The 57671-nt window shown below is 36.1% G+C and carries 56 protein-coding genes and 3 tRNA genes (1 of these 59 cut by a window edge); 31 read left to right on the forward strand and 28 right to left on the reverse strand.

The window, feature by feature from the left end:
* Positions 1–302 precede the first annotated feature (302 nt).
* A tRNA-Leu gene (locus tag ACMAWV_RS10925) sits at positions 303–388 on the reverse strand.
* A 131-nt stretch (positions 389–519) separates the two neighbouring features.
* On the opposite strand from ACMAWV_RS10925, the gene ACMAWV_RS10930 reads away from it, so the two are divergent.
* Positions 520–1731: a hypothetical protein gene (locus tag ACMAWV_RS10930; RefSeq protein WP_412470379.1), complete on the forward strand. Its 1212-nt coding sequence runs from the start codon at positions 520–522 to the stop codon at positions 1729–1731.
* 93 nt (positions 1732–1824) lie between these two features.
* Positions 1825–3729: an alkyl sulfatase dimerization domain-containing protein gene (locus tag ACMAWV_RS10935; RefSeq protein WP_412470378.1), complete on the forward strand. Its 1905-nt coding sequence runs from the start codon at positions 1825–1827 to the stop codon at positions 3727–3729.
* Between the two features lie 11 nt (positions 3730–3740).
* On the opposite strand, the gene ACMAWV_RS10940 is transcribed toward ACMAWV_RS10935, so the two are convergent.
* Positions 3741–4685, reverse strand: a complete 945-nt coding sequence (locus ACMAWV_RS10940) for an NAD-dependent epimerase/dehydratase family protein (RefSeq protein ID WP_158246850.1) — start codon at positions 4683–4685, stop codon at positions 3741–3743.
* On the reverse strand, positions 4678–5598 hold the full coding sequence (locus ACMAWV_RS10945) for a lysophospholipid acyltransferase family protein (RefSeq protein ID WP_392993498.1): 921 nt from the start codon (positions 5596–5598) through the stop codon (positions 4678–4680). Before ACMAWV_RS10945 ends, ACMAWV_RS10940 begins: the two co-directional genes overlap by 8 nt.
* Positions 5599–5658: 60 nt before the next feature.
* On the opposite strand from ACMAWV_RS10945, the gene ACMAWV_RS10950 reads away from it, so the two are divergent.
* Positions 5659–5958: a hypothetical protein gene (locus tag ACMAWV_RS10950; RefSeq protein ID WP_103217725.1), complete on the forward strand. Its 300-nt coding sequence runs from the start codon at positions 5659–5661 to the stop codon at positions 5956–5958.
* A 1-nt stretch (position 5959) separates the two neighbouring features.
* Here the strand turns inward: ACMAWV_RS10950 and yihA are convergent, their stop codons facing one another.
* Positions 5960–6637, reverse strand: coding sequence for a ribosome biogenesis GTP-binding protein YihA/YsxC (gene yihA, locus ACMAWV_RS10955; protein WP_412470377.1), 678 nt, complete (start codon positions 6635–6637; stop codon positions 5960–5962).
* A 53-nt stretch (positions 6638–6690) separates the two neighbouring features.
* Here yihA and ACMAWV_RS10960 point away from each other — a divergent pair, with 53 nt between their 5' ends.
* Positions 6691–7932: a sigma-54-dependent transcriptional regulator gene (locus ACMAWV_RS10960; protein WP_412470376.1), complete on the forward strand. Its 1242-nt coding sequence runs from the start codon at positions 6691–6693 to the stop codon at positions 7930–7932.
* On the opposite strand, the gene ACMAWV_RS10965 is transcribed toward ACMAWV_RS10960, so the two are convergent.
* Complete coding sequence (locus ACMAWV_RS10965; RefSeq protein ID WP_412470375.1) at positions 7921–8790, reverse strand: flagellar basal body-associated FliL family protein; 870 nt, start codon at positions 8788–8790, stop codon at positions 7921–7923. The two genes, ACMAWV_RS10960 and ACMAWV_RS10965, sit on opposite strands and share 12 nt — an antisense overlap.
* Positions 8791–8991: 201 nt before the next feature.
* Between ACMAWV_RS10965 and ACMAWV_RS10970 the strand changes: the two genes are divergently transcribed.
* The 4 genes from ACMAWV_RS10970 to ACMAWV_RS10985 all read left to right on the forward strand — a co-directional run bounded on the left by ACMAWV_RS10970 (position 8992) and on the right by ACMAWV_RS10985 (position 13392).
* Positions 8992–9648: a hypothetical protein gene (locus tag ACMAWV_RS10970; protein ID WP_103217729.1), complete on the forward strand. Its 657-nt coding sequence runs from the start codon at positions 8992–8994 to the stop codon at positions 9646–9648.
* A gap of 105 nt (positions 9649–9753) precedes the next feature.
* Positions 9754–10635, forward strand: a complete 882-nt coding sequence (locus tag ACMAWV_RS10975) for a YicC/YloC family endoribonuclease (RefSeq protein WP_103217730.1) — start codon at positions 9754–9756, stop codon at positions 10633–10635.
* Positions 10636–10639: 4 nt separating this feature from the next.
* Positions 10640–11206 (forward strand): guanylate kinase, encoded by a 567-nt coding sequence (gene gmk, locus ACMAWV_RS10980; RefSeq protein WP_103217731.1) that lies wholly within the window; start codon positions 10640–10642, stop codon positions 11204–11206.
* Complete coding sequence (locus ACMAWV_RS10985; RefSeq protein ID WP_103217732.1) at positions 11206–13392, forward strand: RelA/SpoT family protein; 2187 nt, start codon at positions 11206–11208, stop codon at positions 13390–13392. The genes gmk and ACMAWV_RS10985 overlap by 1 nt, the downstream gene beginning before the upstream one ends.
* A 41-nt stretch (positions 13393–13433) precedes the next feature.
* Here the strand turns inward: ACMAWV_RS10985 and ACMAWV_RS10990 are convergent, their stop codons facing one another.
* The 5 genes from ACMAWV_RS10990 to ACMAWV_RS11010 form a co-directional block, all read right to left on the reverse strand.
* Positions 13434–14888 (reverse strand): leucyl aminopeptidase family protein, encoded by a 1455-nt coding sequence (locus ACMAWV_RS10990; RefSeq protein WP_392993491.1) that lies wholly within the window; start codon positions 14886–14888, stop codon positions 13434–13436.
* 19 nt (positions 14889–14907) lie between these two features.
* Positions 14908–15546 (reverse strand): YdcF family protein, encoded by a 639-nt coding sequence (locus tag ACMAWV_RS10995; protein ID WP_103217734.1) that lies wholly within the window; start codon positions 15544–15546, stop codon positions 14908–14910.
* Positions 15547–15559: 13 nt separating this feature from the next.
* Positions 15560–15946, reverse strand: coding sequence for a Rid family detoxifying hydrolase (locus tag ACMAWV_RS11000; protein WP_103217735.1), 387 nt, complete (start codon positions 15944–15946; stop codon positions 15560–15562).
* A gap of 12 nt (positions 15947–15958) precedes the next feature.
* Positions 15959–18298, reverse strand: a complete 2340-nt coding sequence (locus ACMAWV_RS11005) for an NADP-dependent malic enzyme (RefSeq protein WP_103217736.1) — start codon at positions 18296–18298, stop codon at positions 15959–15961.
* 61 nt (positions 18299–18359) lie between these two features.
* On the reverse strand, positions 18360–19769 hold the full coding sequence (locus ACMAWV_RS11010) for a sodium:solute symporter family protein (protein ID WP_103217737.1): 1410 nt from the start codon (positions 19767–19769) through the stop codon (positions 18360–18362).
* 66 nt (positions 19770–19835) lie between these two features.
* Here ACMAWV_RS11010 and ACMAWV_RS11015 point away from each other — a divergent pair, with 66 nt between their 5' ends.
* Entirely contained in the window at positions 19836–20765 is a 930-nt protein-coding gene (locus ACMAWV_RS11015; protein WP_412470374.1) for a LysR substrate-binding domain-containing protein, read from the forward strand.
* 191 nt (positions 20766–20956) lie between these two features.
* The gene (locus ACMAWV_RS11020) at positions 20957–22102 is read left to right on the forward strand and encodes a trypsin-like serine peptidase (protein ID WP_103217739.1); all 1146 of its coding nucleotides are present in this window, start codon (positions 20957–20959) and stop codon (positions 22100–22102) included.
* Positions 22103–22131: 29 nt separating this feature from the next.
* Here ACMAWV_RS11020 and ACMAWV_RS11025 read toward each other — a convergent pair whose 3' ends face one another.
* From ACMAWV_RS11025 to ACMAWV_RS11035, 3 genes are all read right to left on the reverse strand, one after another.
* Positions 22132–23106, reverse strand: coding sequence for a YheT family hydrolase (locus tag ACMAWV_RS11025; protein WP_103217740.1), 975 nt, complete (start codon positions 23104–23106; stop codon positions 22132–22134).
* 107 nt (positions 23107–23213) lie between these two features.
* Positions 23214–24920 (reverse strand): ABC transporter ATP-binding protein, encoded by a 1707-nt coding sequence (locus ACMAWV_RS11030; RefSeq protein WP_412470373.1) that lies wholly within the window; start codon positions 24918–24920, stop codon positions 23214–23216.
* 154 nt (positions 24921–25074) lie between these two features.
* On the reverse strand, positions 25075–25728 hold the full coding sequence (locus ACMAWV_RS11035) for a lysophospholipid acyltransferase family protein (protein WP_103217742.1): 654 nt from the start codon (positions 25726–25728) through the stop codon (positions 25075–25077).
* 267 nt (positions 25729–25995) lie between these two features.
* Here ACMAWV_RS11035 and ACMAWV_RS11040 point away from each other — a divergent pair, with 267 nt between their 5' ends.
* The 5 genes from ACMAWV_RS11040 to ACMAWV_RS11060 all read left to right on the forward strand — a co-directional run bounded on the left by ACMAWV_RS11040 (position 25996) and on the right by ACMAWV_RS11060 (position 31284).
* On the forward strand, positions 25996–26604 hold the full coding sequence (locus ACMAWV_RS11040) for a TetR/AcrR family transcriptional regulator (RefSeq protein ID WP_103217743.1): 609 nt from the start codon (positions 25996–25998) through the stop codon (positions 26602–26604).
* A 75-nt stretch (positions 26605–26679) separates the two neighbouring features.
* A complete protein-coding gene (locus tag ACMAWV_RS11045) occupies positions 26680–26964 on the forward strand; it encodes a hypothetical protein (RefSeq protein WP_412470372.1) in 285 nt (94 codons plus the stop codon).
* A 133-nt stretch (positions 26965–27097) separates the two neighbouring features.
* The gene (locus tag ACMAWV_RS11050) at positions 27098–29149 is read left to right on the forward strand and encodes a DUF4105 domain-containing protein (RefSeq protein ID WP_103217745.1); all 2052 of its coding nucleotides are present in this window, start codon (positions 27098–27100) and stop codon (positions 29147–29149) included.
* Between the two features lie 44 nt (positions 29150–29193).
* Complete coding sequence (locus ACMAWV_RS11055) at positions 29194–30147, forward strand: hypothetical protein (protein ID WP_392993478.1); 954 nt, start codon at positions 29194–29196, stop codon at positions 30145–30147.
* A gap of 24 nt (positions 30148–30171) precedes the next feature.
* Positions 30172–31284, forward strand: a complete 1113-nt coding sequence (locus tag ACMAWV_RS11060) for a hypothetical protein (protein WP_412470371.1) — start codon at positions 30172–30174, stop codon at positions 31282–31284.
* A gap of 29 nt (positions 31285–31313) precedes the next feature.
* Here ACMAWV_RS11060 and ACMAWV_RS11065 read toward each other — a convergent pair whose 3' ends face one another.
* The gene (locus tag ACMAWV_RS11065) at positions 31314–32192 is read right to left on the reverse strand and encodes a hypothetical protein (protein WP_412470370.1); all 879 of its coding nucleotides are present in this window, start codon (positions 32190–32192) and stop codon (positions 31314–31316) included.
* Positions 32193–32291: 99 nt separating this feature from the next.
* Between ACMAWV_RS11065 and ACMAWV_RS11070 the strand changes: the two genes are divergently transcribed.
* Positions 32292–33158: a radical SAM/SPASM domain-containing protein gene (locus tag ACMAWV_RS11070; RefSeq protein WP_103217749.1), complete on the forward strand. Its 867-nt coding sequence runs from the start codon at positions 32292–32294 to the stop codon at positions 33156–33158.
* Here the strand turns inward: ACMAWV_RS11070 and ACMAWV_RS11075 are convergent, their stop codons facing one another.
* A complete protein-coding gene (locus ACMAWV_RS11075; protein ID WP_146037834.1) occupies positions 33159–33581 on the reverse strand; it encodes a MarR family winged helix-turn-helix transcriptional regulator in 423 nt (140 codons plus the stop codon).
* A gap of 77 nt (positions 33582–33658) precedes the next feature.
* Positions 33659–33883, reverse strand: coding sequence for a hypothetical protein (locus tag ACMAWV_RS11080; RefSeq protein ID WP_103217751.1), 225 nt, complete (start codon positions 33881–33883; stop codon positions 33659–33661).
* Between the two features lie 164 nt (positions 33884–34047).
* Between ACMAWV_RS11080 and ACMAWV_RS11085 the strand changes: the two genes are divergently transcribed.
* The gene (locus tag ACMAWV_RS11085; protein ID WP_392993472.1) at positions 34048–34593 is read left to right on the forward strand and encodes a GNAT family N-acetyltransferase; all 546 of its coding nucleotides are present in this window, start codon (positions 34048–34050) and stop codon (positions 34591–34593) included.
* Here the strand turns inward: ACMAWV_RS11085 and ACMAWV_RS11090 are convergent.
* Positions 34579–35418: a lipid A-modifier LpxR family protein gene (locus tag ACMAWV_RS11090; protein ID WP_412463434.1), complete on the reverse strand. Its 840-nt coding sequence runs from the start codon at positions 35416–35418 to the stop codon at positions 34579–34581. The two genes, ACMAWV_RS11085 and ACMAWV_RS11090, sit on opposite strands and share 15 nt — an antisense overlap.
* Positions 35419–35594: 176 nt before the next feature.
* Between ACMAWV_RS11090 and ACMAWV_RS11095 the strand changes: the two genes are divergently transcribed.
* On the forward strand, positions 35595–36416 hold the full coding sequence (locus ACMAWV_RS11095; RefSeq protein ID WP_412470369.1) for an SDR family NAD(P)-dependent oxidoreductase: 822 nt from the start codon (positions 35595–35597) through the stop codon (positions 36414–36416).
* A 12-nt stretch (positions 36417–36428) separates the two neighbouring features.
* Here ACMAWV_RS11095 and ACMAWV_RS11100 read toward each other — a convergent pair whose 3' ends face one another.
* From ACMAWV_RS11100 to ACMAWV_RS11110, 3 genes are all read right to left on the reverse strand, one after another.
* Entirely contained in the window at positions 36429–37889 is a 1461-nt protein-coding gene (locus ACMAWV_RS11100) for a hypothetical protein (RefSeq protein ID WP_103217755.1), read from the reverse strand.
* A gap of 182 nt (positions 37890–38071) precedes the next feature.
* Positions 38072–38971 (reverse strand): hypothetical protein, encoded by a 900-nt coding sequence (locus ACMAWV_RS11105; RefSeq protein WP_412470368.1) that lies wholly within the window; start codon positions 38969–38971, stop codon positions 38072–38074.
* Positions 38972–39307: 336 nt separating this feature from the next.
* Entirely contained in the window at positions 39308–40201 is an 894-nt protein-coding gene (locus ACMAWV_RS11110; protein WP_412470367.1) for a hypothetical protein, read from the reverse strand.
* A 362-nt stretch (positions 40202–40563) separates the two neighbouring features.
* Between ACMAWV_RS11110 and ACMAWV_RS11115 the strand changes: the two genes are divergently transcribed.
* Together ACMAWV_RS11115 and ACMAWV_RS11120 are read left to right on the forward strand one after the other, a co-directional pair.
* The gene (locus tag ACMAWV_RS11115) at positions 40564–41304 is read left to right on the forward strand and encodes a type II toxin-antitoxin system antitoxin SocA domain-containing protein (RefSeq protein ID WP_412470366.1); all 741 of its coding nucleotides are present in this window, start codon (positions 40564–40566) and stop codon (positions 41302–41304) included.
* A 14-nt stretch (positions 41305–41318) separates the two neighbouring features.
* Entirely contained in the window at positions 41319–42059 is a 741-nt protein-coding gene (locus ACMAWV_RS11120; protein ID WP_412470365.1) for a hypothetical protein, read from the forward strand.
* Positions 42060–42072: 13 nt separating this feature from the next.
* Here the strand turns inward: ACMAWV_RS11120 and ACMAWV_RS11125 are convergent, their stop codons facing one another.
* A complete protein-coding gene (locus tag ACMAWV_RS11125; RefSeq protein WP_412470364.1) occupies positions 42073–42969 on the reverse strand; it encodes a tyrosine-type recombinase/integrase in 897 nt (298 codons plus the stop codon).
* 467 nt (positions 42970–43436) lie between these two features.
* On the opposite strand from ACMAWV_RS11125, the gene ACMAWV_RS11130 reads away from it, so the two are divergent.
* The 6 genes from ACMAWV_RS11130 to ACMAWV_RS11155 all read left to right on the forward strand — a co-directional run bounded on the left by ACMAWV_RS11130 (position 43437) and on the right by ACMAWV_RS11155 (position 47719).
* Positions 43437–43625, forward strand: coding sequence for a hypothetical protein (locus ACMAWV_RS11130; protein ID WP_412470363.1), 189 nt, complete (start codon positions 43437–43439; stop codon positions 43623–43625).
* Positions 43618–44604 (forward strand): AAA family ATPase, encoded by a 987-nt coding sequence (locus tag ACMAWV_RS11135; protein WP_412470362.1) that lies wholly within the window; start codon positions 43618–43620, stop codon positions 44602–44604. The genes ACMAWV_RS11130 and ACMAWV_RS11135 overlap by 8 nt, the downstream gene beginning before the upstream one ends.
* Before the next feature lie 35 nt (positions 44605–44639).
* Positions 44640–45608, forward strand: coding sequence for a hypothetical protein (locus tag ACMAWV_RS11140; RefSeq protein WP_412470361.1), 969 nt, complete (start codon positions 44640–44642; stop codon positions 45606–45608).
* A 20-nt stretch (positions 45609–45628) separates the two neighbouring features.
* Positions 45629–45847, forward strand: a complete 219-nt coding sequence (locus tag ACMAWV_RS11145) for a helix-turn-helix domain-containing protein (protein ID WP_412470360.1) — start codon at positions 45629–45631, stop codon at positions 45845–45847.
* Positions 45834–46805: a tyrosine-type recombinase/integrase gene (locus ACMAWV_RS11150; RefSeq protein ID WP_412470359.1), complete on the forward strand. Its 972-nt coding sequence runs from the start codon at positions 45834–45836 to the stop codon at positions 46803–46805. Before ACMAWV_RS11145 ends, ACMAWV_RS11150 begins: the two co-directional genes overlap by 14 nt.
* Positions 46806–46894: 89 nt before the next feature.
* Positions 46895–47719 (forward strand): hypothetical protein, encoded by an 825-nt coding sequence (locus ACMAWV_RS11155; RefSeq protein WP_412470358.1) that lies wholly within the window; start codon positions 46895–46897, stop codon positions 47717–47719.
* 146 nt (positions 47720–47865) lie between these two features.
* On the opposite strand, the gene ACMAWV_RS11160 is transcribed toward ACMAWV_RS11155, so the two are convergent.
* A tRNA-Glu gene (locus ACMAWV_RS11160) sits at positions 47866–47943 on the reverse strand.
* 42 nt (positions 47944–47985) lie between these two features.
* Positions 47986–48062, reverse strand: a tRNA-Lys gene (locus ACMAWV_RS11165).
* 201 nt (positions 48063–48263) lie between these two features.
* Here ACMAWV_RS11165 and mtaB point away from each other — a divergent pair.
* Positions 48264–49586, forward strand: coding sequence for a tRNA (N(6)-L-threonylcarbamoyladenosine(37)-C(2))-methylthiotransferase MtaB (mtaB, locus tag ACMAWV_RS11170; protein ID WP_412470357.1), 1323 nt, complete (start codon positions 48264–48266; stop codon positions 49584–49586).
* Positions 49587–50050: 464 nt separating this feature from the next.
* Here the strand turns inward: mtaB and ACMAWV_RS11175 are convergent, their stop codons facing one another.
* Positions 50051–51319 (reverse strand): adenylosuccinate synthase, encoded by a 1269-nt coding sequence (locus ACMAWV_RS11175; RefSeq protein WP_103217758.1) that lies wholly within the window; start codon positions 51317–51319, stop codon positions 50051–50053.
* 2 nt (positions 51320–51321) lie between these two features.
* Entirely contained in the window at positions 51322–52269 is a 948-nt protein-coding gene (locus ACMAWV_RS11180) for a hydroxyacid dehydrogenase (protein WP_103217759.1), read from the reverse strand.
* A gap of 176 nt (positions 52270–52445) precedes the next feature.
* Between ACMAWV_RS11180 and ACMAWV_RS11185 the strand changes: the two genes are divergently transcribed.
* From ACMAWV_RS11185 to ACMAWV_RS11195, 3 genes are all read left to right on the forward strand, one after another.
* Entirely contained in the window at positions 52446–53096 is a 651-nt protein-coding gene (locus ACMAWV_RS11185) for a transglycosylase SLT domain-containing protein (protein WP_412463430.1), read from the forward strand.
* A gap of 24 nt (positions 53097–53120) precedes the next feature.
* Positions 53121–53618: a macro domain-containing protein gene (locus ACMAWV_RS11190; protein WP_103217761.1), complete on the forward strand. Its 498-nt coding sequence runs from the start codon at positions 53121–53123 to the stop codon at positions 53616–53618.
* A gap of 105 nt (positions 53619–53723) precedes the next feature.
* The gene (locus ACMAWV_RS11195; RefSeq protein ID WP_412470355.1) at positions 53724–54824 is read left to right on the forward strand and encodes a hypothetical protein; all 1101 of its coding nucleotides are present in this window, start codon (positions 53724–53726) and stop codon (positions 54822–54824) included.
* Here the strand turns inward: ACMAWV_RS11195 and feoB are convergent.
* From feoB to ACMAWV_RS11210, 3 genes are all read right to left on the reverse strand, one after another.
* Complete coding sequence (gene feoB / locus ACMAWV_RS11200; protein ID WP_412463429.1) at positions 54821–56794, reverse strand: ferrous iron transport protein B; 1974 nt, start codon at positions 56792–56794, stop codon at positions 54821–54823. The genes ACMAWV_RS11195 and feoB overlap by 4 nt on opposite strands.
* Positions 56794–57024 carry a FeoA family protein gene (locus ACMAWV_RS11205; protein ID WP_392993444.1) on the reverse strand — a complete coding sequence of 77 codons (231 nt, stop codon included), beginning with the start codon at positions 57022–57024 and terminating at the stop codon, positions 56794–56796. Before ACMAWV_RS11205 ends, feoB begins: the two co-directional genes overlap by 1 nt.
* Positions 57025–57120: 96 nt before the next feature.
* Positions 57121–57666 carry a deoxycytidylate deaminase gene (locus ACMAWV_RS11210; RefSeq protein ID WP_103217765.1) on the reverse strand — a complete coding sequence of 182 codons (546 nt, stop codon included), beginning with the start codon at positions 57664–57666 and terminating at the stop codon, positions 57121–57123.
* Between ACMAWV_RS11210 and murJ the strand changes: the two genes are divergently transcribed.
* Positions 57665–57671: the 5' portion of a murein biosynthesis integral membrane protein MurJ gene (gene murJ / locus ACMAWV_RS11215; protein WP_412470354.1), read on the forward strand. The gene runs 1655 nt beyond the window's last position; the window shows 7 of its 1662 coding nt (coding positions 1–7); the start codon lies at positions 57665–57667; the stop codon falls past the right edge of the window. The genes ACMAWV_RS11210 and murJ overlap by 2 nt on opposite strands.

The raw sequence follows: 57671 nt of genomic DNA on the forward strand, positions 1-57671 counted from the left end.
TGTATGCAACCATGAGCAGGAGCGATTGGTTGCCCTGCCTTCGTTGGCATACGTCGCATCCTGCTCCTAAACTCGAATCGAATTATGTTTTAAATGAAGGATTTAGTTTTTATGCTAGCGAGACTTGGCCAACTTCGGCTTATAAACAGGATGTTTTGTATGCAACCATGAGCAGGAGCGATTGGTTGCCCTGCCTTCGTTGGCATACGTCGCATCCTGCTCCTAAACTCGAATCAAATTCAAGTTCTATACCCAAGCAACAATAATAAAAAAGCCCAGGATAAACCTGGGCTTTTTTATTATGGTGGCCCGGGCGAGACTTGAACTCGCACAGTATTGCTACCGGCGGATTTTGAATCCGCTGTGTCTACCATTCCACCACCGGGCCATTGAGAATAGATTAAGTCTATTCATTTCATAGAAATCAGTCAATTGTTAATAATTATCAATAAATATGACGCGCAGTTTATTCTTTTTTGTATTTAAACTTATAAACTATTTCTATTAATGAGGACATATATGGAAGTGCAGTCTTTGACCTATCTCTTTATTGTTACAGTTATTCTCTTTCTACTTTTTACGAAGAAAGTAATGACTAATTCTACTTGGACAGCAACCATGACTCCTTTGGCTTCCATTATTGGCAGTGGCTTTCTTATTTCAGCACCACTTTTAAATGAGTTAAGCGGTGTCTATGCTCCTGTCTTAATGGCCGTTCTCTGCCTTGCCTCGTTTGGAATAGGGGAAGTCATTCGCTGGAATATTAATGATGTCGAGCCAGTACTATTAACGAGTGATCTTAATAATCATATTCACGATAAAGTTAGATTTAATGAAAGAATAAGTGAGTGGGTACTGGCGTTTGCTTATATTTTATCTATTACTTACTATCTCTATTTATTTTCATCATTCTTTCTAAGGATGACTGGTGATCATAGCGCTGTTGTTGAAAAAGGTGTTGTTACTGTTGTTATCATGGCCATCGCATTCTTTGGACACCAGCATGGGTTATCATCACTAGAAAAACTGGAGAGTGTTTCTGTTAATGTAAAGCTTTCTATTATTGTGACATTTTTGATGGGACTCGTTGCTTATCAATTCGGTAGTCATCCGATTGAGTCAAAAGATATTGGCAACTTTAACTATCATTCTCTAGCTGTAAGTCTAGGACTTCTCATTATGGTGCAAGGATTTGAAACAAGTCGATACCTTTCTGAGAAGTATAATCGAGAATTGAGAGTAAAAAGCATGAGGTACGCTCAATTGCTTAGTAGTGCAATATATATGCTACTTATTGCCTTATTTATTCCTGTTTTTAAGTCACACCCTTTAAGCGGAGTGATTTCAGAAACATCTGTCATTGATATTGGTCAATTTGTATTTGTACTAGCTCCTACATTCTTATTTGCAGCTGCAATGGCAAGTCAGTTAAGTGCTGCCATTGCGGATATGGGAGGAGGTGGAGGTCTTTTTGCAGAGATCTCAAGTGGAAAGATTAAATCGAAAAATGCATACCTTTTCATAGCCTGTATCGGAACAATTCTTGTCTGGCTATTCGATATTTTCAAAATCATTTCTTTTGCTTCAAAGGCCTTTGCTCTTTATTACCTATTTCAATGTATAAGTAGCTGTTTAATTAACTACCGATTGAATAAGAAAAAATTTACTTTCTCATTATTAATGGCCGTCCTTTGCCTTGTTATTGTTATTCTTGGTCAACCATTCGAGTAAACTTCATTTTACTTTTGTTAACTGAACTTAGGTACTTCTTTCTTTGTTATATGTCGAAAGACTCTTTGAAGAAACTCTACAAAGGAAGAATATATGAAAGTTGGATTTCTCGTTTTAATTTTATGTGTTATCTCATTTTTTGTAGGAAGAGGCACATCTTTTATGGGAAGCGCTCTTAGTACTAATACACTACTCCATGATAATCCAATGATGAAGTCGAAGGATAAGAAGTTATCAAAGCTTGATAATGGTGCACTTGTGTCTAAGGAAACTTTCGATTATTGGAAATTACCGCAGGAAAGTTCAAAGCGTGGTTCATATGATAAATTAACTACTTTAAACTTAGGACGCGGTCTCTATACAATTGGAAGCGATAGTATTGTAAACTCACATTTTATCATTGGTAACGATGGCGTAATCGTCTACGATACAGCCGATAACGAACACGATGCAAGCATCTTTTATAAAGAGTTAAGAAAAGTTACTAAGTATCCTGTTAGAGCAATCATATACTCACATGAACATTATAGTCTTGGTGCAAGGTACTTTGTTGAAGAAGAAAAACGTAGAGGTAATAGAAATATTAAGATAATTGGTCATCCAAATACAAATAAAGTTATGGCGATGACTGGAGGAGTTGAAGCTCTACACTCTGAAGTTAGTGGTGTTTTAATGGCCAGAACAGTTGAGCAATTTAATCTATACCTTCCAGATAAAGGTGATGATGCTCGTTTTAAAAATACTGTAATACCTAATAATGATGGGTTTGTTCCTGTAAATACTCCTGTTCGTAATGGACAACGTCTAACAATTGCTGGTGTTGATATGACTTTCTATACTAAAGATATCGGTACAGATACCTCGAATCAAGTTCTCGTCCATATTCCATCTAAAAAGGCGGTACTGAATAATATTATGTGGGGCTGGTTTCCGAATATTTATAGTCTAAGAGGAGGTAAGTATCGTAACCCAGAAGATTGGAAAAGGTCAGTTGAGTTTATAAAAAAACTTAAACCAGAAATCCTTATGAGTACTCATTCTACTAGTCTAAGGGGACGAGAAAAAATAGCACAACGACTTCAAAGTTATCAAGATGGCCTCTCGTTTGTGTTAGATCAAACCTTAAAAGGTATCTCTCTTGGAATGGGTCCTGATGAACTAAGGTACTTTGTGAAGATTCCTGATTATTTAAAAAGTGAACCTACATTGATTGAAAATTATGGAACAATTTCATCAATGCCTCCTCGTATTTATACAGCTATTTTTGGACATTTTGATCGTGATGCAACAAATCTTTATAAACTACATCCTGATGATGAAGCGAAGCGAATTGTTCTTGCGATGGGGGGGGAGACACGAGTTAAGTCGCTAGCTGATTATGCATATCGAGACGGAGATTATCAGTGGTCATGTCAGTTAGCTAATTATCTTGTTCGAATTAATAATAGTAATGATAATAATCAAATCAAAGCAAATTGTTTAAAACAAATTGGCTATCGAAGCCTTGCTACAACTGCTCGTAGTTGGGCCTTGAGTCAAGCAAGAAAAGCAGAAGGTAAGGTTGCCATTATTAAAAACGCACCAGCAACATTTGTGCAAGTAAGAAATAATGCAAGTGCGTTTGTTAATAATTATCGCATTAGAATTAATCCCGGACGATCTCAAGGGACTGATAAGTTCATTGCAGTGAATCTCGGTTATGATGAAAAGTATGGCCTACATATAAGAAATGCCGTTGTTGATTTTGTTACAGATAGGAAGATTATTGAGAAGATGAAGGATATTGAAGTGCACATGAACAAAGATACGTTTACTAAGATATATAACAACTTGGGAACAATTGATGATTTTATCGTTAGTGCAGATATTGGAATTGAAAAAGGAACGAGAGAAGAAGTTATCGAAGCCTTTTCAAATTTCGATATTATCTATGATTGGGAAAATGATCCGGCCCTGAATGTGCTAAAAGAACGTACGCTGGCCAGTGAAGAAGAATGATTATTAAAAAACTAACCCTTTCGTATTAACGAGAGGGTTTTTCTACAATTATATTGGTAAATATCTTCCGGAATATATTGATGTATTTTCGTGTTATCAATAATACATGAATACATAACGAAATCGATGAAATAACTCGGGAACGGCCAGATCTTTCTGATCGCTTTTGAAAGAACTTCTAATGTGAAAACTGGAAATGGAATATCCCTTGTACCTGTAATCTTCTTTGCCTCTTGGAGTGATATCGTTTCACTTGGAGCAACATTGTAGACACCTGTTGGAATTTTATCTAATGCTTGAAATAAAATATTTGCCATATCGTATTCATGGATAAATTGCATCATAGGATTAAAATCAATTGGCACAGGAGTCATATTAGAAGTTAGGTACCTTGAAATCGTATTATCAATTTGAGGTCCTATAATATTACAAGGACGTAGAACAACTGTTTCGATATTTTCTCTATTTTTCCACATCCAGTTAGTACATAGAGCGTCTATCTCTGTCACATCACGTAGCTCAGGGTGCTTAATACTAACTTTTAGTGGATAGTCTTCATTTATAAATACAGGATTGTCTGGTTGTGCCCCGTAAACGTGATAGGTAGAAAGCATGATAAACTTTTTAATCAAATACTTTTCCGCGAGCTCCAATACTTTACTGGTATTAACAAGACTGAAACTTAGGCGTTCCTCGGCACTTCCTCCGGGAGGAGTAATCCTTCCTATTTGATAGATCGATTCAAATCTATTTTCACGAAAGAGCTTTTCAAAATTTCGTCGTGTATATCGCATACGATGAAATGTATAATTATCGAAATCAACTTCGTTTTTCATCTTTCGAGAATCAATTCCAATGATTCTTGCATCAGGCATACGCTTTGCTAGAATTCCACATAGAATATTTGCTAGCCCTCCTGAAGCACCAATGATTAAGATAGAGCGTTTATTATTCATCGCCGTTATCCTCATTCATTTTTTTAGAAAATGCCCAAGGTCTACGTGTCTTCCTACCTTCAGTAAGCATTGATTGAATGACTCTTTCTATTTCTCGAATATGTGGATTAATTAAGCTATCCTCACTATCTGCATCAATATCTTCTGGTAATTCTATTGGTTTACCTACATGAATATCAATAGGTGATGGGAGTGGGAAGTAATTTGCACTTATAGGCAGTGCTGGAAGCTTCAAGATTTTAGCAACTGCGCTTGCTTGGTAAACATAAGGAAATATCTCTTCGGCTCCAACAACTGCAACGGGGAGTATTTTTACACCACTCTTTAGTGCCATTCTAAAAAATCCCGGCGTGAACTCTTGAACTTTATAATAGTTAGTTGTGCTCTTAGAGACGCCTCTTACACCTTCTGGAAAGATAAGAAGAGATTCACCTCTTTTCAGAAGATTGAGGCAATTATCACGATCACCTAAAACGGCACCACATTCAGAAGACCATTTGTTAATAAACGGAAGAGCTGTAAAAAAGCGTTCAACCATTGGCCTTAAAACTCTAGGTGGTTCATTTTCAAAAGCGAAGGCACAGCCAATCATGAGGCCATCAATGGCGATTTGACCTGAGTGATTGGATATAACCATGTACTGTTCATTTTTGATATTCTCTTTACCAAATAAACGCACCTTAAAGTAGTGGCGATAAATTGTATAAAGAATTTCAAAACTCTTCTTGGCTTTTGGAACACTTAGGCCCCAAGGGTCTTCTGTCTCCCCATAAATCTTTAAAAGACTTTGATAAGTACTTTCGAGAGTGCTCTTTTCTTCACTGGTTAGTAAGTCCTTATAACTTGAAAATTTACTTTCAAGAACCTGTTCAAAAGAGTTGAATTTTTTTGCTAAAAAATCTAATGAAATCATACTTATCTTTTTGTAAAATAGGGGACGATCTATTATTTATTCTATCTGAAAGAGTGAATTATGCAAAAAGAGGAATGGAAAACCAAGCTTAAGAAAATAGTTGATGAGTGCTCTCAAGAACTATCCAAGGCAACTGTTATTGGTAAGAAGATGCTTACTGCGTCTCATACAAATACTCTGTTAAATGAGAAGTATCAGGAGTTGGGACAACTAGCTGCAAAGCATCTAAGTTCGGGAATACTTGAGTGGGAAAACCCTAAAGTTGATGAACTCTTAAAAGAAATTAAAGATTATGAAAATCAACTTCATTTGATGGAAAAAGACGTATCAAATATTAAATCAAAATGTTCTAAAGAGTAGCTTAGTCTCTTTGGTTATTCTCTAGCTCATTTTGTAATAAAAGGTAATTGATAATGGCATTTTCTAATTGCGGAACCCCTTGTCCTTTTAGGGCCGAAATAAAGTGAATTTGAGTTACCCACTTATGTTCTTTAAAGATAGCAGGCTTTAGTTTGTTAAGTGCGGCTCTTTCTTTTTGAGTCTTAAGCTTATCAAGTTTATTAAATAGTAGAAATGCTTCATGACCGAATGGGCTTAGGTAATCTCTAAAGACTAAGTCAGCTTTTTGATTTGGGTGACGAGCATCTTGAAGATTAAGCATAAGGTTTTGTTCACCACAGTTCTTAAAAAATTCATCCATTAGATTTGCCCAATGAGCATGAATTTCTTTTGAAACCTTAGCATGTCCGTAACCAGGAAGGTCAAATAGATAGAAAGGTGGAAGATTATCGACAACTTTACCTTCTTTCTCTAATTGAAATGAGAAGATATTTACTTGGCGTGTACGTCCTGGTGTCTTTGAAGTAACAGCAGTACTTTTTCCAAATAAAGAGTTAATTGTTGAAGATTTACCCGCATTTGAGCGGCCAATGAAACTTACACCAATCGGTTTTTCTGCATTTAACCATTCAATTAGTTGGTTCACATCTGTCATTCCGTATTTGAATTGAGTTGTACCTTTGGCGATTCTATATTCCATTTTTCTTCACTTCCGTTTATCTACGATTTTGCTTAAATTCTAAGGAGTTATATATGCTAGAAGTACCAAAGTTAGATAAACTTGTAAAAGACACATTTTGTGTTCATGGAAATTCTATAGAAATTACACCTTTATTTGGCTCAAAACGTCGAATTTTATTGAATCGAACATCCTATCATATTGAATTAACAGGAAAGGAGTTTATTGTTGATTCTCTAGAAATCTCACTACCTATTATTTCGATAGAGGATGAAGCTGGCTTTAAGCTATCAATTGTGAAAACAAATGTAGGTGATACCTTTTGTTTGTCAGGAATTAATGGAGCAACCTTTAGAATTAACGGCTCATTTTCATCTCACGCTTATCTGAGAAAGGGCGATGAAATTATCCTTGGGCGAAATCGAATTCGCTGCTTAAGAGAGGAGCGCAAAGAGAAGCTCCGTTTTGATTATCAAATCCATCCAAAGCTTAATGTCTTAATTGAAGGAGAGACTGGAACTGGAAAGAGCTATTTAGCAAAAAAGATACATGAGCAAAGTGGCGTGCTTGGTAATTTTGTTCATCTTAACTTAAGTTCTTACTCTCATAATATTTTGGAGTCAGAATTATTCGGTCATAAGAAAGGATCTTTTACAGGTGCCTTAAGTGATAAGGATGGTGCTCTAAAAATGGCCAATGGTGGAACATTATTCTTAGATGAAATCGATTCTATTTCAAAAGAAGTTCAAGCAAAGCTTTTGCTCTTTCTCGATGATGGACTTTTCTATCCAGTTGGATCAAATCAAGCGCAATATATAAAAACTAGAGTTATCGTGGCCTCAGGTCGCTCCCTCTTAAAGCTAGTAGAGGAAGGGAAAATGCGCTCTGATTTTTATTTTCGTATATCATCTGAAGAAGTGATAAAATTAGATTCTTTGCGTGAGAATGATCAACGTTTAAATGAGTTACTTTGTTCTTATGAAAATCGATATGGCATTACCATTCACCCTAAACTTAAGAAGTTTTATCATTGTTACTCATGGCCTGGAAATATTAGGCAATTAAATGCACATTTAAAAAAGAAGCACCTAAAGGGGAAGTCAAATCTTCTAACTTATTGTGAAATGGATGATAATCTTATGGATCACAATCAGATAATAGATCGTTCTATTGAAAATAATGAATTCTATTCATATCGAGATATGAAGCATCGTTACTTTTTAAAAGTTTTTAATCATTGTGACCAAAATGTTGCAACTACTGCAAGTTTACTTGGAGTTTCAAATCAAACAGTGAGAACGGTCTTATCCATTTAAAATTGAGTCGATATAGACCTTTTCAACGTGACCGTCGATTTTTAGATCTTCAATTAGTTTATTAACTTCATAACGAACTTTTTCTTTGATAATTTTCTTCCCTTCTGGCTCAAGAGGAAAGTTAGGCACAACAGCTTGAAGTGATTCATTGAGGCGGTCGCGTATTAAAATCTCATTTTCTGGTTTATAGAAATACTGGGCCGTGTATCGATTATTTGTTTCTAATAGCACATCGATAAGAAGAGACTTCATGCCATTTCTATTTTTTATGTAAATTGGAATATCAACATTTCTTAAAAAGATCGTTCTTTTATTGGCCAGACGATAACGAGATCGACCCCATTTAGCTTTTTCTAGATCTTCTTCACTAGCAATTTTTCTTTCTTGTTTTGGAGAAGTCTTATCTGAAATCTCCTGGATATTTTGATAAACAGAAATACCAGTTAGTGAAAAAACAGTTAGGGTACATGTTATTCCCACGGCCTTGGCCGGAGAGACTGCTGCAAGTTTTAGGGCAACATTCTTTGACCAAAAACTTTTCGCTGCGTTGTAGGCCATGAGAGGAATATCACCAGACATTTTAAAATTCTTAAAAGCAGCTCCAACACTTGCTAAACTTTGCTTTTTGGCCAGCATGAATGTGACTAATGCAGCTAGCTTAATTCTAAGCCATTTTTTTGCCGGCCCAGTAAGGAACTCTGGCAAGGCAATGATCTTCTGGATGAGTCCAGCGATTGTCTTTAGAAAGTTGTGATAAGAATTCTTAATCTTATTTGGAGTAATTCCAGTAAAGAAGTTGGCAAGATTTGTTAGCAAACCATTTAAATATTTTTCAATTTTTAGCCATTTATTCATCATTACAGAATATCCCCAAATCTATCTCTATAGCACTTATCGGCAAGTCCCTAAAATACCTGAGTGGCAACAGTTAATTCTTGAGTAAATTAATATGCTAGGAAGTTTTTTCTGGATGTGGGGGAAGCTGAATGGATTCTTAAGAAATCTCAATAATTACGCCGTAGAGAAGAGGTGATGGGGAGAATATTTTAAGGAGAAGACATGCTTAGAGCATTAACATTATTTTCACTTTTGACCATTGTTTCATGCGGACCGATCTCAATGGATCGACAATTTCTTGATGTTATGGGAGAGGAAGATGAAGGATTCTCACTATTTAGCCCAGGTAAGGCGTTTGATACTGTTGGGGGAGACCCTAGCTATGTGCAGTACTCTAAAGATGAAATGATGAAAAGAACACCATCAAGTGAAGAAGATTACCCTTCATGGTCTCAAGAAAAACGATTGAAAATGGAGCTACAGGGGAAGCTCGATAGTATGCGTCCAGAGGATCGTGAAGCATTCCGTCGAAAAGAGAGGATGTTTGATAATGACTCTCAAAAACTATACTACCTAACATTAACAAGAGCAGAGCAGCAAGAATATGGAAGAACCCTCGTTCGATATGAGAAGCAGAGGAAATTTGAGGCCAGAAAGCCTGCATCAATTTTTCGCTATTCTCCAAGAGCTCAGGCTCATCGCGAAATTGCAATGGGGATGGACAAGAAGAATGTAATTGATCGCTGGGGAAACCCACATCGTGTTGACACAGCAGGTAACCCACAGCTTGAAAATGAGCGTTGGACCTTCTTTGAAAACGGTGAGCGTAAATTTGTCTACTTTAGCCAAGGAAAGGTTGAAGGCTGGTCTCTCGAGTAGGGAAAGCAATCTTCAGGGGAGTATAATAAATAATTAATATTATTACTTCTAGCGGTTGATATCGCTGTATATTTGAGTTAAAAAAGTCATTCATTGGGAGAGGAAATGGCCAAAAATATATATTCAATGACTGGCTTTGGTAAGGCCGAAGCGGGAAGTGAAAGCCTTCAAGTTACAGTTGAAATCAAGACAGTAAATCATCGCTTTAAAGATATTCGATTTAAGATGTCATCACTTTTTAATAGTGTTGAACTTGAAATGAGAAATCTCATTGCGCAAAATTTTAAACGCGGAAGCTTTGATATAAACGTAAGCTATAAAAGGCTTGAAGCGAAATCTCGTTTTGATGATATTGATACTGAAAAAGTGAACGCATTTATAACTTCGATGAAACATCTAGCAGACAAGAATGATGTTCAACTCGATATAAAACCAACTGATTTTTTACGTAATGAATTTATGAAAGAAGTCGATGAGTCTTCTATTGATGAGATGAATGTTTTTGCCATCGATGCCCTTAAGGGAGCGATTGAGAACTTAAAAGAATCACGTAAGATTGAAGGTCAAAAAATGGTCGATGTTATTAAAAAACATCAGCAATCTTATGAAGAGTTTTTTAAAGTAGTTAATGATAAGTCAGATGATTTTCAAGCGGCCGTAAAGGAAAGACTTGAGAAGAGATTTGAAGAATATAAAACGGCGATGCCTGTTGATGAACCTCGCTTTATGCAAGAAGTAATCTTCTACTTAGAGAAAATGGATATTCACGAAGAAATTAATCGTATTAATGCCCACCTATCTAAGTTAAATGACCTGCTAACAAAAGGCGGGGAAGTTGGACGCCAAATTGATTTTCTTATTCAAGAGCTTAACCGCGAAACTAATACAACGGGATCGAAGTCAACACTACAAGAGATCTCTGAAGCCGTTGTTCAAATGAAGGTTCAGCTAGAAAAGATTCGAGAGCAAGGTTTAAACCTCGAGTAGTATTATGAGTGAAGGTAAAATTATAGTTATTGTTGCACCATCTGGATCAGGAAAATCAACTCTGATTAAGAGGATTAAAAATGAATTCCATGATCTCCTGGAGTCGGTTTCTTTTACGACAAGAAAGGCCCGTGAAGGTGAGGAGCATGGTAAGCACTATAACTTTATATCAGAAGAAGAGTTTCTTGCTATGAAGAAGCAAGATGCATTTTTAGAATGGGCAAAAGTTCATGGTAATTACTATGGAACTTCTAAAGACTTTGTCGAGAACGAAATAGCTCAAGGGCATAATCTTCTTTTTGATCTAGATGTTCAAGGAACTGACTCATTCAAAGAATATTTTGGTGATCGTGCACGTGTGATATTTATTGCTCCACCAAGTGTTGAAGCATTGGAGCAGAGACTTCGTGGCCGTGGCACGGAGACAGATGAAAGTTTAAATATTCGTCTTGATAATGCAAAACGCGAATTACTTAGAAAGAATGATTACGATTATCTTGTGGTTAATGATGACCTTGAGACTGCATATATTGAATTAAAAGATATTTTTGAAGGAATCTTAAGAAAGTAATGTACCAGCAACTCGATTTCGCCCATGAGCGCGAATTAAATATTGATGAACTTTGTCGACGTGTCGAAACTTATTATCCAGACGCGAATTTCACTCTTTTAAGAAAAGCTTATCTCTTTGCAGAAAAGTCCCATGAGGGACAGATGCGAAGTTCTGGAGAGAAGTATATCATTCACCCGCTGAATGTTGCTGCTACTCTTGTTAAGCTTCATATGGATCTTGATACGATTATCGCAGGCCTTCTTCATGATGTTGTTGAAGACTGTAGTGTTACTCCTGAAGAGATTGAAAAAGAATTTACGACTGAGATCGCGCAAATTGTTGTAGGTCTAACTAAGATCTCTAAAATGAAATTTAAGTCAAAGGAACAATCGCAAGCGGAGAACTTCCGTAAGATGGTTGTTGCCATGGCACAAGACCTGCGAGTCATTATTGTTAAGCTTGCAGATCGTATGCACAATATGAAAACGCTTCAGTATGTTCGTGAAGAAAAACAAAAGCGAATTGCCGAAGAAACTCTTGATATCTACGTACCACTAGCTTCTAGGCTCGGTATCAATTCGGTAAAGATTGAACTAGAAGACATCTGTCTTCGCTACCTTCACCCTGATGTTTATTATCGTTTGGCCGAAAAAGTTGCGATGAAGAAGAGTGATCGCGAAACTTATATTGGTGACACAATTGGTGTCGTAACAGAGAAGCTTTTTGAATACTCAGTAAAAGCCGATATTACAGGACGCTCAAAACACTTCTATTCAATTTATAAAAAGATGGTTTCACGCGGTGTGGATTTTGAACAAATTCACGATATCTTAGCATTTAGAATCATCGTTAATAATATTACTGAATGTTATAAGGCCCTTGGGGTTATTCACTCGGCATTTACACCGATCCCAGGACGCTTCAAAGATTATATTGCAATTCCAAAGGTTAACAACTACCAGTCTCTTCACACGACGGTCGTTGGACCTAAGGCAGAGAGAATTGAAATTCAAATTCGTACTCAAGAGATGCATGAAGTTGCGGAACGAGGGATTGCTGCTCACTGGAAGTATAAAGAAGGGATGTCATCAGGTAAGACTAAACTTGATTGGGTACAAGAACTTCTTGAATATAATAAGGACACAGATAATAGTTCTGAATTCATGTCTCATGTTAAGAATGATCTTGATGTAGGCGGTGTCTTTGTTTTCACACCAAATGGTGATGTATTTGAACTTCAAGATAATTCGACTCCATTAGATTTTGCATACCGTGTCCACACTGATATTGGACACCGTTGTGTGGGAGCGAAAGTTAATGGAAGAATGGTACCATTAAAGTACGTTCTTCGTTCAGGTGATACAATTGAGATTCTTACATCAAAGACTCAAACTCCTAATAAAGATTGGTTAAATATTGTTAAGTCTTCTAAGGCAAAGGCAAAGATTAAGTCTTGGCTGCTTAAGGCCGAAAGAGAGCGCAATATTGAAGTTGGTAAGGAAACTCTTGATAAGGCATTCAAGGTTCTTGGTACGACTCTAAAAGCAGTTTTAAAGCGTAATGATCTTGATTATGCGAAAGAAAATCTGACTAACGTTAAAACTTATAGTGAAATCTACAATAACGTCGGCGCTGGGAAATTACATGTTGATAAAGTTATCGAATGTATTCCAGGTCTAAAAGATGAAAAAGTTGATGATGCAAAGAAGAAAGAAATCTCTTCACTTACTTCAACTATTTCTCGTACTGCTAAAAAGCGTGCTCACAAAGATAATGCCGTTATCGTTGATGGAATGGACGACCTCATGGTTCGTATGGCCCGTTGTTGTAACCCTATTCCAGGGGACCCAATTATTGGATATATCACTCGAGGACGTGGAATTACGATTCACCGTTCAGACTGTACACGTTACGATGTAGGTGATGTCGGGAGACAAATTGCCGTTGAATGGAATGAGAACTTCACGTTTAAGCATCCAGTAAATATTCATGTTCTAACACATGATAGGCCAGGTATTCTTTCAATGATTTCTAAGGAAATTGGAAACCTTGGCGTAAATATTCGCTCGGCCATGGCCAAGTCAACTCAAGATAGAAAAGGTAGTCTTATTTTTGAAGTAGAGGTTAAGGATTATTCTGAACTACTTAAAACAATTTCGGGACTTGAAGCACTAGACTCCGTGATCTCTGTTACAAGAGGTTAAGCATAAAAAAAGGCAGGTCTTACGACCTGCTTTTTTATTTCTTATTTAAAGTATCCAATTAGAGTCTCGACTCCTTGGCCAGATCCACCTTCTTGAACAAGTGAAGGTCTAAATCCACTCGTCCATCCAAAGATATCAAAGTGTGCCCACTTAGTGTCACCAATAAATTTTTCTAGGAAGAGAGCTGCTCCAATAGATCCACCTTGAACAGTCGACATATTGTTCATGTCTGCAAAGTGCGACTTAAAACCTTTATAGTAAGGTCTATAAAGAGGCATACGCCAAGAAAGGTCTCCATTGTTTTGAGAAGCCTTTAGTAGTTTATCAGCTAGTTCATCATCGTTTGCAAACATACTCGTTACATGATCACCCATTGATACTTTTGCGGCCCCAGTTAAAGTTGCAAAATCAATTAGTACTTCTGGCTTTTCCTTTTGAGTAATCGCAATATCCATTGCATCGGCAAGAGCAAGTCTTCCTTCCGCATCAGTATTACCAATTTCGACCTTTAGGCCATTTCGAGAAGTATAGATATCTCCTGGACGAGTAGCATTTTCATTAATCGAGTTCTCTGCAAGTGCAAGATAAAGGTCTACTTTTTTCTTCACACCTGAGTTCTCTAGCCACGTAGCAAATCCCATAACCGTTGCAGAACCACCCATGTCTTTTTTCATTTTACCCATACCTGCGCCACCTTTTAGATTTAGGCCACCGCAGTCAAATGTGATTCCTTTTCCAACGATTGCTGTAGGCTTGCCTTTTGCTCCCGCTGGACGGTATTGCATATGAACAATTCTTGGTGGAGTCGCAGAAGCTTGTCCAACGCTTAAGATTAGTCCGCATTTTTCTTTCTCTAATTTCTTCTCATCATAAATCGTAACTTTCATCGTTTTTGATTTTGCAAAGTGCTTCTTAACCGCGTCTGCGTAAGTTACTGGGTTTAACATATTTGCAGGAAGATTAACTAAGTGCCTTGCTGTATTAATCGATTGCGCCATTGAAAGGGCCGTATCTACTGTAGACTTCGCTACTTTCTTTGCGTCATCAAAGAATGAAATAGCACCAAGGTTTAGTTCTTCTTTAAAACGGTAAAGCGCAAGTTCAAGTCCAACGATTGCACCAGTAATCATATCTTTATCAAGTCCGTAGAAATTGATTTCAACTTTCTTAGAGCGCTCTTTAGTAATCTGACCAACAAGAGAGCCTAGTGCTTCTCTTGCAATAGAGTAGTTACTATCTGTAATAAGGTTATAGTGTTGCTCACCCTCTTTAGCTTCTTCGATAACTTTGAAGATAATAGGTCCTTCACTACCAAGGATACTAACTTCTTTTTCTTCGCCAATTCTTCCGATAATCCACTCCGGGATATGCTCAGAATGCGTAATATTGCTTTCTTCTAGTGCACTTGCAGTTAGTAAGTAAACTCTCGTTACAGTTGAACGAAGTGATTTTGGGCCACTTTTCTTAGTTGCCATGATTGATGGAACGATATTCATTATTCCTCCTATTTAAATTTTAATCCTCACTGGCCAGGGCCAAGTAAGTAAGTGTTCTGAAGTATTTAAATACTTCTTTGTAGATAATTTTGAGACTTCTAAGTGAATCAAGTGGTGACTTGACTCCCCAGAAATAGAACTTGTATTGATCACTATCGCGACGACGATATTCGATAATCGATTTGATTCTTAGAATATGGTAATCATGTGAAACAATCAGAACAGTATCAATATTGCTCTTCTTGCGAAGAGCTTGTAGAGTTTCTAAAACATTCTCATAAGTATTCTTTGCATTGTAATCGATATCAAGAAAATCGTGATTAATCTCATCTGTAATTTGATGACTTTGAATTAAAGTACTAACACTATTTTTTGTGTGCACTCCTGAAATTAGAATATTTTCTTGATTGTATTCTTTTGCTAAGCGAATCGCTTCTTGAATACGACCTCTATCCCCAGTAAAGACAACGATGATATCTGGTCTTTTCTTATAGAAAGTTTCTTTTGTTTTAAGGTTTTCGTTTTGAGAGTAGAGGATGAGGATGTAAGAGAGAAGTGAGTAACCTAAGATAAAAATAATAAACTTGGAGAAAAGCTCGAGGGCCTTTCTCCAAGATCTAGTTTGTTTTGTCTCAAATACATACTTCTTATCAAACATAAAAAAGTGTTAATTATCCTTTAGCTGCAATAACTTCAATTTCAACAACAGCTCCCTTTGGAAGTGCTGGAACTTGAACGCAGCTTCTTGCTGGATATGGAGCTGTAAAATAAGCTTCATATGCAGCATTGACCTCACCAAAGTTAGCAAGGTCAGTAACGAAAATTGAAGTTTTAATAATGTGCTCACGAGTTAAGTTTTGTGACTCAAGTAGCCCATCAATATTCTTCATGATCTGATTTAGTTGAGGAACAAATCCTTCTTTTAGTTCACTAGTCGCTGGATCAATTCCGATTTGACCAGAAAAGAAGTATGTCCCGTTATATTCAACACCTTGTGAGTAAGTTCCTACTGCACTTGGCGCTTTATCAGTTGAAATAATATTCTTTTGAAATGTCATCTTTAACTCCTCTTAAATATCGTTTCTGTTAACTTTTTCTTCTAGAGCTCTTAATGCCGTTAGACGACAAGAATCTACGATCTCTTTAATAGAAGCAGTTCTTTGAATGATATTAACTGTCTTATTCATTGGTACAAGGATTGGTCCAATAGCAGATGCTTCTGTTAATTGAGCAAGAAGCTTGTACGAAATGTTTGCAGAGTTTAGTTCAGGGAAGATTAAAATATCTGCAGACTTATCAAGTTCACTGAAGTTGAAAAGATTTTTCATAATACCGTGGTTAACTGCAACGTCTGCTTGCATTTCACCTTCGATCTTTAGTTCTGGATATTTTTCTTTTGCCATTTTTGTAGCAAGTTTCATCTTCTTAGCATCCGGAAGCTTTGAGTCTCCAAAGTTAGAGTAGCTTAAGAAAGCAATTCTTGGATCTCTCTTCATTAGTGACTTGTAAAGCTCAGCAGTTGAGTTTGCAATCTCTACTAAATCTTCTGCAGTTGGGTCCGGTTGAACTGTTGTATCTGCTAGGAAAAGAACACGGTCTTTAAATACTAGGATGAAAACACCTGCCGCTTTTGTTCCTGGCTTTGATCCAATAACTTTTAGAATTGGAGAAAGACAGTCGCTATAGTTTAGAGATGGACCAGCGATAAATGTATCGGCAAGACCTTTTTTAACCATCATTGAACCGTAGAAGTTTTCTTGAATCATTAAGTCTTCAGCAGCATTAAGTGAAACACCTTCTCTTTGCTTAGCTTCACAGTATTCTTTGTAGAATTCTTTAAAGTTATCAGCTTTTCTTGGACGGATGATTTCAACTTTTCCATCTAAGAACTCTTCAAGACCAAGAGACTTAATTTTTGCTTTGATATCATCTGGGTGACCAAGAAGAATTGGCTCAATAGCATTTCCATCAAGAAGTGTTTTTACTACGTTAAGGATACGAGTATTAATACCTTCAGCAAATACCATTCTAACTTTTTCACCAGTGCGCTTAATATGAGCTGCTAGACGATCACGAACAGTTTTCATGAAAGCACCACTTGCCGAAAGACGGCTAGCTAGGTGTTCAGAGTACTCGTGAAGATCAGCAATCTCTCTTCTTGCAACACCTGTATCCATTGCAGCTTTAGCAACAGCTGGAGCAACTCTCGTAAGTACACGAGTATCAAATGGCTTAGGGATAATATAATTTTTTCCGTATTTGAAATCTTCACCTTGGTAAGCAAGTTTAACTTCATCAGGAACATCTTCTTTTGCAAGTTCTGCAAGAGCGTAAACTGCTGCAAGCTTCATTTCTTCATTAATCTTACGAGCACGTACATCTAGTGCTCCTCTAAAGATTGAAGGGAAACCAAGAACGTTATTAACTTGGTTAGGGAAGTCAGAGCGTCCTGTTGCCATAATTGCATCATCGCGAACTTCTTCAACTTCACTTGGAAGAATTTCTGGATCAGGATTTGCCATTGCAAAGATGATTGGACTTTTTGCCATTGTTTTAACCATTTCTTTCGTTAAAACACCTTTTGCTGAACAACCAATGAAGACATCGGCATCAACCATTGCATCCCCTAGAGTTCTTGCATCAGTTTCATTTGCAAATTCTTCCTTGTATTCGTTCATTCCACTTTCACGGCCTTTATAAATTACACCGCGAGAGTCTGTCATAAGTAGGTTTTCTGGCTTAACACCAAGGTGAAAGAAAAGCTTTGCACATGCCATTGATGCAGCACCAGCTCCAGAGAATACTACTTTTACTTTATCAATTTTTTTCTTAGATAATTCTAGCGCGTTGATAAAACCAGCTGCTGCGATAATTGCAGTACCGTGTTGATCATCGTGAAATACTGGAATATCCATTTTTTCGATTAGTTGTTTTTCAATTTCAAAACACTCTGGTGCTTTGATATCTTCAAGGTTAACACCACCAAAAGTAGGCTCAAGTGCCTTAACAACATTTACCATTCCTTCAACAGTTGATTCTTCAACTTCAATATCGAAAACATCGATATCAGCGAAACGCTTGAAAAGGATACCTTTACCTTCCATTACTGGCTTACCAGCAGCGGCACCGATATTTCCTAGACCAAGAACTGCTGTTCCGTTTGATACAACAGCAACTAGGTTTCCTTTTGCTGTGTACTTGTAAACATCATCAGGGTTCTTAGCAATTTCAAGACATGGATGAGCAACACCTGGAGAGTATGCTTTTGTTAAATCAGATGCTGTTAAACATGGTTTTGTTGCAACAACTTCGATTTTTCCAGGGCGACCCATTGAGTGGTAATTAAGTGCTTTTTCAATTTTTTGAGCGTCAGCGTTTGACTTATCCGTGACTTTTTTATTGTCAGTCATATGTAATCCTTTGAACTTAAAATCCTACGATATTAAGCACAAAGGATACACTTTTTGGCCCTTATCCGACTAGCTTTTTATCCCTAATTAGGTGATAAATGAGCAGAGTTAGACTAGTTGCAATAATACCAATATAAAGCTCATCAATATTAGAATAAAAGCCTGGCTTTGGTATATGACGCCACGTGCCCGTTGTTACGACACCTATCAAGCAAGCCGTTACAAACTGGTTATCACTAATTTGCTTAGGAAATAGGTAGCCATATATGACCGGCAGCAGTAGACATGATGCAGAAAAAGATCCCAAGGTCTTCCAAACAGATTTTATATTACCTTGAAAGTATTCAGACATAATCACTGTTAAAACGGCAACAAAAATAACACCAAAGTGGTGAACCCAAACACGCCCCTTGTACTTCTTTGGAGCGAGGTCATAAGCTAGGTTTGTTCCTGCAATGAATAGATATGAATCAAGTGTTGATAATATTGTTGCAAGAATTCCTGCTAGCATAAATCCTTTTAATCCATCTGGAAGAATTTGAATTGCATAAGTTAGGTAAGCATGTGAGCTCTGTGCATCCGGAATGGCGGCTTTTGCATACATCGCTCCAAACGTCGTACAAATATCAAAACAAAACCAAATGACAGTAGAGATCAAGATTCCTTTTTTTGAAACTTCACCACTAGTGGCCGAAAAACATCGCTGATAAAAGTTTGGATCAACTAAAGTTGATAGAGCAATAAAACCCCAGACAAAAGTTGTCGCAAGTGAGTTCTTTCCAGTTAGTGACCAATAAGATTCAGGAAGATTTGCTTTTAGGTAAGGGAGTCCCCCAAATTCAAAAAATGAAAAACCAAGTACAAAAGCTACTGCAAGGCACATGACAAAGAACTGAATTAAGTCAGAGAAGACAACTGATCTCAATCCTCCCCACATCGAGTAGAGAACAACAAAACCAACTCCTAGGGAAGTGTTTAGTAATAGAGTTCCACCAAAGATTAGTTGAAGAAAAATCCCTAAACTTATTCCATAAGCAATTGGGAGTACATTAAAGAAATTAAAGATTGCTGTGAGCTTTGCAGAGCGTGGCCCAAACATCTTTCCAACTAAATCTGGTAAAGTAACAGCACGGTAAGGCTCAATTTTCTTGATTAGAAAAAATGCAAAAATAATATAGGCTACATACCAGAAAACACCCTGAGTGATGAAATTGTAGATACCTTGATTAAAGGCGATTTCAGTAACACCAAAAATTCCTCCATACCAAGTTGCAACAAGTGTTGCGACAAAAAGTGGCAAAGTAAGTCTTCTTCCCATAATTAGTAAATCAAGAAAGGTCTCTTTTTCGGTGGATTTTTTCATGCGATATTGGCCGTAAATCACACTCGCTAATGTTAAACCTAAAATGGCAAAAAATATAAATAAGTCTAAAGATGATAGACTTTGAAATAAATCAATACTGCTCTTCATATAGTCTCCGATTATGAAGTATGATATAGTATAGAAATTATAAATCAACCTTCAGGAACTCTTGTTATGACAATAACTCAACTGGAATATGTATTAGCAGTCGATAAACACCGTCACTTCAGAAAAGCATCTGAAGAGTGTCATGTTTCTCAACCAACATTGAGTATGCAAATTCAAAAGTTAGAAGATAGCTTGGGCTTTGTTATTTTTGATCGCTCTAAGAATCCTATTGTTCCAACAATTGAAGGTGAAACTTTTATTGCACAAGCAAGAGTTGTTAATAAAGAATTTAAAAAATTAAAAGATATTGCAAGTGATCCAATCGTAGGTATAGAAGGTGAATTCAAGCTTGGAGTTATTCCAACTCTCGCACCGTACCTCGTACCACTTTTCTTAAGTCGCTTTGTTAAAGAATTTCCAAAAGTCGACCTTATTATTGAAGAGAGAACAACTGAAGAGATCATCGAAAAACTTGATCGCGATGAATTGGATGCAGGACTTCTTGTCACTCCACTTCACAATAATCAGCTAATTGAAAGAGTGTTATTCTATGAACCACTCTATGGATTTATAGCAAAAGATCACGAGTTATTTCATAAGAACCAGCTCGAATTCTCAGATCTCGACAAAGATGGCCTATGGCTTTTACAAGAAGGGCACTGTCTTCGTGGCCAGGTCCTAAATCTTTGTCAGAAAGTAAAAGGCTTTCAACACTTTGAAAGTGGTTCTCTTGAAACAATTAAGAACCTTGTGGCCAAAGATAGCGGTTATACAATCATTCCACACCTGGATATGTTAGATCTAACTGGGACTCGTAAGAAAATGATCCGCTCATTCACTCCACCTGTTCCAACTCGCGAAGTTTCAATAGTTTATGGCCGTATTTTCTACAAAGAGAAGGTTATTGATGCACTTGAAGGACTAATCCTAAAAGTTATTCCTAAAGAGCTAAAAAGCTATAAGAATGCAGATGTTTCAATAATTCCTATTGATTAGGTGACATTTTAGCACCGCTATTTCTTGTCATTTTTAATTCATTTCTTACATTTGCTTAACTTTAAGCATTATTGACCTATAAAAAAGACACCTAGGTTCTTAAATCATGTTTATTTTCTTATAAATTACTCAATCAACAAGTTCACAAAAGGACTTGAAGAATTCCATAAGGAAGATTGGAGGAGAGGGTAATGTCAGTAAGAAGTTCCATGTTTTTATTAGTAGTTGTTTCCACATTCTTAACAGTTTCATGTGGCCAAGGTGTTCCTGCTTCATCTAACGCAGATGTTTCGACAGGTTCAATCATCGTTGGTGATGTTAACTGGCAAGAAGTAATTGCTTTTGATGAATCATCAGAAGTTAGAAAGAATTCAAAAGCGGTAGCTGACATTCAATTTTCAAATACTGGCCGTTGTACTGGTTTCTTAATCTCAGACAATATTTTAATGACAAACCATCACTGCATCACTAGTGCTGCTGATGTTGTAGGAATGAAAGTTTTTATGAAACACGAAAAAGGTGTTTCAAAGTCTAACCAAGGTGAAATCAAATGTAGTGAATTTATCGGTAATGATGAGGAACTAGATTTTGCACTTGTTAAGTGTGAGGGAACTCCTGGACAGACATATGGTAAGGTTGAATTAGATACAACTGAGCCAGTAGAAGGTGATAGTGTTTATGTTATCCACCAAAATTGTGATTACTACACAGACTATGATTGTGACTGGACGAAGAAGGTTTCTGAAGGGAAAGTTGTTGGCCTAAGAGGAGATGTTCTATACGATGCGGATACATTGGGAGGATCTTCAGGTTCACCAGTATTTAGCGCAGACTCTGACAAGGTATATGCAATCCACCACGCTGGTTACGGCGGATGGGGAGGACGCGGAGTTTACAATGGTGCAGTATCAATGAGTCGAATTGTTCCTTTCATCTTAGAAAACTTCCCAAGTGTTTTAGCACAAGATCAAGATGATAGTGATTCTTCAGATACACCAAGCTCTGATAATAATACTGCTGAAACGGCAACAGAGTTAGGATCAAGTTTCTCTCAAAATGTTGAAATCGATAGCGAAGAAGATGTTGATTTTTACAAAGCAGAAATGAAGGCCGGTGAAGTATTAGACTTTAAAATCTTTTTCTCTCATAGTGAAGGTGATCTAGACTTTGAAGTTTTAAAGAAAATGGGATCAAGTTATAAAGTTGTATCTCGTAAAGAATCTTCAAGTGACAATGAAGCAGTAAGGCTAAAAGTTAACTCTTCAAATACTTACTATATCAAAGTTTACGGTTATAAAGGGGCCAAGGCTCAATACAAAGTAGAATTTAAAAAATAAATAATAAGGCCTCCAATCGGAGGCCTTTCTTATAGCTTCATTTTCAAAAAATCTAAAATACGATGTTCATACCAATAATATTTTTCAGAGGGAGATTTTATAAACCCTACGTGACCACCATTTTTTGGTACTTCGAGGTATAAATTACTTTTCCTTTGGGCCAATTCATATGGATAACTTTCTTCCGATAAGAATGGGTCATCATAGGCGTTAAGAATATAAAATGGGACACGAATTTTTTCCAAGTGACTAATTGGTGAAGCTTCTTCTCTATAGTGATTACCGTCACGATAGCCATAGATAGGCGCCGTAACATACTCATCAAAATCATCAATATGTTTAATACTTTTCACCTTATCTAGATCAACAGGAAGTTCCATAACCTTGGCCTTCTCGATCACTTTCTTTCTCATGGAATAAACAAAAACATGACGATAGATATGACGTGAAATTTCAGTTTTTAATTTCACTGAGCAACCATTTAAGTCCATTGGTGAAGAAAGAATAAAGCCGCGATAAATCTTATGATTAACAACCTCGGGGTGTCTTCCTAGATAATTTGCAGTAATTGCACCACCTAGACTAATTCCCATTAAAGAGACATGCTCATATTCGTCAGAAACATTATCGACGAGAAATTTTAAGTCGTGATAGTCTTGAGCATTGTAAAACTTTTTAGTTCGATTTAGTGCTCCACCGCACGAGCGCATATCCCAGGAAATGACATCATAACCTTGAGAATTGAATTTTTTCATCATGTCCACAATATAGCGGTCTCGACCATTTCCTTCTAAACCGTGGGAGATGATGATGAGATGTTTGTTTTCAAGTGGAGAATTTGTTGTTGATCTATAGTAGCGTAGAAAGTCTCCATCTGGAGTTGTCAGTGTTCGCTTCTCAAATTTATGTCTAGGGGTTCTTCTTATAAAGAATGGGATGATCGTTTGTAAATGACCATTTTGTAGAGACTGATGACAAGTGTATCTTGATTCGATGACAGGCATTACGCTTCCTCCATCTCAATATTATAACGCAAAAAGTGGAAATAAAAAAAGGAGGTCAATGACCTCCTTTCTTATGAATTTATCTAAAAATTAGTTTAGAAAATTAATTAAAGTAGTTCTTTAGGAACACCTTTCGGAATAGCGCTTAGAAGCTTCTTTGTATACTCATCTTGTGGGTTACGATAAACCTCGTGTGCTGGTCCGTACTCAACAATCTTACCTTTGTTCATAACACCGATTTCATCCGAGATGTACTTAACTACAGATAAGTCGTGTGAAATGAAGATATAAGTTAGACCTAGTTCATCTTGAAGATCTTGAAGTAGGTTAAGTACTTGCGCTTGAACCGATACATCTAGTGCAGATACTGACTCGTCACAGATGATAAACTCTGGCTTAAGAGATAGGGCACGTGCAATACAGATACGTTGACGTTGACCACCAGAGAACTCATGTGGGTAACGATTAAGGTGATCACCTTTAAGTCCTACTTTTTCAAGAAGATCAGCTGCTACAGCATATCTTTCTTTCTTTGATCCACCAATTCCGTGAATTACCATTGGTTCTGTTACGATATCACCAATAGTCATACGTGGGTTTAGAGAAGAGTATGGATCTTGGAAAATGATTTGCATTCTCTCACGCATCTCTCTCATTTCTTTTTTATTTAAATTAGTAACGTTGATTCCGTCATAAATAACTTCACCAGCAGTTGGCTCAAGTAGTCTTAGGATTGTACGACCAAGAGTTGTCTTACCACATCCAGATTCACCAACTAGACCAAGAGTACGACCTTTTCTAACTTGAATCGTTACATCGTCAACAGCCTTAAACCAGTCAACAGTACGACCAAAAATACCACCTTTAATAGGGAAGTGCTTGTTGAAGTTTTTAACTTCTAGAAGAACTGGATTATCTGTTTCGTTAATTGCTCTTGGTTTTTTCATTTCAAGGCTTGAAACATCAATATCTTCTTTTGCATTTAAGAAGTCATCAACAGTTAAAAGTCTAACTGGGTTTTCATCTAGACTTGGACGACAAGCTAGAAGTCCTTTTGTATATGGGTGTTGTGGATTTTCAAAAAGTGCTTTTGTTGTATTTTGCTCAACTAGGTCACCTCTAAACATAACCGCAACTTCATCAGCGATATCAGCAATTACTGCTAAATCGTGCGTGATGAATAGCATACTCATGTTGTGTCTTCTTTGAAGATCAAACATTAGTTCAAGAACTTGCTTTTGGATTGTAACGTCAAGAGCAGTTGTCGGCTCGTCACAAATTAGAAGTTCAGGCTCACATGCCATTGCCATCGCAATCATTACACGCTGCTTTTGACCACCTGACATTTGGTGTGGATATTTATCTACTGATTCTTTAGGAGAAGGAATACCTACTTCTTCATATAATTCGATTGTTCTCTTACGAGCTTCCTCTTTAGTCATTCCTTGGTGAAGCATAAGAACTTCATCAATTTGATTACCTGTTGTGAATACAGGGTTTAGAGAAGTCATTGGCTCTTGGAAGATCATTGCAATCTTATTACCACGAAGTTGTCTCATTCTTTCATTAGAAGCCTTAGTTAAGTCTTCACCATTAAAAAGAATTTCACCTTCACTGATTCTTCCTGGAGGGTTAGGAATAAGTCCCATAATTGCTAAAGATGTTACTGACTTACCTGAACCAGATTCACCAACAAGCCCAACAGTTTTTCCTCTTGGAATACTTAGGTTTAAGCTTTTTACGGCCTTAACTCTTTCATCTTCTGTTTGAAATTCAACTGTAAGGTTTTTAATTTCCAGCATATTCTCTGCCATAGCATCTCACTTTTTAAACAATATTGATCAATTCTTGATTATAATAAAATCTTTTTGAAATCTTAATAGTAACTTAAATTTGTACCACTAACGACACATTATTTCACGACTTAATTCATCAAAAAATCTCGACAATTTACATGATTTCAATAGCTTAGTATTCTACATACTTACGAATTTGCTCTGTAAGACCTTGTTGCGTTGTGACAATCTGCTCGCTATAAGCTTTTAAATCATCATTATTTAGACTTTCTACTTGAAAAGGCTGACCGTAAGCGACGTAGATACGTCCAAAAGGTTTAGGAATTTTTGTTTTATCCCAGCTCTTACTGATGCAAAAGCGGCGAGTGGAAATAGATTGAATGCAAAGTACAGGTGTTTCACATTCATGACTTACAACGAGGATGCCTTTTTTTGGGACATAGCTTGGCCCGCGCGGTCCATCGACTGTAATAGCAGAATTAAGTCTGCTCTCATTTATTTGTTCGATCATTGATTGTAGTGCTTTTGCTCCTCCACGTGATGAACTTCCACGAGTTGGACTAAATCCTAATTTTGCAATTGTGTCTGCAGCTAGGCTTCCATCTTTTGATTGAGATGCCATTGTAATTAGTCCCGTATCAAGTTCTGTTAAAACTGAAGTCGGGTAATGCTCATGCCATACGGCCAGGGCGTAATTTCCATGATTTCCCATTTGTTTTGCCAGATCTAAGTTCTCAGGATTTAAAACAACAATTTTTGATGTGAACTTAACAAATCTTAGGTACCAAGAAACTAATGTAGGAACTAATTTTAATAATATAGACATTTAATCATTATCTCAAAATTAAGATTCTTCGTAAATTAAGCAATTTAAAAAAAATCGGTGTTTATAAATTAGTCAATAATCTCTCAAAAAGTACATATAATGGGCAATGATGAAGATCAGTTGACTAAATTTTTACCTACGAATTACCATCTTTTAACTTAATTAAGATGAGCGTCATCCATGAATCGACTATGATCAAATTAGAAAGAGTTCTCGACCAATTAGCTCGGGAGCTACTTGTTCTACGCTGACCATGAAGGAGGTGTTATGGCAGGTTTACGAGAAATCAAGAAACAGAGAACGAGAGAAATGATTCTAAAAAACTCAATGGAATTATTTACTCAAAAAGGGGTCGATGAAGTAGGAATGCGAGAATTGGCCCAAGTGTGTGGATTGGGGATTGGAACTTACTATAATTACTTTAAGTCGAAAGAGGATGTCATCTTCAGTCTATTTAGAGAAAATTTGAATTCTGCAATTACGAACAAGCCTTTCCGCGTTGAAGAGAATGAATCAAACGCTGATAATCTTGCAAATAATTACAAGGCGATTTTTCAAGAATTAATGATTCACAAAAATATCGCTGATGAATTTTTATCTCTTGCGTACAATACAAAGAATATGGCCGATAATGACTCAGTCGCCGCTAGGTTGACCCCACAGATTGTTGATCTTTATTGGGGATGGGTACAACCGTTGTTTAGAAGTGCTGGAATTATTATTCGCACAGAAGAGGAAGAAGGCTTTAGAAGAATGCTTTGGCATCACTTCTTATCTAGCTTTCACGCCTACACATCTTCATTTGGAGCTGAAGAGAGTATTGATTACATTCGCTTCACTTCTCGCCATCTATTAGGTGGCCTAAATTCAAATTAATAGTAAGGGAGCTACGGCTCCCTTTTTTACTTTAATTAAGTCTCCTCGTCCTAGAAGCTCTCCGAAAAGTAGGATATGCCCTTTAAAAAAATATTCTCAATCATATTCTTTATCATTCTCTTACTGTCATGCCTTGATGAGGGAGTGGATTCTCCGCTAAGAGCTCCGGCAAGTATCTATCAGTATAAGGTTATCTCCTATACTTCTAGTGCAATTGAGTGTCGTGGCCATACCGATGAGAGGGATATTGAAGGAACACTCTTAGAGACAGTTCCTCTCGGTCCACAAGGTCAGGCACCTACAAATATTTGTGGAGAAGAGTTAGGCTCTTTAAATAGTGATAAGATACGCCTTTACTAGATTTCTATGAACCAATTCTAAATTGGCACCCCTATTGCAACATAATATTTCAAATAAAAGAAATTGAACGGAGTTTCAGCCTTCTACTGACTTTATTGCTGAACAAACTTTGTACAACTGTTTAAGGAATATTATGCGAGACCTAATCTTTAAGAGTTTACTGACTACTTTATTAACAGGGGTGACTTTTGCTTATAGTGGGCAAATCCTAAAGCTTAATAAAGACAGCGTTCCAAAAGAATTTACAAAAACTCTTGAAGTATTTATCGCACAAGTTGATGAAAAGATTCCTACATCAGTAAGAGAAGCTATTGGTGAGAAAATTGAAATTACTTTCTCTGATTTTAAAGAGAATAAAAATATTAGAAGTTTTCCAAAGGATCGTTGTAACGAATCAGTTCCAGTAAAATACGGAAGTGTAAGCTACTTTGATCGCGATGAAATCAATATCTCTTCACTCTTTATAAAAGAGATTATTAACGGTGACGAGAGTGTTGAGCAGTTTAACTGTGGTCATAAGAATTATGTAAGAAAAGCACAAGCTACAATCTTGCATGAATTGGCCCACCTTTATGATCTTAAAAAAGTTAGAACAAAAGAACATAAGAAAAAAGCAAAAATTTGTCGTGATGAAAAAGAAGATCGTAATCATGTAAGTGATGAGTGTCGAGCAATTCTATCCCAAGATACGAATAGAAACTCTATTAGTGGCCTATTTTCATTTTACAAACTTGCAAACTGGAAAAAAGGATTCTTTTCTAAGAAAACGAAAAACTTATCGTCTAAAAGATCTGTCGACGCTTATGAATTTGAAAATTTAAAAGAGCATAACGCTGTAAATTTTGAATTTTTCCTAATGGATAAAGAGTACAAGTGTAGAAGACCGTCTTATTACAAGTTCTATAGTGAGCTATTAAATCATATTCCGTTTCCTAATTACGATTGCAAGATCTTTTCTGAAATCGTTTTAGATGACTTAAAAGTTACTAGAGATATCGATCCAAGTCGTGTTTACCGAATCGATTATTTACTTGCTTCAAAAGGTGACTCAATGATCTCAGGATTTGGTCACTCAATGTATCGTATTGTTCTTTGTGCACCTTTTAGAAAGAAGGTTGATGAGAAGTGTTTAAAAGACAAGCTTTATCATGTTGTTCTTTCTTACCGTGCCAATGTTACAGATATCAAAAGTGACATGTTAAAAGGTGTTCTTGGTGGATACGACTCAGTTCTATTCATGCTTTCTTTCCCTGAGGTTATTAATGAGTATAACGGAGGAGAGTTAAGGGATCTTATTAGCCAACCAATCTATTTATCTGAAGAACAAAAAACAGACTTCATCAATAAAGTGTTAGAGGTTTATTGGGAATATGAAGGTGACTATAAGTTTATCACTAATAACTGTGCTTCAGAGTCTAATGAGCTTTTTCAATCAGCTCTACCAAATAATGAATTTGCCTATGAGAGAGTAATCCTTCCTTATTCTCTGCTAGATAAATTTACTGAAAGTGAATTCTCTAAGGAAGAGGATTTAGAAGATACACAAAAAGCCCAAAAGCAAGGAATGTTCTTCCCAAGTGATATTGAACTTTTAAAAGAAGTAAAAACATCTTTATTTGGAGTTGAAGAATCAGACTACACTGTTAGAAGACGTCGTGTAGGTGGTGGCCGTGATCATAAATACAAAGAAGTAAAAAGAGAAAAATTTATTAAAGATATTTTAGAAGAATTTGATGTTGATCGTCTGTTTTCTAAATTTGAAGAATTAAATGAACTTAGCGAAACAGTTGATGTGGAAAGAAAACTTAATGATCTTTCAATCCTAACAGGTGCAATCTTTAAAATTAAACAATCTTCAATTGATGAAGAGGTTGGGAACTTCCTGGATAAGAATATGGAAGAAGAAACACCGCTTGGTCTAAGAATTAAAGAGTGGAATGAAATGAGAAAGTCTAGCCGTGTAAAGGCCAATGACTCAAGCTACGGAATTCCATTAGTCTTAAGAGACTCTGACTTTGATAGACATAATGTGAAAAGCGCAGAGCTAGAGAAGATCGAAAATCAGCTACTAGAAGACGTAAAAAGTAACTATGAAAAAGAAGTTCAAGATTTAGCAAGATTACTAGATCTAATTAGAAATATTCGTGATCAAGCAAGAATTATTTCAATGAAAGCATATAAATAACAAACAAAAACAAAAAACAAAAAACAACGAAAGAGGAGAAAATTATGAAAAAACTTACTACAGCGACACTTATGACACTTATGGCACTTCAAGCAAATGCTATTGAGGTAAGAGATGCATCTCTTGGAGCATCTTCAAAGGTTTCTGAAGCTATTTATGATGCAGGAAAAAGCGCTACAGATAAAACGGTTGAAGTGGCTGACTTTACTGGTGAGCACCTAAAGGCATTTATTTCTAAGAACTTAGAGTCATCTTATAAAGCTTCTGAAAAACTAGCTAAAGAAATCGTAAAGCTATCTGAAGTATCTAAGCCAGCTTTTCGTTTTACAGCTGATGGCCTAGCAATGGTATTTGAAATCTCTGGTAAAGGGACAAAGCAAACTTTAAAAGTGTCTAAGAAAATCTATATCTTCCTTGAGCCAACTCTTGAAGCAACAGGTGAATTTTTAACTGAACTTCTAGAGCTTGCATTTGAAGGAACATCAGAAGCATCAGAGCTAATTACTGACATTAATGAATTCCTTTCAAGAGTTCTTGAGAAGCCAATTGATATCACTAAGATGACTCTTGAAGAGATCTTTGAGCTAATCGGAAAAGCAAGTGAAAAGTCTACTCAAGCATCAGAGTTCCTTTTAGGTGCAGAAAACTTTGAAAAAGGTATTGAGTACTCTGGAAAAGGAATTTCTTTAACTTCAAATGGTATTGGAGCTGCGTTCTATCTTGTATCACAGGCAACTACTGGAATTTCTCAGCTATTTGACTTCAATAGAAAAGAAAGAGAGCAAATTGAGCAAATGGTAGAAAGAGGTGACGTTGAAGGTCTTGCTGGGCTACGTGATCTAATTAGACACAATATCAATGAAGAAATTGTAAACGGTGAGGATCTTAATAAGCTTCTTGATGATAATGCGATCGATACTTATATCAAGCTTAGACTAACAGTTCCTAATCTTGAGAATAAGCTAGAGGAAATCTACGGACGTCAAATTGTAAAATAATAACTTTTTTAAAAAGGATTAATAATGAAAAGAACAACTTCAGCTATTTTACTTACTCTATTATCACTTAATACAGTAGGTGCCGATATTAGAGATGCTGCATTTGATGCCTCTTCAAAGGTTTCAGAAGCAATCTATGATGCGGGCAAGAGTTCAACGAGACAAACGGTAAAAGTCGCAGACTTTACTCGAGAGAAGCTGGAAGCTCTAATTTCAAAAGGGCTCCAATCTTCGTACCGTGCTTCAGAAAAAGTAGCTGAAGAAATTATTAATCTTTCAGAATTTTCTAAGCCAGCGTTCCGTCTTACTGCGGACGGAATTGCTATGGTTTTTGAAGTATCTGGTAAAGCGACTAAGTCTTCAATTGAGGTAACAAGAAAGATCTATGTTTATTTAGAGCCAAGTTCTGATAAAACTGAAGAATTCTTAACTAAGATCATTGATCTTGCATTTGAGGGAACATCAGAAGCATCTGAATTGTTAACTGATATTAATGAGTTCTTATCAAGAGTTCTGGAAAAACCTCTTGATATTTCAACGATGGCAACTGAAGAAATTGTAGATCTTCTTTCAAAGGCCACAAGAATGACTCATCTTGAAAAATTAATTGAGTTAGCTCTAGATGGAACAACTAAAGGTAGTGAGTTATTGACAGATATTAATGATTTTCTATCAAGAGTTCTAGAGAAGCCTATCGATATTTCTGTTATGACTTTAGAAGAAGTATTTAAGCTAATTGAGAAGGCAAGTGTTGAGTCGTCAAAGTTAACTGAACTTCTAATTGGCGCTGATAATCTTGAGAAAGGTACTGAGTACACAGGAAAGGGAATCACTTTAACATCAGAGGGTGTTGGAGCTGCATTCTATCTTGTTTCTCAAGCAACAACTGGAATCTCTCATCTTTTTGACTTTAATAGAAAAGAGAGAGCTCAAGTTGAAGCGATGATGGAGAGAGGTGATATTGAAGGGATTGAGGGATTACGAGATCTAATTCGCTACAATATCAATCAACAGCTAGAAAATGGAGAGGACTTAAACCGTCTTCTAAATGATAACTTAATAGATACTTATATTAAGATGAAATTAACAGTACCAGAGCTAGATCAAAAGCTAGAGTCATTATACGGATTAAAATAAGAAAAAAGCCTAGGATTTCCTAGGCTTTTTTATAGTTTAAATTCTCTGTGAAAGTATTTGAAAGTTAGTCCGTCGTATTGATTGAAACAACCATAGACCTTACCATCTACAATAGCAGGAGTCGATGCTAGATCATCTCCAGCAAAGTCATAAAGCCTTCTTTTTGGCCACAGTGACTTTATCTTATTAAGTTCACTTATTTCATAAAAGTAGAGGTTTTGAATATTTTTTGAAATTAAAAAACCATTATGAATAACTGCTTTAGGCATATGAAGAGCTTCTCTGTTTTGACGAATTGAAAGAACATTATCTTGATTCATATTTTCGTCTAGAATAACAAGACCCTCAAAAGCTCTCTTCTTTGTCGAAAAGTTATAAGTCACATTATCAAGCATAACAAAGATTCGTTTGCCGTCATTATCAATACCAGTGGCAGTCGAAACTTGGCTCGAATCGTGGGGTAGGTCGAAGTTGTGAGCTGATTCTACATTATATGAAGATAGGTCGATCTTCATTAGTCCAAGAGAGCCATGAGCGATAAAAAGTTTATCATTCATTATTGTCATATCTTGTGCTGATTGATGTTTTTGTATAATTGGTAAGTGGGTTGAAGGGAAGCTTGTTACAAATTCGTAATTATTGAGATTATGTACAAATATATAATCTGGTGTCAGGATATAAAGCTTACCTTTATATTCCTTTACTGAACGAATTTCATACTTTGAAAAAATCAATCTAATTTGTTCTTCTTCAAATTTATAGAGAAATGGCCCTTTGAAAATGTAATAATTTGATCCTGATTTATAGTGGCCAGTATCACCTTTTTTAGATGCACAGAATGAATCAAGATTTCCCTCCGATGCAAATGCAATCAAAGATATAATTACGACTAGTAGTACTTGTTTCATCTTTCCCCCTAAATTTATTTAATATAATAATTATCGAGTTGTATTTCTTGTTCGTCAAAAAAACCTGACAAATCTTGATGAAGCGTGTTAGAAAGTCTCATGCTAGATAGAATCTTCATTGAAATTTCAAATATTTGCAACTTGCAGTGCACGTTCTGTCCTGTTGTAGAAAGAGATAAGAAGGTCATGACGCCAGAAGATTTTGAAAAAGTCTTAATCCAGGCAAAGCCTCTTGCAAAGCAAGTGTGTCTGCATCTAATGGGAGAGCCACTGGCACATCCTAACTTCGTGAAGATTATGGAGATATGTGAGCGTAATGAGGTCCCAGTTCAAATTACAACTAATGGGGTGGTCATTGCATCTCGAAAAGAAATTCTTCTTAAAAGCAAAGTTTTAAGACAGATTAATTTTTCGATTCAAAGTTATAAAGACAATTTCCCAAATCGCGACTTCAATACTTACCTAAGACCAATTTTAGATTTTTCAAAAGAGTTAAATGAAACTTCACCTGAAACATATGTAAATTATCGTCTTTGGAACCTAGGCCGTAATGAACAAATTATGAAAGAAAATGAAGAGGTGTTTCAGACTCTAGAGAGGTTCTACGATATTGAAATTAATCGTCGTACTCAAGTTGAGTCGATTAAGAGTAAAAGAATTTGGAATAAGGTTTATCTTCACTTTGACTCACATTTTGATTGGCCTGATTGGAATCTTCCAAACCAAGGAACACAAGGGCGCTGTCATGCCCTAAAAACACATATTGGAATTCATGCAGATGGAACTGTTGTTCCTTGCTGTCTGGATAAAGAAAGTCAAATTCCATTAGGAAATGCAATTGATCAAGACTTAAAAGCAATCCTTAGTTCTCCACGAGCAGTCGCAATGAGGCAGGGGTTTGATAATAATAAGCGTGTTGAAGAGTTCTGTCAGCACTGTACATATATCAATCGATTTCAAAAATAATTAATTAATAATACTTTTCAATTTTTGTAAGTTAGAAACCATCGCTTTACGGTTTTTAATTGGAAAGTTCTTTAGTTTAAGAGAGATCTTTTCTTGAACTTCACTCCACACATCACTGTAAAGTTGTTGGCCCTTAGGGCTTAAGCTTAGAATTGTTTGTCTGGCATCTTCACTAGACTTACTTTTTATTACGAGTTCTTCATCCACTAAAATATTAATAGTTTTAGTCATTGCAGGCTGGCTTATTCCGTGGTGATCAGCTAGTTCTCCAACTGTACTTAGTCCTCGGCCAATATTGGAGAGCGCCCTAAATTGAGGATAGGAAATATGTGGGGATGCCGCTTCTCTGAGTTCACTTCTAATAGAGCGAATAATAAATGGCATGACATCTAAAAGTATTCTTGAAAATTCTAAGTCTTTCACGTCTTTAGTATAAACCAAGGATGTACCGATCGTAAATTAATGCAGCAGCTGGAGAGCTGCTGCGGAAGGTTTTTTAATTATTGCTCAACTTCCAGATCAGAATCGTCTGAAAGCTCAGTATCTAAAGTAGTATCTGTAGTAGCTGAAGCATCTACACAATCACCAGTTGCAGCACAATCTGTTGCTGGTGCTGATTCTTCAATAACTGCTGCTTCATCAGAAGCAACTGAATCTGACCAATCTTCATTTGCGTAAGAAACAAAAGCTGATGATAGTAGAACTAGAAGTAGTAATTTTTTCATAATTAATCCTCATATGGTTTTAGTTATATAACTTGGTTATATATATTTGTTATATATTATTCCTTTCCAAAATTCCGTACAATAAAAAAATACAGTTTTTGTGTAAAACTTTTGTCGTTATAATAAAATCTGTCAGTTAAGATCAGATATAGGGGGGAAGTAATATGTGGAAACCACCAAAAATTGAAACAAAAAGGCTTGTGCTTAGAGAAATTAGGTTAAGCGATAAGGATTCTATTTTTGAATATGGAAAGAAGCCTCATATTTCGAAGTATACCCTATGGGAACCTCATGAGTCAGTTGAAGATAGTGTCGACTTTATTGAAAAGTACGCATTTTCAAACTATGAGCAGGGGATACCAGAACCATTTGCTATTACTTTAAAAGAGAATGACAAGCTTATCGGTTGCGTCGGTTGCTTTTGGGTCTCGACAAAGAATAAATGTATGGAATTGGCCTATGTTTTAAACGATGACTTTTGGGGGAAGGGGATTATCGTTGAAGCCGCCCAGGAAGTGATAAATTATTGTTTTGAGAACTTTGATATTGAACGCATTCAGTGTCGTTGTAAGGCCGAAAATCTTCAAAGTGAAAGAGTCATGCAAAAGCTTGGGCTTAAGTATGAAGGACTACTTAGAAATGAAATTTATCATCGTGGTAAGCATTGGGATATGAAGTATTATTCAATTTTGCGATCAGAAATAGAATGATGTTTCTAGAGTTGCAAAAGTGTGATTAGTGGCACCTTTAAACTGAGGGCCATGCCAGTTCGCTTTCAATGTCACTCTCATACTTCTAAAAAATAGATTAAAACCAGCATCTGCTTTGTAGTAAATATCTTCCATGTCTTCATCTGAAATAACGTAGACTGATTCAACCTTTTTTGAACCTTGTAGAACAGCATCGAAAAAGTTTGCGACATAAGAGCCGTTAGCAAATAATTCAAAGAAACCAAGCCTCATTCCAAATTTAAGACCAATTTCGACATCTCGCTTAAGCCCACCGTAATGCCCTTGCAGCCAAGGAGATAATTCAAATATTGGACCTCGATTGATCTTAATAATTTTAAATTCTCCATTAAAAAAGTATTGATTACTTATTTGATTCTGCCAGCCATTAACTTGCGAAGAAGGTGTCATTTTATGAAATATATTTTGTAAAATACCTGCTTTAGCAGATGGGCCTTGTTGTCCTGTCCATAGATCCGCACGAAGATAGTAATCGCTATTAACGTGAGAGATTCCAAGAATTCCGTAGAGTAGGCCAGTATAAGGATGGTCTCCTTCTACTACAGTGGTACTTAAAGTTGCTTCTGGTGTATAGATTTTATGAGCAACTCCAAAGCGCAACTTTGTTAATGAACCTTGAGAGTAGAGCCTACGCTGATACATCAGTTCAAGACCATTAGAGTAATACCTATCAGTTTCAAATGGAGCATCATTATCGATTTTTATTGAAAATTCGTTAAGAGGCCTACTTTGCGCGAAAGCTGATAAGGTAAGAGTGAATAGGGTGACTATGAAGAACCACTTCATTAAACGATTGTATCATTTTAGGAAAAATCCACATCGAGATGGCCAACTTTGCTTGTTTAATTAAGTTAAATACTATTATTTCAGTTAGTTATGAAGATAATGGTGATTAAAGGTATTCTTGTATAGTTTACAATAAATAAGATTGTCGACTTTTATGGTGCTATAAGCATTTCACTATGAATAGAATCGATTTGAAAGACAAAGTCATTGTTATTACAGGCTCTACTGGAGGCCTAGGTGCAGCTCTAAGTGTTGAACTAGCTGAACGTGGCGCAAAGCTTGCGTTGATGGATATTGATAGTGAAAAACTTAGAAAGCAGGCTAGTGAACTAGGAGGCTTAGCTCTAAGTATCGATGTAACTAGTTATGAATCTCTTGAACTGGCCATGGCAAAGGTCTTTGATTGTTTTGGAAAAATAGATATCGTCGTAGCAAATGCTGGTATCACAAAAATGGCGCCAATGATCTCTTCAAGCGAAAAAGACTTTTCACAGGTGATTGATATTAATCTAAATGGTCCATGGCGCACATTCAAAGCAGCTCTTCCATATATTACACAAAGCAAGGGTTATATGGCCGCAATCTGTTCGATGGCCTCTTTCGTTCATTGTCCTTTACAAGCATCTTATGCTGCAAGCAAGGCAGGACTTCATGCTGTTTGCAATAGTGTTCGCATGGAAGTTCGACATCTTGGTGTCGATATTGGAAGCTTTCATCCGACATTCTTTCCATCGCCATTAATGGATGGTGTGACAAGTGACCCTGTCGGAAATAAGCTTTGGGGTGGCAATAAAGAAGGTCCTTGGAAGATGATCTCCCTTGAAGAGGTCGTCTCTGAAATTATCTCTGGAATTGAACAAAGGGCCGAGCAAGTCGTAATTCCAAAACGTAAAACTCTTGTTGCTAAGGCCAGTGGTTTCTTTAGACGCTATATCGAACGTCGTGGCTTTAAAGGGAATGAGATTGAAGAAGCAATTTCTCTTTCTCAAAATAAATAATTCTATAAACTCTTAGTGAGAATTCGGGGCCATCTGATATTCATCGCCATTATTTAATAAGTGGACTACTTCAGTAAAGTCGTGTGCAGACGCAATTACTTCTTCCGTGTCATTGGCAAGTTCATGGTCATAAAGGTAGTGATCAATACTATCTTGAAGCTTTTGATATAACGGTAATAACTTCGTTTCAATCTCAACAGCAAATCTTGATGATGTTTCATGTTTAACAAGTTCCTTTATACTTTTGTATATTGATTCTTGTTTATGAAAGAAGCCAAGAACTACTCTTGAAAAATAGATTACAAATGACATGAATAAGATACAGTTAACAATATCATTAACGACTAGTGAAAGTAGGCATGCAGATATTGTAAGGCTGTAGATATATTTAATTCTTGTATTTGCTGCAAGAACGATTGTGAATAGGTAACTACTTAGTAGTAGTGGAAGCGCCGTAGCCGAACTTGAGTTTAGATAATACTTCAGTGTAAATAGTAGTTGAGCATTAAAGAGATAAATATAGCTTATCTTTTGAATCGAGAAGTGATTTTTCGTCTTATAAAGGTGAAAGGCAAAAATCAAAAAGTTAATAACAATGGCCAAGCCAGAATAAGAAATATTTGCAACTGGATTAAAAAGATCTACAGCAAAGAATGCGTAGAAGGCAGTCATTGATAGAATGACGATAATCGATGATCTTTTAAAGTTGTTAAAAATTGGAATATTAAAAATATCTACTTGATGATCGAGTAAGTGATCAACATCATCGAACTCCTTCATTAAGAAGTCTTCAATACGATTACTATTTTTTCTCAAACTATTCTTAATCTTATCTTTATCGTCTAAGCCTGAAGAAATCATCGCAAGCATATTATTGATTGGATTGAGTAAGTTGTGAGTGAAGTAACTCTTTAGATTTAATATATTCTTATGAAGTTCTTTTTTATGCCAAATCTGATTCGCATTATTCTTAAAAGTAATCGATTGAATAGAGCTTACTGTCGTAATGAAAAGATGTAAGAATGTGACGAGAACAAGGCTTTGATCTTTAAGGAAGTAATTATTCGAGGCCATGATAATAAAGTGTAGAAGACAGTACTTAATATTTGTATGTTGTAAGTGAAACGCTAAAACAATAATTCCTGCAATATAACAAAGTGAACTTGTGGCAGAATAATCTGCAAGGCGAGGGTAAATTGACCAAATGAGACTTTCCACTACAACTGAGAAAAATATCACAAATGAAATATTTTTTTTAAAGAGTTTCTTATAGAAAACGATCGCCATAATTGAATCAAAGACAATCATATAATTCATCGTCGTTAGAAGATGCGGTTCAATATTATAGAAATAAAAGATTACGTATAAGACAATCATCAGAAGAACTGCAAGAAAGTGCATCTCGAAGAATTCTCGATATTTTTGATCTAAATGGTAGTAATCATTCACCAAAACTTTGTCCTGTGCAATCATAATTAACTAATTAGCTTTTATAACCTCTTAAAAGTATATTCATTATACAATACTTTATATTTGAAAAAAGTACATATTTAGTCCAGTATTGGTTAACGAGATTTTAGCTATTTATAGAATTAATGTGATTTTATTGTCTTAAGTAGGCAAAAAAAAAGCCGCTTATTGAAGCGGCCATCATTTTATTTCATAACTTTTAGGAACTCGATCATAAACTCCTTATAGACGGAGTTACTGGCCTTTAGTGCCGCTTGATACGCTTTCTTAGCGTCAACTTTTTGAAGCATGTGTAAGTGGGCCTCTAGTTCTTCTTTTGATAAGCTTTCGTATGACATATCGAGGGCCAGTTTTATATTTCTTCCCTGTGCATCCAAAATTGCATCAGTTTGCTTTTGAGCGTTAGCAACGACTTCGTTTATATTCATTGTAGGATTTCTTTCTTGTTCAGTATGTACCATCATTGCCTGAATTAAACTCTTAGACGAAGCTGTTGATTGCTCTAGAAGTGCAGCTTCTTCAATAATACTGTTCACAATCTCTCTTTTATCCTCAGGAAGTGAGTATTCCTTACCATTTGTTATAAGATCTACAATCTTGTCCTGTGTTTGCTGAGCATTTTCTTGTAATTTTTTAGAGGTCTCACTATCTTGAATCTCAGCAATTGCCTCAAGTTCATCTAGGTCTAAGTTTTCATATGACTTTTCAAGCTTCTCTTGAAATGGAAAGTTTCTTACTAGCTCAAGAAGCTTCTCTTTTTTCTGTGGAGATTTCTCATTAAATTTTTTATTTTTAAAAGCATTTTCAAATGTTTCATTTAACTTTGCTTTAGATAGATCTTTTAAAATTTTTTTGATGACTATTTTCTTTTCATTCAAAAGCTCTGGACTATCATCTATCTTCTTCGCGGACCCACTCTCTGCTAGAGGACTACTGGCCAAGTTCGTCGACTTTTGCTGTTTTTCTTTTTCGACTTTTTGAGTAGAAGTTTTTACTGCTACATCGTCTTGTGTTTTATCAGAACTTGCGACAAAAAAATAAATCGCTATAACTAGTACCGGTAAAATCCAAATAAGTTTCTTCATATATCCCCAATAATTAAAATCAGAACTCATATCATTTGTTCTATTATGCTAATAGGTTTGCTAATTATTTTGCGAGACTATTTTTATTTAGGCGTATTGTAAACGAAGTGTGTAAAAACTAAGATAAATCCCACCTTATAGTGTAGTAGATGGTTAAGTGAAATGGTTGAAAGTGTTTGAGAAAAGAAAGGCGTAGAAAATAAAAAAGCCAGACTAGGTCTGGCTTCTTTATAAAACTGGTACTCCCAAGGGGTGTGTAAATAAGATTATTAATATTAAGCTGTTATCAATACATTTTTCTAATTTCTTCTTGTTGAAGTATAATATTTTAATTTATTACATGATTTTAGAATATAGAACACTGCCAATATACGAAATAATAGATAATGGAAAAGTTATAAGGAGAGCTTTATTTATCTTAGTTCTCCACCAGTATCTCGTCTTATTATTCTTTATTGCTACATATGATTCTTTTGGTGAGAATAGGAATAAAATTGAGATTAGTAAGGCTGATAAATAAAAAGTAATACCAAGACCAGTACTTTCTTTAGGTATTTCCTTAACTAAAGATTCACCAGATCCTATTCTTAACAACAACTTCATCATTTCTTTTGAGGAGAGGTTACCTTCATTTACTGCGACTTGAATTTGGTTGCTTAAATCCGATGGTACTTCTATTGTCCCTGTCGAAGTCTTATAGATAATGTATGCATAGAAAATCCAAAAAAACCAGAAACCATACTGAGAAATATATTTCCATATTACTATGTGTTTAGGAGGTTTCTGTTTATCTAGCCAGTTGAGTAGTAGTTCATAATATTCTCTGTAGTTAGATAGCTGTTGATCAACGGAAATAGAAAGATCTTTGTAATATGATTTATTTTTAAAATCTATGCTAATTAAATCTCCATAACCAGAACCTTCTGTAATTCTTATTTTAACTTGAATTGAGATTGGTGCCTTAGCACTATCAAGTGAGTTGATAATATCTTCTACCTTCTTATATTCGGCTGTAAAGCCATCATACTCAGCTGAAATTTGTTTTATGTATTTTATATTTTCATTTCTATAGCTTTCTTCTGAGGGGAGATTTTTCTTAATATCTGTTAAAGTTAACTTTATTTTATCTTCCAGTTTTTCTAATGTTTCATCTAAATCTATCAATGATTTTTCAGTTAGATAAACAGGTGAGTCTATTCTTTTTGATGTATTATATATTAATTGAGACATTTAATACCCTCCATGTATTTTATATTAAACGAATACTTAAGTAAGAAGCTAGGTAAATTAATATTTATAGAGAATATATAATTATTCGTTTATTAAAATTCTAACTAAATGTTAGATTGTAATTTTAGCTATTTAATATCTATACTTTGAATCATCTAAAGATGATTTTTAGTTGCATAATTTCAATGTGCTTATAGACCCTGATATCAGAATTCTTTAACCTATTGAATTTACATTATGTTGTGCTCTCGACAAAAGCTGAGTTTTTTAGTATACTAAAACGTTAATTTCCCAATATTTTTATAATTGATAGAGGTTTATACTAACTCAAAGAAGACCGTTGAGTTTATAAGTGGTAACAAATGGCAAATGACTATAACTTGAAATTGATAAGATACATAGTCGCTACAGCAAATCGTTGTGGATGCCGTTTTGTGTGGACTATTCAAATAATTAAATATCTATATCTACTAGACCTTTATAATGCGAGGTCAGAGCAGAAAACGCTTACTGGTTTAGATTGGATTTTTTGGGATTTTGGGCCCTGGACAGTTGAATCATATAAGCAGATTAATGAAGCAGCAATAAATGGCTATATTTGTACAAATATAAAAACAAGAATTTCTCCTGACAACATAAATGAAGCAAATACTTATACAGCTTTTTATGTTGGAGTTGATGATTTAACTGATAATGAGTACGAAAAATTAGCTCAAGAAGTAGTGCCAAATATACAGACAAGAATGGCTATACAGGGGTCTATTAAAAAATATGCCTCAGATACTAAGAAGTTACTACATTTTGTATACTCAGGTACAGAGCCTATGATTGGAGTTGTTAAAGGTGATATCTTAAACTTTGAAAATTTAAAATGGATAGATAATCGTCCTGCTGAAAAAGTTGATATAAGTAAGAGAAAAATTAAAAAAGCAAAAGAGATTTTATCTAGAATAAAAAATAGAAAGAAGCCTGCATATAACCCACCTAGTGGAAAGTATGATGAGATTTATTTTGAATGCGTATCCTCTATGGATAGAGAGGATGATTGCGACTTGAATGATATCCCTAATATATTAGCTTGCGTGAAAGATGTAGTTCTTTAAAAGAGTAAATAGAAATGGGAATTACGCAATTAATAACTAATCCATATGAAAAAGTTCACCCTTATAGCTCTGGGAAACCTTATAGTATGGTTCCCGGGCAAATTGCTTGGGTTCCGACTGTTTTTATAGATAAAAACATGACCGTAATTTATGCTGAAAGGGCAAGTGCAGATGTTCACGATACTGCAAAACTTAAATTTGAAAGATTAAACTCAAATCATTTTAAATCGTCCTCAATTCTTAATAGGGTTCCAATTCCAAATTTAAAATTACAAGAAACAGAAGAATTAATGGCGTTTAAAGCAAAAAAGAGGCCTTGTATATATATTGGTAAGGCTGATATATTGCCACCACCACTAGATGAAACAAAAAAAGATAAAGGTGCAAGACATCAGTATGCAGATGATTTTGTTTTTATACCTATGTATTCTACTCATCAGAGTGATCCAATGAAAGGTTTTCGCGCAGAGTTTGTTAAAAGAATAAAACATTTGCATTATACACATTTTGTGTTCCTTAAAGACTGTAGGTTGACTGGTTTAGAAACAGATTTTGTACCCAATGAGGGGATTGCCAGATTAGATAGACTATTTATTACAAATCCTGTTGTTCCAAACGTTACTCCCACAGATATTAAGTTAACTGATGAGTACTTTAACATCTTATTGATGCATGTAAGAGAATATTTACTAAAAGAAACGGATGAAGACTTGTCAGAATTAAGGGACTGTATAAATCTATCAGAAGATGAATAAGTTATTTTTTTACTCAAACTCCAATCTCTAAACAATGTTTTGAAGAGATTTTATTATCTAGCGAAATAGCAATATACCTTTGTGTTTGATTTATAGACTCATGTCCCATTATTCGCTGTATAACACTAATTGGTGTATCAATATTAAAATGATTTGTTGCAAAGTAAACTCTGAACATATGAGGCGTCAGGTATTCATTTATATCTTTAGCGCGCTTTTTTATGATCCTGCCTATGCTATCGGATGTAAGAGGTTTGTTTCGATTATTATTACTAATTGATTGAAAAAGTTCCTCCTCGATACCTAGCTTGTAATAAGCTATATATATTGAAGCTTGTTTCTTGAGCTTTTTACTTATAGAAATTGATCGCTTTCTTTGACCTTTACCTTCGATTAAAACATGATCTAGCTTAATATCTTTGACTTTTAGTTTTTTTAATTCCTCTCTTCTCATCCCTGTATTTAAGAAAAATAGAATAATGAGTTTATCTCTGTGATTTGTTTGTGAGTTATCAGGTATCGAATTCAGTAACTTGTTTATAACGCTAGAGTCAGGACATTGGGTTTTACATTGCCTTCTATCAATTTTACATGAGCGGACAAGGCATAAAGTGTTATTTTTTATTAGTTTAGTTTTCTCTAGAATATTGAAAAAGCTTTTAATTGGTGAAATATTTGCATTTATAGAGTTAGGCTTTTTTCCTGTTGCTAACATATAAGCGATATATTCCTCAAGTATATTGTGGTTTACTTGTGTAATATCGTTATACTCATTTAGACTGCACCATTTCAAAAAATATTTAATTCTTTGTTTGTAAGCTTTCTGTGTGTGCTTGGGTCTTCTTGTTAAAAATATATTTAAAGCTTGTATATATTCATATCTATCATTTCTGTGTATTTGTAGCGTCATGTTTCATACTATAAATTAAGTATCCTCACTACAATAGGCCATTGTAATTAATACTGAGATTTCTTTCGTGGTATACGCCCCAAGCTACGTTTAAATATATATTTCTGTAATTTTAAAATTCGCTTTTCAATACGATATGGTGTTGAGTTAATTCATCTATTTAATGTCGGATAATATCCATTATACGACGTTGAGGGCTGTCTTTCGGTATTGCGGGGGGGCAGTACTTCATTTTATATCCATGAATGTCCACACCATCATAAACACATTTTTATTGTGCGTGTTGTCTTTGTATTATCCGATTGAATGGCCGAAGTCTTTGTAATTATTCTTGAATTGAATTTTTCAATAATTACTGCTTTACCCCTACATATTATCCGAATTGTCATGACTACATAGAAATAAGAGTAACTCTTTTTTTGTAAGCGCTTACAACTAAAATTAACAAATTAAACAAAGGATAAAACTTGGAAAGAATCAACAAAGTAATTGAAAAATTTAAAAATGAACATTTGAGTGGTGAAGTTGTGATTCATTTTAGTGGCGGTAGTTTAATAAAGTTGAATAGCTCCATAAACGAAATCATTGCATTCGATCTAGAAAGAAAAATGAAGGACTTTAAAGACAATTTTGAATGGGCACATGATTATGAGTAATCGTTTTATTAACTTGATTGAACTTACTGAGCCGGGGAAGTACCCGGCTCCTCCTTGGCTTGTTCAAGGATTAATTAATCGGAAAGAGCTGATTTTAATGTCTGCGGCGGCTAAGGTAGGAAAGACTTTTTTCTGTCTTGTTTTGGCAATTGCACTAGCAAAAGCACAAAGATTCCTGAATCGGTTTAATACTCAAAAAGGCAAGGTGCTAGTTGTTCAGACAGAAGTCTCGGTTCCCATGCTTGCAAATCGTTTAAGAAGTCTTGTTGGTGATGAGGATGTTTCTGAATATGGTGAGTCGATTATTTTTTATAATGAAAGAATCAAAATAGATACAAATGAAGGTAAGAGTCTATTAACTAATATCTTAAGTGAGGTGAAACCAGACTTGTTAATTCTAGATCCTTTGTACACTCTTCACAATAAGAATGAAGACCTATCAAGTGATATGGCACCTTTACTGACTGATTTGAAGTCTATTGTTTCCTCTTTTGATATTGCTTGCGTCTTAATACATCACCAAGGGAAGCGAAGTGAAAAATCAAATGGTAGTCAACCGGGACATAAGCATAGAGGATCAAGCGCCCTTGCTGACGTACCTGATGCATCATGGAGCTTGGAAAAAACAAAAGAGAAGGACTTGTTAAAGCTTTCGTTTGAGATGAGGAATCACGAACCACTAGATACTTTAAAGATTAAAAGAGGAAAAAATATGACCCTTGAAGCGATCGACGAGTATGTCAGGGAGATTAATGATGTAACTAGTGATGACATTTCAAAGATAGTTGAAAGAGTCGGAGCTGTTACCTCAGGAGATCTTGTAGACTTGATAGTAGATAGTTATCCAATAAAAGAAAGAAAGGCACGTGATGAAATCAAGAATGCATTTGAGCTAGGAAAGGTCAAAAAGAAAAGTATAGGGAAGAATTCCTTTTATTACACAAGTGAAGAACAACTGCACAGCTGCGTAACCCTATAGGTGATACATACGTGCAAACGTAAATGGAGAAAGTTATGAATAAGAATATTAATGAAAATTATATAAAAGCAAAGCAAGCTTTTGAAAATTGGACAAATGGGGTAATTCCTAAATGTGAGCAAAGTGTAAGGAGGCAGATGCACTTCGAGGATGACCTAGAGAAGTTTGGACTTACACCATTAGATATTATGAATTTAAAGAAAGATGAGTTTGAGTTTAGACATATTCCTTTAAGTAATAAGAAGGAAGTAAGGAAGGCGAAAGAATTTATTAAAAAGTATGAGTACCTTAGAAAGTTGGCTCAAAGGAATACTCATTATTTTGCAAGTTATTTCAAAGGTGAAATGGTAGGTGTACAAGTTTTAAGTACTCCTAATATGTTTTCAAAAATACTTGGTGAAGATACGGCAAAGCTTGAGAAAGTTCTTAGTCGTGGCGCATGTAGCTCAATTGCACCACCTTTTCTTAATTCGTGGCAAATATCTAAGACTATAGACTGGATGTCAAAGAATTCTGAGTCGAGACTTTTCTATGGTTACAGTGATGTTTATGGTGCAGGTGAAAGAGGGATTATCTATAAGGCTTCTAACTTTATGTATCTTGGTGATAATTACGGCGGTAAGAAGGCATTGTTTGATCACTCTAATCCAGATAAGGGAATATTCTCTGATCGAGAGGCGAGGAAACTCGCTGCGTATAGGCGATATGCAAACGCCCTTGGTGTAAGTTGGGATATTTCGTGGAGTGAGTCTGGGCGGGTTAACTGGGAGAATATACCTGATAACGTTGAAATTGATCTTAGGTCATCTAGTCGTAATTATGTTGCTAGCTGTGAGAAGATTGTTACACCGCCAAAGCGTAAATGGTTATGTATTAAAGGTGCAGATAGGAGAGAGACAAAGTCACTACTTAAAAGGTTTTATGAGCTTAACCCTGCGTTTTCACCTTCATTAATCAATGGAATAGGTGGTTTACCTTATCCTAACGATCTAGTTGGAGCATAGGCATGAAGGGGGATTTCAGAGTGGCCTTCTCAAAGCCAAATACATGTGTAATAAGTAGCGATGCTGAAAGTATTGAAGAGCTAATGTCTGTAAATGATGTAGCAAGCTTTCTAAATGTATCTAAGGGATACGTGTATCAGTTATGTCAAAAGGGTCTTATTCCTAATTATAAACGCTTAGGAAAGCTCTATTTTTTAAGAAATGAATTAGTAAGGTGGGTTAGGTATGGAGAAGTTTGAAGTAGTAAATATCGAGACTTTCGGTGATCTTTGGCAGGTGTATATTACTAACCAACTATCTAGCTTACAGCCGCAAACACAACGGAACAGAATTGAGCTAGCAAAATTTTTTGATGGGATCACTGCGATCCCGTTAAAGGATTTTACAGCAGAATTAATGTCACAATATTTAACTTTCAAGAAACAGCGATGTGCTAAGAATAAGAACCACAAAAGAAAGTCTTTTGATAATGAGCTAAAGTTATTGAGAGCCGTGTTTAATTGGTATCGTGAGCACTTTGATTATCGCTTTGTTGTACCTATTACTAAGGCACATTGGAAGCTGAGTCGTATTACATCTGAGAAGAAGACGATTAACAAGATGACAGAGCATGAATTAATTAAATTCTTAAATGCAATTGATAGTGAGGTGTACCGTGATCTTGCTATCTTTCAATTCTTGCTGGCATTAAGAGTTCAAGAGGCTGCCGGAGTAAGATTTGAGAGTGTTGATCTTGATAAGGCAACTGTGCTGATTAAGGATGTAATTGTTTGGGGTAGAAATAAACGATTTGAAAGTCTTAAGGAAGTGCCGAAGAATGGTGAGATTCGTTGCTGCCACTTAAGTAATGAGTTGCTTGATATCGTAAAGAGACGTTTTCAGTACTTTGATAAAGAGCATGGGCTTATGTTTCATGATAGAGGGCACCCATTAAGCTATAGGGCGATTCAGTATCATTACAATAAGGCTCTAAAGAAAGTGGGCTTATATGGTAAGTTCTCGTCAACTCACTTCATTCGGCACTCTATGGCAACACTAACTAGGATACACTGTGGGAGTTTAGAAGTTGTTCAAGCTGTTACAGGCCATAAAGATCAAAAGCTTGTACAGCATTATGCTAAATTTGCACCTAGTGATCATCAAAAGATGGCCGTTAATTTATTATCTGAGAAACTTGGCGCTTTAAGTTCCCTGTAGTTATCAGAGGTAAGTAGTTGTAATTAATTGCAATAAAAATAGTTGATGATTTTCTTGTTGAGTACCGATAAGGGCTTTGAGGGGGAAGTATGAAACGAAATTTTATTGCATTAATTACATTACTGGGAATTATGAGCTGTGCAAGCGTTACAACAGAGGAAGGTAGCAAGGTTGTAGAAATACACCACACTAATCCATTAACTGCTATGTGTACTGTTGTTAAGGACGAAACGTATAATAGTAATGGGTGGTTTTCTGGTGAAGATAAATTTGTAAACCACTTTAAAAATCAAGCAGCAAAGCTGGGCGCAAACACAATTTTTAGTCCTCTTGAAAATAAAGGGCATAACGTATACAGAACGATTATGCTTGATTGCCCTAGAAGTGTTCATCTCGGTGACATTTCGTATATTAAGAAACAATGCCTAAAGCATGATAATCAAAATGCCTGTACGGCAGCGCAAACTTACTATCATACTAAAAGAAACATTCGTGAAGCTGCGGAAGTATCGAAGTATGCCTGTAATAAGCTGGGTGATGAATACCAATGTTCTTTAACTAGAGACTTTTATACGAAGTATGAGCAGTGCTATGAGCAGAATAGTGCAAAGTCATGTATGGATATCTCGATGAGAGCATATGAGTTAAAAATGATAGAGTTTGCTATTGGGTACGCTGTACAAGGCTGTCGAATTTCATCAAAGACTTGTAAAGTGGTTGAAATGCTAAGGGAGGTCAAAGAGTCTCAGGACAGGGATGCATACAGGCGCCAATTAGCCTCACAACAGCAAATACATATGATGAATCAGCAAAACCTTATGAATGAGCAACAACAGTTTTATCAGAATATGAATAGGGAATATAACAATAAGATTATGAAAGAGTTCCTGAAGAATGTTGGCGGTGGATACTAGCTATTTTTACGGCCTTGTTTGATAGGTAACTTAGTGGTAGATTTAGTGGATCAATAAAGCTGGATTCAAATTGGCACACCCGAATTTCATATGCGCCGTAGGTAGAAAATAAAAAAGCCAGACTAGGTCTGGCTTCTTTATAAAACTGGTACTCCCAAGGGGATTCGAACCCCTGTTACCGCCGTGAAAAGGCGGTGTCCTAGACCGGGCTAGACGATGGGAGCGCTAACTTAATTCCCGGATTTGGAAACCAAAAAACATTAAAATGGTGATCTCTCTGCGACTCGAACGCAGGACCCTCTCCTTAAAAGGGAGATGCTCTAACCAACTGAGCTAAGAGACCATCTGTGTTTTGGTGAGATTGAATATAAGTAATCTTGGTTCAGAAGTCAACAGGGAATTTAAAAAAAATAAAAAAAAAGTGTAATTTTTTTAAGAAGTTAATTTTATTTACCCTTAGTATTTTTTATCGCCCACCTTGTCATCAAAGGCCTTATGAGCTAATTTAGCCCACTATTACTAGTGTTTTAAGAGGTAGGCTTCAGTGACAACAGAAGTAGATTCAACAAATAATGAATTAGAAAATTTTGATGGAAAAAAAGTAGCGTTTCATACTTTGGGCTGTCGTTTAAATTTTTCTGAGACAGGAACAATTTCTCAAGGCTTTGTTGAGCGTGGGTATAAGGTTGTTGAGTTTGGTGAGCAAGCTGATGTTACTTTTATTAACACATGTACTGTAACAGATAGTGCAGATTCAACTTGTCGAAACTTAATTCGTAAGGCACACCGTTCTTCTCCAGATGGAAAGATTGTTGTGGCAGGCTGTTACGCTCAAATGGATGCGCCAAGAATTGCAAAGATGACTGGTGTTGATCTCGTTTTAGGAACAAGTGAAAAATATAAAGTCTTTGATTACTTAAACGAAGATGAAACAGATACAATCCACATCGATAAGTCCAAAGACTTCTTTGGTGCTGCAACTTCTAAAGAAGAAGGACACACTAGAGCTTTCTTAAAGATACAAGATGGATGTAATTACGTTTGTTCATTCTGTATTATTCCTTTTGCTCGAGGACGTTCAAAAGCGGTTTCAATTGCACAAGCAATGGAAGAGGCGAGAGCTGTTGTTGCTCAAGGTTTTAAAGAGATCGTTCTTACTGGTGTAAATATTGGTGAGTACGAAACTACTTCAGGTGAAAAACTTTTAGATCTATTAAAAGAGTTAAATGCTCTGGAGGGTTTAGAGAGAATTCGACTTGGTAGTGTTGAGCCGAATACGATTACAGATGAGCTTCTTGATTATATGCACGCTAATCCAAAGTTTCTTGATCACTTCCACGTACCTATGCAAAGTGGGAATGATGAAATTCTTTCGGGAATGAAGCGTAAGTATACTGTAGAAGAATATAAGACGATCATTAATAAAATTATCACGCGTTTTCCAAACGCTGGAATTGGAGCAGATGTAATCTGTGGTTTCCCTGGAGAAACTGATGAGCAATTCCAAGATACTTTTAACCTTTTAAAAGAGTTACCAATCACTCACTTCCATGTGTTTCCATATTCTAAAAGAAAGAATACAGTTGCTGCACGTATGGAAGACCATATTCAGCACCCAGTAAAAAAGAGTCGTGTAAAGACTCTTATGATGCTTGGAGATGCTAAGCTAAATATGTTCTCTGAAGACTATATCGGAGAGACATCTCAAGTTCTTTTTGAAAAGAAAGACAAACAAGGCCTATGGGAAGGTTACACTTCAAACTTTATTCGCGTTAAGGTTGCACATGATGGTGATTTAAAGAATCAAATCCATCAAGTTCGCTTAATTGAGTTTAAAGAGAATAAGGTTTTTGCTGAGTTATGCTAGATGCTGCGGCGCTCACGATCTTTTTGACAATTAATTAACAATTAAAAACGTTTTCCTAACACAACTTGAACACTCAGGTGGATGAATTTTTATATTCTAGTTTTGTCAGTAGGAAACAAGGTTGGCAAGCCTTAGAATTTTTTGTTCTGCTTTTAAAAAACTCCACTTGCCGATTTTAATTTCTCAAGTCCCTCTCTGAATCTGAAGAAGTGTCTTACTGGCGAAAATCTTTGTGCTACTGCGTACATCTCTCTCTCCCGCTGTAGCACAAGGGCTTTATAAATTATAAATCCATCGCGCTTATTAGAAGATGCGATTGAGCATATACCACACACAATCTATGAGTAGCTTTGAATTAGGCACTCGCCTCAATGATGGTTTTCTGCGACGGCCATCTCAAAAAAAACCGACACAAGATGGATATAGGCCCCGAGGTAACTCAGGGCCGAAGTTCTAACTTAAATTTAGAAGTATTCTTTTAGAAATTTGATTTCAGATCTTTCTGGACCAAAAGCAATGATCCCTACAGGGATTTGAATCGCTTCTTCGATAAGAGCAATATAGTCTTTAACTTCTTGTGATAGCTCACCTTTGAAGTCATCGTTAAAGCCGGGTACTTCTTTTAGGATTGGCTTAACCTTTGCAAGATCAATTCCCGGATAAGCACAATCGATCGTACGACCTTCGTACTCATATCCTGTACAAACTTTTAGAGGTCCCATCTCACTTAGAACATCTAATTTTGTTAAAGCGATAGAAGTTAGGTTAGAGCATTTAACAGAGTATTTTAGAAGAGGGAGGTCAAGCCATCCACATCTTCTCTTACGACCTGTTGTCGCTCCAAACTCGCCACCTTTAGTTTGAATATCATCTCCCATTTGATCAAAAAGCTCAGTAGGGAATGGGCCTTCTCCAACTCTTGTTGTGTAGGCTTTTGTAATTCCTAGTACTTCTTCGACTGTTCCACCAGGAAGTCCTGCTCCTGAGTAAATACCTGCATAAGCAGTAGAAGAAGATGTTACGAATGGGTATGAACCAAAGTCGATATCAAGTAGAACACCTTGTGCACCTTCAAAAAGAATTTTCTTTCCAGCGCGTTTTGCCTCATCAAGGAAGCTGAAAGTGTCACAAACAAATGGTTCAATTTCTTTTGCAAGAGTCATTAGTCTTTCAACTTCTTCCTCTACACTTGGAAATTCACATTCATATAATTTAGTGAATAATGTTTCTTTTTCTAAAAGGTTTGCTTTCAATTTCTCTGTAAGGACTTCTTTGTTAAAAAGATCTTTTACTTTGATACCCTTGCGTGAAATTTTATCTTCGTATGCAGGACCAATTCCTTTTCCTGTCGTTCCAATTTTGACAGGGCCCTTTGCTTCACGTTGACCGTCAAGAAGGCGGTTGTAGTAAGTGATAACAGAAGTGTTAGAAGATATCTTTAGTTTTTCAGGAGAAACAGTTAGACCAGAATTTTTTACATTTTCTATTTCTTTAGAAAATGCTTCTGGATCAAGTACAACACCGTGACCAATAACTGATACACAGTGATCGTGTAAAATACCTGAAGGGATTAGGTGAAGAACAACTTTTTTTGTTCCAACGATGATCGTATGACCTGCGTTGTTTCCTCCTTGGTAGCGAACAACAACATCGCATTTTAGTCCAAGTAGGTCAGTGATTTTTCCTTTACCTTCGTCTCCCCATTGAGAACCAATAATCGCAAGTGATTTCATAATTAAGCTTTAACCTCGTGTAGTAAATTATCGTTTAAAAAGAATTCTTTCAGTTGATTTACGGCCATCTCTCCAACTCTTAATTGAGCTTCATCAGTTGAAGCTCCTAGGTGTGGAGTTAGAACAAGATTAGGAATCTTACGAAGAGGTGAGTCTTCTTCAAGTGGCTCAGTTGCGAAAACATCAAAGCCTGCTGCTTTAAATTTCTTTTCCATAAGAGCAACAGCTAAGTCTTGCTCATTAACAATTCCACCACGAGATGCATTTACTAGAATTGCATGTGGTTTCATTTTATTAAATAGATCCTTGTTTACCATTCCTCTTGTTGCATCCATTAAAGGAGTGTGAAGTGTAATAATGTCACAAGTCTCAAAAATTTCTTCGACAGTATTTGCTTTAGTAACATAATCAAGATCACTCGATTCACAGAATGGATCAAAGAACTTAACTTGTGGCTCAAATCCTTGAAGACGTTTTGCAACGATCTTTCCAATTTGACCAAAACCAACGATACCAACTTTCTTATTTGCTAGTTCATTACCTGTGTACTTAGACTTGTCCCATCCGCCGTTTTTCATTGTTGCGTCTGCGGCAGCTGTATGTCTTAGAACTGTCATCATAAGTGCGATAGCATGTTCAGCTGCTGAGTTATTATTAGCGCCTGGAGTGTTTGAAACTTTAACTCCACGCTCACCACATTTAACTTTATCGATATTATCTGTTCCCGCACCTGCACGGATTACATATTTAAGATTTGGAGCAAGTTCAAGATATTCTTCTCCAATCGTAGTTGATGATCTAATAACAAGAGCACTTGCTTTTGGTAGTAGTTCTTTGATCTCGTCTTGAGATAATTTTGGTTTTGGGTGAACTTCTAATTCGCTGATAGCTTGTAGAGATGCAAAAACTTCTGCATCCATTCCATCACAAACGACGATAAATGGTTTCACTCAGGCCTCCATGGATTTTTTAAGTTTTTCTTGTATTGCGATTATAGAACGCAACTTGCTACATGTAACCCTTAATATTAGAAACTTTTTGTAAGTTGCTATTTAGTTTTTCGTTAACCATAATTATCATGATGCAAAAATTTAAAAAATTATTAGTATTACTTATATTCACGCAATTGTTTGTATCAGCATCTCTTGCTTCCTATATTCCTGAGGGCTACTTCGTTGGTCATGAGGATATGATTAGGAATTATCAGATAACTCAGGAATATTCTAAGGGTGATTTTGAGGCGTATATCATGGCCCAAAATCCTAGTGCTTCTGAGCAAGAAGCCACTCTCATTACTGATCGAGTCATTGAGGTCGCAGAGCTATTTGGGGTTGATGCAAAGCTATTTCTGGCATTGATCCGTATGGAGTCTAATTTTGTACGAGATGCTATTTCTCCAACAGGAGCAGTAGGGTTAACACAGTTTACATCCATTGGAGCGCAAGAAGTTTCCGATCAACTTGGTCAAAGAGGCCCTGATTACGCAAATCTACAAAATACACTTTATTTAAATAATACTCTTTCTGACGAAATTCCTGAATGGACACACTTGTGGCTTCGAGAGAGAACATGGGCAGAGCAGAAGCTCCTATTTTTACATGATCTTGATCTATCCCTAGTTTATGGCGCTATCCTTTTAAAGGTTTATTTGGCCAAGAATTACCAAGATGATCTCATGACAAATTATTATGAGGCGTTGGTTGATTACAATGGTGAGCCTGGAGAGAGAAAATTTTGGTATGCCCGCACAATCTTAAAGTTTTACGATGAAATCTAAACTTATTCGTGCTAAAAATTCTTTATGAAAAATATTCAAGTAATTAAAGCCGATATTACAACTTTAGATGTTGATGCCATTGTTAACGCAGCCAATAGTGAATTAAAAGCTGGTGGTGGAGTTGATGGTGCAATCCATGCAGCCTGTGGTCAGGAATTAGCTGATGAACTTAAGGAAGTGGGGGGTTGCCCTGTCGGAGAAGCAAGACTGACTAAGGCATATAATATCCCAGCTGAATTTATCATTCACGCCGTTGGCCCAAAATGGGAAGGTGGAGGAAATGGTGAATCTGATTTACTTGAGAAGTGCTATATCTACGCACTTTCACTTGCTCTAGAAAACGAATGTAAGTCTGTTGCCTTTCCATGTATCTCAACGGGAATCTTTGGCTATCCAAAAATTGAAGCTGCCATTACTGCAACTTCGGCCGTAAAAAGTTTTGATGCTATTGAAGAATTTGATGATGTAATCTTCTGCTGCTTCGACGATGAAAGCTACGAGATCTATAAAACAATTCTGTAGCCTCTACAAAAGAGTGATCTCTTAATAATACTTGAGTTTATTTACTCTTCTTCATTTTAGAATTTCTGTGAACGACTGATATGATACTTATCAAGAGGCACAATCATGAAGAAACGAAAAGTGTTCACTTATTTATTCCCACTATTGGCCATTGTTATTCTTGTGGCCTGTCTAGGTCGAGGCCACAATCTTAGAAAAATAAGAAGTGAGATGATTTCAGATCAATCTTTAAATGTAGGTACAAGGGCGCCGGCCAGTACATTTGTTGAAGGTGAGGAGGAAGTTGTTATTGGAAACTTCTTTGATATCACTCAAAAAAATTCTCTCGATGATACAGTCGGATTTATTCAAGAAGGGAATTGGTTTCAGGACACCCTAAAAGGATATCAGGGAAGTATAAGTCGCTACACCAATGATCCTGGCGCTAGGGCCATCTATGTCACAGATCTTTTGGGCGATTCGACCTATTGTATTTGGTACTACAGAGTGCCATCAATGAATGCTACAGATAATGCAATTATAGATATCTTTGATGGTGTTGAAGAAATTGGATTGGCCAACTTTAGTCTAAGACTTCAAAGTAGTGAAAAGGGACTTTATCCATTGGGTGAGTTCTCGTTTACTTCAGGACAGGAGAGTCGTGTGATTCTTTCAAAAGGTGCTGAGGATCCACTACTTCTAAGGGCCGATGAAGTAGTTTTCAAAAAGCTTGGTGATTATGAAGACTGTCAGGGAATAATTTATAAAGACCTCGATGAGAGTGCAACGATAATGGCCAAGGCTGTTGATCAGAAAACTTTTAAAGGAACAGATGGCTACCGTGAATACGGCGATTGGGTAAATAGTATGCTTAAAGGTGCTGATGGAAATATTGTTCGAATGAGTGAAGATGAATATGCTTATTCAACTTATAACTTCATGCCTAGTAGAACAAATTATTGCTTACAAGTTTATCGACCTACGATTGTAGGGGCCCTATCAAATGTTAAAGTGAGTATCTTTCAAGAAGATGTGGAAATCTTTTCGACTTTTGTTAGTTATAATATGCAAAGTAGCAAGAGTGGTTGGGTAAACCTAGGAAAGCACGAGGTTGAGGCAGATAAAGTTGTTACGGTAATTTTTGAAAGAGACCCTCTCGACATCGGCTTATTACTAAGTGATGCCGTGAGGTTTATTCAATTATCTAAAGATCAAAGTTGTGATTAAACAAGTAAGTGGTAAGTAATAAAAGCACCACCATAAGCAAGAACTGTCATATACCCAAACATTAGGAAGACATGTCCCCAACCATCTGTTTCTCTTCGAACAATCCCAAGTGTTGAGATACATTGCATTGCAAAGGCAAAGAAGATTAGAAGAGACCAGGCCACGGCCGTATTAAATACTGGCTTATTTGTTTCTGGGTCAATCTCAGCTCTTAGTCTTTCTCTTAGAGTTGTTGATTCTTCATCGACATCACCTAGAGCATAAATTGTTCCAAGTGTTGATACGAATAGCTCACGTGCACCCATGGCAACAGTGATTCCAACTCCCATCTTCCAGTTGTATCCAAGTGGCTTAATAACTGGTTCAATTAATTTTCCAAATTGGCCAATAGTTGAGTACTCTAGAGAAATTGCAGCGGACTCTGCCTCTGACTTTCCAATAAGCAGCTCTTCAGCTGGTTTTGGGAAAGTCGAAAGAAACCAAATTACCATTGAAAGACCTAAGATGATTGTTCCGGCCTTCTTTAAAAATACTCTTCCTTTGAAGATCATCGCCTTAAAAGCGGGCTTAAGAGTAGGCATCTGATAAAGAGGTAATTCAATAATAAATGAAGTCGTACTTCCCTTATAAAGAGTTAGCCTAAAGATTTTTGCAATAATAAGTGCAACAATACTTCCTAGGAAATAAAGGAAGAAAAATGCTAGGGCTTGAGAATTGAAAATTCCAAATACAGTTTTTTCAGGAACAAAAGTTCCAATAAGAAGAATATAAACTGGCAGTCTTGCCGAGCATGTAATGAGTGGAATCGTCATTAATGTTGCAAGTCTTTCTTTTTTATCTGAAATCGTTCTTGTTGCCATAATCGCTGGAACAGAACAAGCAAACCCCGAAAGATATGGTAGGAACGCTTTTCCATTTAAGCCAAAATATGACATGGCCTTATCTGTAATGATTGAAGCACGTGAAATATATCCACTTTGCTCAAGAAGGCTTAAAAGGAAGAAGAGAATCATAATTTGTGGAAGGAAGATTACAACTCCACCAACACCTGCAATGATTCCGTCAACAATAAAACTATTTAGCATGCCTTGCGGAAGCATAGCTGCAACGTATTCTCCGAATGCACCAACACCACCATCAATGAGATCCATTGCCGGACCTGCCCAAGTATAAATTGAATGGAAGATTAAGTAGAAAATTGCCAAGAAGATAACACCACCTAAGAAAGGGTGAAGAACAAAGTGGTCAATTTTATTTGAAAGTTGAATCAGGCTCTTATTTTTTCCAATCGCATATGATGCTTTTAGGTCTCTTGCTTTTCTTTGATACTTTTCAATTTGAGAAAGAGCAGAAACTTCATTTTGAAGCTCAACAAATTGATCTTCTTCAAAGCTCACATTAAATGGATTGTATTCCGTTGATTCATTTGAAAGTTTTATTTTATTAGTTGGAAGGAGAATTTCACTTGAAGAGTTTTCTCTTAAGAAGTTTTCAAGTGTTGCTCCACTGTCTCTCATTGTAGAGAACTTAATATAAGGAACACCAATGTGTTCGCCAATTTTATCAAAATCGTAATTCTTTGTTACATCAAGATCATACTTATTGAAGATGATTTTAATCTTGCCTCCAAAGAGTTCTTTAACAGCAAGTGCAAGAGATAGAGAAGAGTCCAGGCGAGCACAATCAACAACACAAACAATATCGTGAAATTCTGTAACCTGATTATTTCTTCCGATTAAAGTGGAAACTGTTACTGCTTCATCAATTGAAGATGGAACAAGTGAATAAATCCCAGGAAGGTCAACTACTGCTAACTTTTCTTCATGACGAGCATTAGAAATAAGACCCGCTGTGGCCGTATCAACAGTAATTCCATTGTAGTTTGCAACCTTACGATTCGCTCCAGAAAGGATATTGAAAATCGCCGACTTCCCTGAGTTTGCAGGGCCAATAAGTAAAATTTTTCTCATTAATTTAATTCCTCAACATTGATGAGACTAGCTTCGCTTAAACGAAGGGCAACTGTTTCACCATCTGTTAATCTAAGAGTAAGAGGAGAGCCTAAGAATGAAGGAGCGACAACTTGAATAGCATCACCTGGAAGAATCCCAAGTCCTGTCATAATTGTCTTATGTTTAAGTCCTTTATCAAATGATAGGATCTTAACATTTACGCCTTTTTTAACCTTCGATAAAACCATATTTAACTCCATTCGTCTCAATGGGCTTACTATAGTTTTATTAGTCAAACTTGTCTAGGAACACTTTACTGATATGAACCATGTTTACACAGTGAGTTAGTCGCGATAGAAGGCGTCGGTAAAGTGTGCAATGAGTGAATCGAGAACGTGCTCACCAAGAGTAAGCTGTCGATACTTCACTCCAGTGAGGTCGAAGATGCGACGAGAGATACGATTTGACTCAGTACCTGAATGTTTATCTTGTAAGTATACGATTTCTTTAATCTTTGAAGAAGCAAGAAGCTTGGCACACTCATGACAAGGAAATAGTGTCACGTAACATCTAGCGCCATATAATTTGTGATTTGAGTGAAGAATTGCATTGGCCTCGGCGTGAACAACGTATCCATACTTTTGTTGCTCGAGAGGGAGAGTTCTCTCTTTTCCCCAAGGAAGTTTTGTTTCATCAATTCCCGCAACAAAGCCGTTGTAACCAAAAGTTATTTGATGGTTATTATCATCAACAAAAACACATCCTACTTTTGTGGCCGGATCCTTACTCTTGAAACTTGCCATAATAGCCTGAAGCATAAAGTATTCGTCCCAATTTACGGCACTCTTTGTATTGATGTGATTAATCGACTTTTCCAACTCTGTTTTCATGGCAG

It is taken from the genome of Halobacteriovorax sp. RT-1-1, from assembly GCF_047085455.1.
Lineage (GTDB): Bacteria > Bdellovibrionota > Bacteriovoracia > Bacteriovoracales > Bacteriovoracaceae > Halobacteriovorax_A.

Coding starts and splice junctions, on each gene's coding strand:
- ACMAWV_RS10930 (WP_412470379.1), top strand. CDS start 520: ATGGAAGTGCAGTCTTTGACCTATCTCTTTATTGTTACAGTTATTCTC.
- ACMAWV_RS10935 (WP_412470378.1), top strand. CDS start 1,825: ATGAAAGTTGGATTTCTCGTTTTAATTTTATGTGTTATCTCATTTTTT.
- ACMAWV_RS10940 (WP_158246850.1), bottom strand. CDS start 4,685: ATGAATAATAAACGCTCTATCTTAATCATTGGTGCTTCAGGAGGGCTA.
- ACMAWV_RS10945 (WP_392993498.1), bottom strand. CDS start 5,598: ATGATTTCATTAGATTTTTTAGCAAAAAAATTCAACTCTTTTGAACAG.
- ACMAWV_RS10950 (WP_103217725.1), top strand. CDS start 5,659: ATGCAAAAAGAGGAATGGAAAACCAAGCTTAAGAAAATAGTTGATGAG.
- yihA (WP_412470377.1), bottom strand. CDS start 6,637: ATGGAATATAGAATCGCCAAAGGTACAACTCAATTCAAATACGGAATG.
- ACMAWV_RS10960 (WP_412470376.1), top strand. CDS start 6,691: ATGCTAGAAGTACCAAAGTTAGATAAACTTGTAAAAGACACATTTTGT.
- ACMAWV_RS10965 (WP_412470375.1), bottom strand. CDS start 8,790: ATGATGAATAAATGGCTAAAAATTGAAAAATATTTAAATGGTTTGCTA.
- ACMAWV_RS10970 (WP_103217729.1), top strand. CDS start 8,992: ATGCTTAGAGCATTAACATTATTTTCACTTTTGACCATTGTTTCATGC.
- ACMAWV_RS10975 (WP_103217730.1), top strand. CDS start 9,754: ATGGCCAAAAATATATATTCAATGACTGGCTTTGGTAAGGCCGAAGCG.
- gmk (WP_103217731.1), top strand. CDS start 10,640: ATGAGTGAAGGTAAAATTATAGTTATTGTTGCACCATCTGGATCAGGA.
- ACMAWV_RS10985 (WP_103217732.1), top strand. CDS start 11,206: ATGTACCAGCAACTCGATTTCGCCCATGAGCGCGAATTAAATATTGAT.
- ACMAWV_RS10990 (WP_392993491.1), bottom strand. CDS start 14,888: ATGAATATCGTTCCATCAATCATGGCAACTAAGAAAAGTGGCCCAAAA.
- ACMAWV_RS10995 (WP_103217734.1), bottom strand. CDS start 15,546: ATGTTTGATAAGAAGTATGTATTTGAGACAAAACAAACTAGATCTTGG.
- ACMAWV_RS11000 (WP_103217735.1), bottom strand. CDS start 15,946: ATGACATTTCAAAAGAATATTATTTCAACTGATAAAGCGCCAAGTGCA.
- ACMAWV_RS11005 (WP_103217736.1), bottom strand. CDS start 18,298: ATGACTGACAATAAAAAAGTCACGGATAAGTCAAACGCTGACGCTCAA.
- ACMAWV_RS11010 (WP_103217737.1), bottom strand. CDS start 19,769: ATGAAGAGCAGTATTGATTTATTTCAAAGTCTATCATCTTTAGACTTA.
- ACMAWV_RS11015 (WP_412470374.1), top strand. CDS start 19,836: ATGACAATAACTCAACTGGAATATGTATTAGCAGTCGATAAACACCGT.
- ACMAWV_RS11020 (WP_103217739.1), top strand. CDS start 20,957: ATGTCAGTAAGAAGTTCCATGTTTTTATTAGTAGTTGTTTCCACATTC.
- ACMAWV_RS11025 (WP_103217740.1), bottom strand. CDS start 23,106: ATGCCTGTCATCGAATCAAGATACACTTGTCATCAGTCTCTACAAAAT.
- ACMAWV_RS11030 (WP_412470373.1), bottom strand. CDS start 24,920: ATGGCAGAGAATATGCTGGAAATTAAAAACCTTACAGTTGAATTTCAA.
- ACMAWV_RS11035 (WP_103217742.1), bottom strand. CDS start 25,728: ATGTCTATATTATTAAAATTAGTTCCTACATTAGTTTCTTGGTACCTA.
- ACMAWV_RS11040 (WP_103217743.1), top strand. CDS start 25,996: ATGGCAGGTTTACGAGAAATCAAGAAACAGAGAACGAGAGAAATGATT.
- ACMAWV_RS11045 (WP_412470372.1), top strand. CDS start 26,680: ATGCCCTTTAAAAAAATATTCTCAATCATATTCTTTATCATTCTCTTA.
- ACMAWV_RS11050 (WP_103217745.1), top strand. CDS start 27,098: ATGCGAGACCTAATCTTTAAGAGTTTACTGACTACTTTATTAACAGGG.
- ACMAWV_RS11055 (WP_392993478.1), top strand. CDS start 29,194: ATGAAAAAACTTACTACAGCGACACTTATGACACTTATGGCACTTCAA.
- ACMAWV_RS11060 (WP_412470371.1), top strand. CDS start 30,172: ATGAAAAGAACAACTTCAGCTATTTTACTTACTCTATTATCACTTAAT.
- ACMAWV_RS11065 (WP_412470370.1), bottom strand. CDS start 32,192: ATGAAACAAGTACTACTAGTCGTAATTATATCTTTGATTGCATTTGCA.
- ACMAWV_RS11070 (WP_103217749.1), top strand. CDS start 32,292: ATGCTAGATAGAATCTTCATTGAAATTTCAAATATTTGCAACTTGCAG.
- ACMAWV_RS11080 (WP_103217751.1), bottom strand. CDS start 33,883: ATGAAAAAATTACTACTTCTAGTTCTACTATCATCAGCTTTTGTTTCT.
- ACMAWV_RS11085 (WP_392993472.1), top strand. CDS start 34,048: ATGTGGAAACCACCAAAAATTGAAACAAAAAGGCTTGTGCTTAGAGAA.
- ACMAWV_RS11090 (WP_412463434.1), bottom strand. CDS start 35,418: ATGAAGTGGTTCTTCATAGTCACCCTATTCACTCTTACCTTATCAGCT.
- ACMAWV_RS11095 (WP_412470369.1), top strand. CDS start 35,595: ATGAATAGAATCGATTTGAAAGACAAAGTCATTGTTATTACAGGCTCT.
- ACMAWV_RS11100 (WP_103217755.1), bottom strand. CDS start 37,889: ATGATTGCACAGGACAAAGTTTTGGTGAATGATTACTACCATTTAGAT.
- ACMAWV_RS11105 (WP_412470368.1), bottom strand. CDS start 38,971: ATGAAGAAACTTATTTGGATTTTACCGGTACTAGTTATAGCGATTTAT.
- ACMAWV_RS11110 (WP_412470367.1), bottom strand. CDS start 40,201: ATGTCTCAATTAATATATAATACATCAAAAAGAATAGACTCACCTGTT.
- ACMAWV_RS11115 (WP_412470366.1), top strand. CDS start 40,564: ATGGCAAATGACTATAACTTGAAATTGATAAGATACATAGTCGCTACA.
- ACMAWV_RS11120 (WP_412470365.1), top strand. CDS start 41,319: ATGGGAATTACGCAATTAATAACTAATCCATATGAAAAAGTTCACCCT.
- ACMAWV_RS11125 (WP_412470364.1), bottom strand. CDS start 42,969: ATGACGCTACAAATACACAGAAATGATAGATATGAATATATACAAGCT.
- ACMAWV_RS11135 (WP_412470362.1), top strand. CDS start 43,618: ATGAGTAATCGTTTTATTAACTTGATTGAACTTACTGAGCCGGGGAAG.
- ACMAWV_RS11140 (WP_412470361.1), top strand. CDS start 44,640: ATGAATAAGAATATTAATGAAAATTATATAAAAGCAAAGCAAGCTTTT.
- ACMAWV_RS11150 (WP_412470359.1), top strand. CDS start 45,834: ATGGAGAAGTTTGAAGTAGTAAATATCGAGACTTTCGGTGATCTTTGG.
- ACMAWV_RS11155 (WP_412470358.1), top strand. CDS start 46,895: ATGAAACGAAATTTTATTGCATTAATTACATTACTGGGAATTATGAGC.
- ACMAWV_RS11175 (WP_103217758.1), bottom strand. CDS start 51,319: ATGAAATCACTTGCGATTATTGGTTCTCAATGGGGAGACGAAGGTAAA.
- ACMAWV_RS11190 (WP_103217761.1), top strand. CDS start 53,121: ATGAAAAATATTCAAGTAATTAAAGCCGATATTACAACTTTAGATGTT.
- ACMAWV_RS11195 (WP_412470355.1), top strand. CDS start 53,724: ATGAAGAAACGAAAAGTGTTCACTTATTTATTCCCACTATTGGCCATT.
- feoB (WP_412463429.1), bottom strand. CDS start 56,794: ATGAGAAAAATTTTACTTATTGGCCCTGCAAACTCAGGGAAGTCGGCG.
- ACMAWV_RS11205 (WP_392993444.1), bottom strand. CDS start 57,024: ATGGTTTTATCGAAGGTTAAAAAAGGCGTAAATGTTAAGATCCTATCA.
- ACMAWV_RS11210 (WP_103217765.1), bottom strand. CDS start 57,666: ATGAAAACAGAGTTGGAAAAGTCGATTAATCACATCAATACAAAGAGT.